The 57671-nt window shown below is 60.1% G+C and carries 43 protein-coding genes, 2 pseudogenes and 2 riboswitches (1 of these 47 running past the window's edge); of the genes and pseudogenes, 22 read left to right on the forward strand and 23 right to left on the reverse strand.

Features of this window, described 5'->3' with window-relative positions; genetic code table 11:
- Positions 1-459 precede the first annotated feature (459 nt).
- The 3 genes and pseudogenes from C4334_RS01415 to C4334_RS01425 form a co-directional block, all read right to left on the reverse strand.
- Positions 460-3603: a TonB-dependent receptor gene (locus C4334_RS01415; protein ID WP_352430293.1), complete on the reverse strand. Its 3144-nt coding sequence runs from the start codon at positions 3601-3603 to the stop codon at positions 460-462.
- A gap of 912 nt (positions 3604-4515) precedes the next feature.
- Positions 4516-5457: pseudogene (locus C4334_RS01420) on the reverse strand (outer membrane beta-barrel protein); the annotation flags it as partial.
- Between the two features lie 567 nt (positions 5458-6024).
- Positions 6025-7368, reverse strand: a complete 1344-nt coding sequence (locus tag C4334_RS01425) for a DUF512 domain-containing protein (RefSeq protein WP_352430295.1) — start codon at positions 7366-7368, stop codon at positions 6025-6027.
- 374 nt (positions 7369-7742) lie between these two features.
- On the opposite strand from C4334_RS01425, the gene C4334_RS01430 reads away from it, so the two are divergent.
- Positions 7743-8162 carry a response regulator gene (locus tag C4334_RS01430; RefSeq protein ID WP_352430296.1) on the forward strand — a complete coding sequence of 140 codons (420 nt, stop codon included), beginning with the start codon at positions 7743-7745 and terminating at the stop codon, positions 8160-8162.
- A gap of 159 nt (positions 8163-8321) precedes the next feature.
- Here the strand turns inward: C4334_RS01430 and ald are convergent, their stop codons facing one another.
- From ald to C4334_RS01470, 8 genes are all read right to left on the reverse strand, one after another.
- Entirely contained in the window at positions 8322-9458 is a 1137-nt protein-coding gene (ald, locus tag C4334_RS01435; RefSeq protein WP_352430297.1) for an alanine dehydrogenase, read from the reverse strand.
- Positions 9459-9667: 209 nt separating this feature from the next.
- Entirely contained in the window at positions 9668-9820 is a 153-nt protein-coding gene (locus tag C4334_RS01440; RefSeq protein ID WP_352430298.1) for a hypothetical protein, read from the reverse strand.
- Positions 9821-9943: 123 nt separating this feature from the next.
- Positions 9944-11503, reverse strand: coding sequence for an aldehyde dehydrogenase family protein (locus tag C4334_RS01445; protein ID WP_352430299.1), 1560 nt, complete (start codon positions 11501-11503; stop codon positions 9944-9946).
- A gap of 106 nt (positions 11504-11609) precedes the next feature.
- Positions 11610-13172 carry a Do family serine endopeptidase gene (locus C4334_RS01450; RefSeq protein ID WP_352430300.1) on the reverse strand — a complete coding sequence of 521 codons (1563 nt, stop codon included), beginning with the start codon at positions 13170-13172 and terminating at the stop codon, positions 11610-11612.
- Positions 13173-13429: 257 nt separating this feature from the next.
- On the reverse strand, positions 13430-14410 hold the full coding sequence (locus C4334_RS01455) for a DMT family transporter (RefSeq protein WP_352430301.1): 981 nt from the start codon (positions 14408-14410) through the stop codon (positions 13430-13432).
- Between the two features lie 101 nt (positions 14411-14511).
- Positions 14512-15474: an MDR/zinc-dependent alcohol dehydrogenase-like family protein gene (locus C4334_RS01460; RefSeq protein ID WP_352430302.1), complete on the reverse strand. Its 963-nt coding sequence runs from the start codon at positions 15472-15474 to the stop codon at positions 14512-14514.
- 110 nt (positions 15475-15584) lie between these two features.
- Entirely contained in the window at positions 15585-16097 is a 513-nt protein-coding gene (locus C4334_RS01465; protein WP_352430303.1) for a hypothetical protein, read from the reverse strand.
- Between the two features lie 43 nt (positions 16098-16140).
- Entirely contained in the window at positions 16141-16389 is a 249-nt protein-coding gene (locus tag C4334_RS01470; protein WP_352430304.1) for a glutaredoxin family protein, read from the reverse strand.
- 176 nt (positions 16390-16565) lie between these two features.
- Between C4334_RS01470 and purF the strand changes: the two genes are divergently transcribed.
- The 5 genes from purF (at position 16566) to purN (ending at position 21351) form a co-directional block, all read left to right on the forward strand.
- A complete protein-coding gene (gene purF / locus C4334_RS01475) occupies positions 16566-17990 on the forward strand; it encodes an amidophosphoribosyltransferase (RefSeq protein WP_352430305.1) in 1425 nt (474 codons plus the stop codon).
- A gap of 79 nt (positions 17991-18069) precedes the next feature.
- Positions 18070-19206: a ComEC/Rec2 family competence protein gene (locus C4334_RS01480; protein WP_352430306.1), complete on the forward strand. Its 1137-nt coding sequence runs from the start codon at positions 18070-18072 to the stop codon at positions 19204-19206.
- A 75-nt stretch (positions 19207-19281) separates the two neighbouring features.
- On the forward strand, positions 19282-19566 hold the full coding sequence (locus C4334_RS01485; RefSeq protein WP_352430307.1) for a DUF3006 domain-containing protein: 285 nt from the start codon (positions 19282-19284) through the stop codon (positions 19564-19566).
- A gap of 15 nt (positions 19567-19581) precedes the next feature.
- On the forward strand, positions 19582-20622 hold the full coding sequence (purM, locus tag C4334_RS01490; protein WP_352430308.1) for a phosphoribosylformylglycinamidine cyclo-ligase: 1041 nt from the start codon (positions 19582-19584) through the stop codon (positions 20620-20622).
- 99 nt (positions 20623-20721) lie between these two features.
- Positions 20722-21351 (forward strand): phosphoribosylglycinamide formyltransferase, encoded by a 630-nt coding sequence (gene purN, locus C4334_RS01495; RefSeq protein WP_352430309.1) that lies wholly within the window; start codon positions 20722-20724, stop codon positions 21349-21351.
- 233 nt (positions 21352-21584) lie between these two features.
- On the opposite strand, the gene C4334_RS01500 is transcribed toward purN, so the two are convergent.
- Both C4334_RS01500 and C4334_RS01505 read right to left on the reverse strand, forming a co-directional pair.
- Positions 21585-22622, reverse strand: coding sequence for an alpha/beta hydrolase family protein (locus C4334_RS01500; RefSeq protein ID WP_352430310.1), 1038 nt, complete (start codon positions 22620-22622; stop codon positions 21585-21587).
- Positions 22623-22767: 145 nt separating this feature from the next.
- Positions 22768-24178 (reverse strand): annotated as a pseudogene (locus C4334_RS01505) (S8 family peptidase).
- Between the two features lie 428 nt (positions 24179-24606).
- Between C4334_RS01505 and C4334_RS01510 the strand changes: the two are divergent.
- On the forward strand, positions 24607-26316 hold the full coding sequence (locus C4334_RS01510; protein WP_352430311.1) for a S1C family serine protease: 1710 nt from the start codon (positions 24607-24609) through the stop codon (positions 26314-26316).
- 173 nt (positions 26317-26489) lie between these two features.
- On the opposite strand, the gene thiC is transcribed toward C4334_RS01510, so the two are convergent.
- Positions 26490-28394: a phosphomethylpyrimidine synthase ThiC gene (thiC, locus tag C4334_RS01515; RefSeq protein ID WP_352430312.1), complete on the reverse strand. Its 1905-nt coding sequence runs from the start codon at positions 28392-28394 to the stop codon at positions 26490-26492.
- A 75-nt stretch (positions 28395-28469) separates the two neighbouring features.
- A riboswitch (TPP riboswitch) is annotated at positions 28470-28590 on the reverse strand.
- A 738-nt stretch (positions 28591-29328) separates the two neighbouring features.
- On the opposite strand from thiC, the gene ispH reads away from it, so the two are divergent.
- Complete coding sequence (gene ispH / locus C4334_RS01520) at positions 29329-30192, forward strand: 4-hydroxy-3-methylbut-2-enyl diphosphate reductase (protein WP_352430313.1); 864 nt, start codon at positions 29329-29331, stop codon at positions 30190-30192.
- A gap of 194 nt (positions 30193-30386) precedes the next feature.
- Here ispH and C4334_RS01525 read toward each other — a convergent pair whose 3' ends face one another.
- The 3 genes from C4334_RS01525 to C4334_RS01535 form a co-directional block, all read right to left on the reverse strand.
- Complete coding sequence (locus C4334_RS01525) at positions 30387-30998, reverse strand: hypothetical protein (protein ID WP_352430314.1); 612 nt, start codon at positions 30996-30998, stop codon at positions 30387-30389.
- Between the two features lie 128 nt (positions 30999-31126).
- Positions 31127-31372 (reverse strand): hypothetical protein, encoded by a 246-nt coding sequence (locus C4334_RS01530; protein WP_352430315.1) that lies wholly within the window; start codon positions 31370-31372, stop codon positions 31127-31129.
- A 73-nt stretch (positions 31373-31445) separates the two neighbouring features.
- Complete coding sequence (locus C4334_RS01535) at positions 31446-31811, reverse strand: hypothetical protein (protein ID WP_352430316.1); 366 nt, start codon at positions 31809-31811, stop codon at positions 31446-31448.
- Between the two features lie 114 nt (positions 31812-31925).
- Between C4334_RS01535 and C4334_RS01540 the strand changes: the two genes are divergently transcribed.
- The 9 genes from C4334_RS01540 (at position 31926) to C4334_RS01580 (ending at position 44507) form a co-directional block, all read left to right on the forward strand.
- The gene (locus C4334_RS01540; RefSeq protein WP_352430317.1) at positions 31926-32582 is read left to right on the forward strand and encodes a PDZ domain-containing protein; all 657 of its coding nucleotides are present in this window, start codon (positions 31926-31928) and stop codon (positions 32580-32582) included.
- Between the two features lie 801 nt (positions 32583-33383).
- Positions 33384-34751 (forward strand): response regulator, encoded by a 1368-nt coding sequence (locus C4334_RS01545; RefSeq protein WP_352430318.1) that lies wholly within the window; start codon positions 33384-33386, stop codon positions 34749-34751.
- 473 nt (positions 34752-35224) lie between these two features.
- Entirely contained in the window at positions 35225-37951 is a 2727-nt protein-coding gene (locus tag C4334_RS01550; protein WP_352430319.1) for a valine--tRNA ligase, read from the forward strand.
- A complete protein-coding gene (gene nadC / locus C4334_RS01555; RefSeq protein ID WP_352430320.1) occupies positions 37948-38802 on the forward strand; it encodes a carboxylating nicotinate-nucleotide diphosphorylase in 855 nt (284 codons plus the stop codon). The genes C4334_RS01550 and nadC overlap by 4 nt, the downstream gene beginning before the upstream one ends.
- A 248-nt stretch (positions 38803-39050) precedes the next feature.
- Positions 39051-39779: a hypothetical protein gene (locus C4334_RS01560; RefSeq protein ID WP_352430321.1), complete on the forward strand. Its 729-nt coding sequence runs from the start codon at positions 39051-39053 to the stop codon at positions 39777-39779.
- A 166-nt stretch (positions 39780-39945) separates the two neighbouring features.
- On the forward strand, positions 39946-40275 hold the full coding sequence (locus tag C4334_RS01565) for an XdhC family protein (protein WP_352430322.1): 330 nt from the start codon (positions 39946-39948) through the stop codon (positions 40273-40275).
- Between the two features lie 347 nt (positions 40276-40622).
- On the forward strand, positions 40623-40913 hold the full coding sequence (locus C4334_RS01570; RefSeq protein ID WP_502943379.1) for a zinc ribbon domain-containing protein: 291 nt from the start codon (positions 40623-40625) through the stop codon (positions 40911-40913).
- 86 nt (positions 40914-40999) lie between these two features.
- Positions 41000-42751 carry an amino acid permease gene (locus tag C4334_RS01575; RefSeq protein ID WP_352430323.1) on the forward strand — a complete coding sequence of 584 codons (1752 nt, stop codon included), beginning with the start codon at positions 41000-41002 and terminating at the stop codon, positions 42749-42751.
- Between the two features lie 73 nt (positions 42752-42824).
- A complete protein-coding gene (locus C4334_RS01580) occupies positions 42825-44507 on the forward strand; it encodes a carbon starvation CstA family protein (RefSeq protein WP_352430324.1) in 1683 nt (560 codons plus the stop codon).
- Between the two features lie 356 nt (positions 44508-44863).
- Here the strand turns inward: C4334_RS01580 and rbp are convergent, their stop codons facing one another.
- Positions 44864-45223, reverse strand: coding sequence for an RNA-binding regulator (rbp, locus tag C4334_RS01585; protein ID WP_352430325.1), 360 nt, complete (start codon positions 45221-45223; stop codon positions 44864-44866).
- A 375-nt stretch (positions 45224-45598) separates the two neighbouring features.
- Here rbp and C4334_RS01590 point away from each other — a divergent pair, with 375 nt between their 5' ends.
- Positions 45599-46225, forward strand: a complete 627-nt coding sequence (locus tag C4334_RS01590; RefSeq protein WP_352430326.1) for a cation diffusion facilitator family transporter — start codon at positions 45599-45601, stop codon at positions 46223-46225.
- A gap of 323 nt (positions 46226-46548) precedes the next feature.
- Positions 46549-46641: riboswitch (cyclic di-GMP riboswitch) on the forward strand.
- Positions 46642-46791: 150 nt separating this feature from the next.
- Positions 46792-47202: a carboxypeptidase-like regulatory domain-containing protein gene (locus C4334_RS01595; RefSeq protein WP_352430327.1), complete on the forward strand. Its 411-nt coding sequence runs from the start codon at positions 46792-46794 to the stop codon at positions 47200-47202.
- Positions 47203-47672: 470 nt separating this feature from the next.
- On the opposite strand, the gene msrA is transcribed toward C4334_RS01595, so the two are convergent.
- Positions 47673-48236 carry a peptide-methionine (S)-S-oxide reductase MsrA gene (msrA, locus tag C4334_RS01600; protein WP_352430328.1) on the reverse strand — a complete coding sequence of 188 codons (564 nt, stop codon included), beginning with the start codon at positions 48234-48236 and terminating at the stop codon, positions 47673-47675.
- A 479-nt stretch (positions 48237-48715) separates the two neighbouring features.
- Between msrA and C4334_RS01605 the strand changes: the two genes are divergently transcribed.
- Entirely contained in the window at positions 48716-49132 is a 417-nt protein-coding gene (locus C4334_RS01605; RefSeq protein ID WP_352430329.1) for a response regulator, read from the forward strand.
- An 84-nt stretch (positions 49133-49216) separates the two neighbouring features.
- Here C4334_RS01605 and C4334_RS01610 read toward each other — a convergent pair whose 3' ends face one another.
- The 4 genes from C4334_RS01610 to C4334_RS01625 all read right to left on the reverse strand — a co-directional run bounded on the left by C4334_RS01610 (position 49217) and on the right by C4334_RS01625 (position 54854).
- On the reverse strand, positions 49217-50560 hold the full coding sequence (locus C4334_RS01610; RefSeq protein ID WP_352430330.1) for a DUF1501 domain-containing protein: 1344 nt from the start codon (positions 50558-50560) through the stop codon (positions 49217-49219).
- Positions 50561-50609: 49 nt separating this feature from the next.
- Positions 50610-52718 (reverse strand): DUF1800 domain-containing protein, encoded by a 2109-nt coding sequence (locus C4334_RS01615; protein ID WP_352430331.1) that lies wholly within the window; start codon positions 52716-52718, stop codon positions 50610-50612.
- A 385-nt stretch (positions 52719-53103) separates the two neighbouring features.
- Complete coding sequence (locus C4334_RS01620; RefSeq protein ID WP_352430332.1) at positions 53104-53460, reverse strand: hypothetical protein; 357 nt, start codon at positions 53458-53460, stop codon at positions 53104-53106.
- 362 nt (positions 53461-53822) lie between these two features.
- Positions 53823-54854 carry an SIS domain-containing protein gene (locus C4334_RS01625; protein WP_352430366.1) on the reverse strand — a complete coding sequence of 344 codons (1032 nt, stop codon included), beginning with the start codon at positions 54852-54854 and terminating at the stop codon, positions 53823-53825.
- Between the two features lie 134 nt (positions 54855-54988).
- Here C4334_RS01625 and C4334_RS01630 point away from each other — a divergent pair, with 134 nt between their 5' ends.
- Together C4334_RS01630 and C4334_RS01635 are read left to right on the forward strand one after the other, a co-directional pair.
- On the forward strand, positions 54989-55732 hold the full coding sequence (locus tag C4334_RS01630) for a GntR family transcriptional regulator (protein WP_352430333.1): 744 nt from the start codon (positions 54989-54991) through the stop codon (positions 55730-55732).
- Between the two features lie 196 nt (positions 55733-55928).
- A protein-coding gene (locus C4334_RS01635) for a glycoside hydrolase family 38 N-terminal domain-containing protein (protein WP_352430334.1) crosses the window boundary here: on the forward strand, positions 55929-57671 show its start. 3195 nt of this gene lie beyond the right edge of the window; the window shows 1743 of its 4938 coding nt (coding positions 1-1743); the start codon lies at positions 55929-55931; the stop codon falls past the right edge of the window.

Below are 57671 nucleotides of genomic sequence, written 5' to 3' on the forward strand. Positions count from 1 at the left end.
ATCCAAAAAAATGGATAAGATGTGGCGGCATCATAAGCGGGATGAAAAGGGCGACGGATCTGCCTTGTTCGTCGGGCCGTGGACAAAAGGGCTAGATCGCTCGTCCTCGCTTCGTCTGGCGAATGGCTCTTCGTGCAAGCGCGCGCCATCGAGCGCGGCGGTGAAGTGACGAGCGGCAGGCGTCGGAGCTTGTAGGTGCCTTGACGAGCATCAATGGAAGCAGCAGGCAGCAGCGAAGACGTGTGTCGCGCAACGCTTGTCCATGAGTTGCAGAACGGGAGGTGAGAAGGTTTTTGGTTAACCCTGCTTCGCCATGTCGCGGCTGATCAGACATGCGAGTTGCGAAACGGGGCGCGAGAAGATGCTTGATTGGCTTTGTCTTCAGATCGAACGCGGTTGAGCGAAAGAGGTTGGGAGCGACTTGACTTGCGCTCCCAACCTCGCTTGCAAGCGTACTGATCAGAAGAAGTAGCGCGCGCCAAAGGAGAAGGACCGTCCGCCGACATTGGTCTGTCCGAGGTTGAGGAAGGTCAGCGGGTTGGTCGAGGACGACGCCGTGTTGTCGGGGATGACCGTGAAGTTCCGGTGGTTGAAGACGTTGAAGACCTCAACGCGGAACTGTATGCGTTGGCTTTCGCCGAAGGTGCGAACGTTCTTGACCAGCGCTAGGTTCGTGTTATTGGTCGTTCCCGTGCGTTCGGTGTTTGCGCCCAGCGAACCGAGGATGCCCGAATTTTCTGGGTAGACGATATACCGGGCGTTCGGATCTTGCGGCACGCCTTGGGCATTGGCGATGGTGATCGTTCTCGGAAGCCCATTGGGATTGAATCCGGGGCGCTGCGAAAACGCGATGGTAGCGATCTGCCCGGGCAGGATCCCGAGCTGGTTATTGGCGCTCAGAATCGAGTACGGCGTTCCTGAAGCCGACACGGTGGTTCCGGAAAGCTCCCATCCGCTGAAGAGACGGTTGAGCAGAGGCCTTTCGCGGAAGACTTCCGGCGTGGAGAAGACGTAGCTTGCGACGAATCTGTGCGGCTGATCAAACCCAGATCGCGCGCGATCCAAGGATGGATTGCGCGGATCAGCGGGCAACGTTCGGTTCGTCTGCCCTCCGAGGACGTCGTCGCTTTCGCTGATGTAGGAGCTATAGGTGTAGTTGACGTTGAAGACGATGCTCCCGAAGTTCGTCCCGAAGAGGTTGAGCCGGGACAATCTTCGCTCCAGCGTGAACTGCCCGGAATGATAGATCGAACGGGCGATGCCGCGGCCAACGAGGATCGAGCCTCTGGTCGGATCCTTTCTCTGTCCGTTGCCGAGCGGCGGGAAGAAACCGAGGTTCTCTTCCAGCTCCCTGATCAGATTTCGCCCTTGCGTCCCGATATACTCGGCCTTGAAGACGAAATCGTTGGCGATCAGGTACTGAATCCCAACCGTCCACTGACGCGACTCAGGTTGGCGAATCCGCTCGTTTGGATGGAAAAGTCTCAGCGGCAACAGATTTGGGTTTCCGCCGCGGCGAACGAACTCCTCCGGCGGAGGCGCAGGCGGCAATCCGAGGTAAGGACGCGCGCCGCTCACGCCGCTGGTGGTGATGTTGACGCCGCGCGGGTAGTTGCGCGAGTTATTGAGCAGGATGTTCTGGAAGACTTGATCGTAGCTGATGCGGAAACCGGCGCGGAATACGAGCCGCCCGTCAAGCACTCCTTTCGGATTGTAAGCGAACCCGACCACCGGACTGAAGTTGTTTATGTCCGGTTTCGCGTTGGAGAAGTAACCGAAGGGCGCCGTGACGTACTCGTAACGCAAGCCTAAGTTGAGCGTCAAATCGGGCGTCACGCGCCAATCGTCTTGGCCGAACCAGCTATGTTCGTAGGTCCGTGCATTCACGAGTCCTGTGCCGGCAAATTGCGAAAAGCTGGCGTTTCGGTCAAAGAGAAAGTCTCCCAAGCTCGGGTAGGTGATTGACCCGCGCAAGTTCGGCGCGAAGAAGCTGTTCAGATCGTAGCGGAGGAGGTTGTACCCGAACTTGAAGTTGTGCTTTCCGCCAGTCGTGTAGGACACGTTATCCGTCAGCTCGTAAACGTTATCCACGCGGGACTGTGGGTAGTTGATGTTGCCGATGGTGAAAGCGCCGCTTGCGCCGGAGATCGAAAAGGCGGTCGGCAAGTTTTCGGGGAAGGTGATGCTGCGGCGGCTGTAAGTCGCGCGGAACTCGTTGACCAGCTTGGGCGTGAGGGCATAAACGTCGTTGATGGTGAAAGATTGGTTCAGCACATATTGGCCGATCTCTTGTCCGGGGATGCTCGCCGGGGTACCAGGATCTTCCGAGTTGTCAATGAGGTAACGGAAAGAGAGCTGGTCTTTGTCGTTGATCTTTGTGTTGATCTTGGCCAACCACCGGTGGAAGTCCGTGCGATATGGGATGCCGGCATTGCGCGCGCGATTGAATTGCTGCAACGGCACTGTGGTCACGACCGCGCCCGACGGATCACGGACGGTCAAAGTTCCGCGAGGCGTCGGATCGTTGGCCACGGGGAAAGTGTTGAGCAAAAAGTCGAGGGCGCCGGGGGCAAATCGCGATGCGTTGGCGCGAAGATTGGCTACGCCTTCGGGGGAGATCGCCGGGCGCACGGACGCGCCAACTGTGCTGCGAAAGTTGTCGGCATCGTAACTCGTGAAGAAGAAGGTGTGGTTCTTCACGATCGGTCCACCGAACGTTCCGCCGTAGACGTGGTCGACGACGACGTTTCTTGCGCCGCGCAAAGCTTGATATTTGGAAAGACCGCTGGCACGGAGCGCTTTGAAAGTCCGCTCCTGGCCCGTGGTGAGTGCATTGTACCCGTTACCGTTCCAGAAGTAGAAGGCCGCGCCGTGGAACTCATTGGTTCCAGAACGAGTGATCTGATTGACGTATGAGCCAGCGTTGCGGCCAAACTCTGCGGCGAAAGTGTTGGTGATTATTTGAAACTCCTGAATCGCCTCGGGCGGCAGAGTCTGTCTCGGGATAGACAAGGATTGATCGTTGTTGTTGGCCCCATCGATCGTGAAGTTATTCGAGCGGGTGCGATTCCCGTTGACGGCGAACCCTGACCCGGGACGACCATTATTGTTCGGCAAGACGCCCGGTTGAAGCAGCGCCAAGCCGCCGAGAGAGTTTCTTCCGGGTAGCTCCAAGATCCTCACAGGATCAACAGTTTTCGTCACCTGGCTTTGTTGCGCTTCGAGCAAGGCGCCCGCTGCGACAACGACCACTTCCTCGCGGACCGCGCCGACGCTGAGTTTGAAGTTGGCGGTTGAATCTACGCCCGTCGAGACCTCCAAGTTCTCGACCGTCTGCGGGGCGAAACCGCTCTTTTCAGCTCTTACGCTGTAGAGGCCAACGGGCAGGCCGCTGATTCTGTACAGTCCCTCTTCGTTGGTCGTTGCTTCCCGCTTTGCTCCCGTGCTCACGTTGGTGACAGTGATCGTCGCGCCGGGCACGGCAGCTCCCGTTTCATCAACTACTTGTCCTGAGATGTTGCCGTAGATCGTTTGTGCTTCGACGGCGATTGGGACAAGCATGAAGAACAACAAGCACACAAATGCATGGGCAATTTTCTGCATTTACTCCTCCATTGTCTTTTGCAGCTTGATGAAAAGGCTCTCCTTGCGCGCGTCATCAGGCGCCCAGGAGATTCGTTCAAATCGCTACTGCGAACGCAGGATTTCAGCCGATCCGTACTGGTCGAAACCTGCGGTCCTCGTGTTGCCTCAGCTGGGGACTCGCTGGCGGTCGTACAGACGGCAGAACCCGTTGTTGCGATCTAGCAATTTTTGTGCCGCGCGCCGTTTATGGAAGGCATCCTTGAGTTTTCAAGCATTTACAGTCTTTCCGCGACCGATCGCGCTGGCGAAAATCCAAAAAAATGGATGGGCGATCCAAATTTATGGATTTCGCGGTGGCGCAAAGCGCGGGCATTCTAAACGGCGAGGATCACGAAGGGGGCCAAGCCAAACAGCTTGTTTTTGAAAGGTGAAACAGCGATGGCGGAGATGATTCTCAGAGTCGAGCGCTGCTCGCGAGGAAGTTAACTAGATCAGTCGGTCATAGGGAACTCGCGCGACGCGGGCGAGATACGGTTGCTCGCGTGATGAACGAGTCACCATCGGAGTTGCTGGGGGAGTGTCAGTTGAAGAAACGGGAAGCAACCGGGGGATGCTGCTCGTAGGAGCGGCGTGTCCACGAGTTGCCGCAATGGGTCGAGAACTGTGAGTTATACTAACCGGCTTGTCTTCGGGCGCTTGTGACACTGGGCCAGATCGGCTGGCTCGCTTTCGATGGTTCCTCCGCGATGAGTTCAAGGCGGACAACACGTCGCTCCCGCACGCAATGACTCGCTTTTTCGATGTGATCGAAGCCGTCAAGATCGGCGCCAAGCAGTTCGCTCACGCAATGACGTTTGGCAGATAAAAGCCGAGGCTGGAGAGTGCAGGGTGTTCTCTCCAGCCTCGACCATTCCGAAGATTTTCAGGTCTTCAGAAAATGAAGCGCATGCCGAAGCGCAGCGTGCGACTCCCACCAGCGTTGAAGCCTGGGTTCTGATAGCTCCCGACGGTGAAACCCGTGTAAGCATCTTCAAGGATAGGATCGGGGACGCCGAAGTTTCGCCTGTTGAGCAGATTGGCCGCTTCGGCGCGGAATTCGAGTTTGGTCCGTTCGGTCAATCTAGTCTGTTTGATGACGGCCAAATTGACCAAGTAGAACGGTTGACCCGTGAACGTGTTGCGCCCAAGCGAGCTGTACGGCGTCTTGAACATTTGGAACGCTTCGAGCAGGTTCAGCGGAACTCCGAACTGCGTGAACAGCCCGAAGTCGTTGTAGATCAACCTCGCCTGTTGCATCGCTTGCGACGCGGAGACGACGCTGCCTGTAGAGCCAGCTTTGCTCGTATCGAAGACAACGAACTGACCGGCGGGGACGCTATAACCGAAAAGCAAGCCCGCCGCCGTGCTTCCGAATGCGACGGTGCTGGCCGGGGCGCTTGGGTTGCCAACGTATGGGCGCAGGCCGCCAGCGCCGATGAAGCTGTTCTCCCACCCTGGGTCATACGTCGCGAAGATCTGCAAAGGCGTGTAGGGCCGTCCGGATCCTAGGCGGACGATACCGGATAGCTGATAGCCGCCAAGCAGCCGTCCGACAAAGCCTTGCTGTGAGCGGAAAAAGGGCAGCTCATAAATGAAGTCAGAGGTGAGGACGTGTTTTTGATGGAAGGCGGAAAGCCCTCGTTCGCCGCGCGTCGTGTTGAACGGATTCTGTGAGTGGGCCACGGTCTGGCCTCCTCCGAACGTGGAGAATATTTCGGACGCATTGTCGATGGTTTTGCTGAGGGTGTAATTGACGCGCAGCGACAGCAGATTGGCCAACCGCGTTTCGAAGCGCGTTTGCAATCCATGGTATAGGTCGAAGTCGCGCCGTTGGTGCGTAACCTCACCGGACCGAGGCTGGGATTCACGCGCCCGTTGCCGTTGGTTCTGGGGTTGTTATTGAACCCAGATCCGGCGCAGGCTGCGGCGCGCTGGATCAGATGTCGCCGCCCATTAGGAGCGAAACCGTCCGCGTTCTGGTTGAGAGGTGCCGAGAGCGCAACTGTGCGCCTTGATCTCGTGCGGTTGGAGCTGATTTCAAAGCTGTCGTCGGCTACCGCTGCGCCGCTGGCGAGCGGATCTCATCTAGTTAGGGGTTCAGTGGCAAATCTGTCGAGCACGCCTTGGTTTGCGCGATTCACAGATTATTCGGCTGCACCGCAAGCCCTCTAGGTCTCTTCTCACAGCTTCAAGCTCCCGGCTGCGGGCCGTGAGGCTATGACCGGACGGCGAGTTCCTAGCAATCAGTTTTGAATCTCGCATCAGGCGTGTCCTCCGGTTCGTTTGTGCTGTTAGCGCCCACGCCCGTCGCAGGAGACGTTGCGTCCTGTAGACTGCGCTCCGTGGTTCGTTTGTGCTGTTGGGCCGAGCAGCGGTCCGGCGAATAGGTGAGGCCGTGCATCACCCTGCGGCGATCAAGCGTGCGAACGACGAAAGGTCATGCGCTCGGACGGCGATGCCCAGTTGGCGTTCGAGATCGACGAGCGTTGTTCCATCGAGCATCAGGTCCTCGTCGCCTCGCAGCGCCGATCGTGGGATGATCAAGCTTTCGCCTTGGATCGCGTCGCGCGCCGCCAAGACATCTTGCCCGGTGATCAATCCGGCGACGACGATCTCCGGACCGAAGTAAGTGTTCTCGACGGCTGCCACGTGCAAACGCGTGCCGAAGCGCGCGTTGATGCGCTCCAATCGTTCGCGCAAAATTGGCGCGAAGAGCTTACCCGTCATCACTGTGGCATGCAGGCGTGCAGGATGCGCTGGCGGACGGCGCTGCAACCTTCTCCAGAGCGCGTTGAACCGTTCGTAAAAAGCGCGCACCATGCCGACGCCATCTTCGATCTGCGGGTAGTCGCCGTAATGACGGCGCCCGGGAACGGGGCGTCCGGCACGCAGATAGATTTCGTCGCCGAGAAACGCGAAGTTCGTCCCGAGCCTTTCACGCAAACGGCGTTGGACCGGCGCGATGTCATCGATCACGCGCCGACAGAACTCAGCCGTAACGGGCACAAGGCGCGGGTCGCGGTTGTAGCGGGTCAAACCCAACGGCACGATGGCGACGCTGCGTATGCGCGGATAGTGCGCGGCGAGGTCTTCGATCGTGCGGAGCAGCACTGCCCCATCGTTGATCGTCGGGCAGAGGACAACTTGCGCGTGGATTTCGATGCCGGCATCCATCAATCGCTGGAGCTTGGCGGAAATATCAGCGCGGCGGCGGTCTATGCCGAGCAGATAAGCGCGTACATCGACGTCGGTAGCGTGAATCGAAACGTATTGCGGCGAAAGCCGCTGCTCGATGACGCGCTCCATCTCCTCTGCGGTGATCGAAGTGAGTGTGGTGTAGTTGCCGTAGAGAAAGGAGAGGCGCACGTCTTCATCGCGGACGAAAAGGGCCGAGCGCGCGTTTGGCGGATTGCCTTTGCAGAAGCAGAAGATACACTCGTTGGCGCATTGACGCGGGACGATCTGCTCGAACGTCAGCCCAAAGTCTTCATCTTCGGCTCGTTCGACCTCTATCTCCCAATGCTCGCCGTCCTTCTTGATGACCTCAAGCGTCAGCAGTGTTTCGCCTGCCGCGTAGAAGTTGAAGTCCAAGTAATCGCGCACCTTGTGACCGTTGACGCGGATGATGCGGTCGCCGGGCTCAAGGTCGAGTTCGGCACCAAGACCGCCCGGCGCGACTTCGGCGATCTCCGCTCCACGACGGCGGATCTTTAATGTGGCGGGTGTGACGGCGAATTCGTACATGCTCTTTAGCGCTGCCGAAATGCGAAATTTTAAGTATAGCACTACTTGTGCGGATTACGCTTCGGGCATGAGGCTGAAGATCCGCTTTCCGCTGGAGCAAGCTGTCGGGATGACAGTTTTCTGTCAAATTGACAAAACGGTGACGCATCTGAAAACGAAAGGGCGGCTTTTCTTCAGACTTTGGGGCCAGTGACGAAAAACCGCACGTCAGCCCGCCAAAAACCGTCAACTCTACTGCCTCTCGCGTTAAGCAAACGGAAACGGCATTTCAAGATGCGAAAGAGGGTCGTCACCGGCTTCGCTCGAGGAGGGAGGCACGGCGTTTGCTTTCTTTTCGGTTGCCCTTGTCATTTTCGAGGGGGAGGAGTGGGGGGATGAGAGGCGCTTTAGAGAACACAGTCGAGATGGCGACGGCGACCGAGACCGCGCCGCGTGGCACGGTGTTGCTAGTAGAAGACGATCGCGCGGTTCGGCGTTACATGGAAGTGCTGCTGCAAAAAGCGGGGTTCGCTGTGATCTCCGCCGCCGATGGTTTGGAAGCGATGAAGCTCTCTTTATCAGCCCGCTTCGATCTAGTGATAACTGATGCCATCATGCCGCAGCTCAACGGTTACGAGCTGTGCCGTTTCTTCCGTCGTCATCCGCGTTTCATGCACGTCCCGGTGGTCCTGTTAAGCGGCTTGGAACGAACCGAAGCTTTCAAGGATGAAACGGCGATGCCGGATGCTTTTCTGTCAAAACCGGTCAATCCAGAGCAGTTATCCGCTTGTTTAGCGAAGCTCGTCGGCGAGTAGTCCGAACGGGGCGCGCCATTTTTCGCGTCAGAACCCTCATCCTTCCGCCTCCTTGTAAATGTTAGAGCGAGCCGCACGTGGCTCGCTCTTTTTTTGCGCTCGTCGCGCGCGCTCGTGTGGGCGTTGCGCGTTGGGTTCGGCTGCCGTCGCCGACCGCTTCTAGCGCGCCGTTTTCAATGGGCTGCCCAAAAGATTTTCAAGCGGTGTGTAAGGCAAGCCTTGCGATTCGGCGACCGCTTGGTAAGTGATATGTCCGGCATAAGTGTTGACGCCAGCGCGCAGACCTTGATCTTCCGCAATGGCTTCGAGAAAGCCGAGATTGGCCAGTTTGAGCGCATAGGGAAGCGTCGCGTTGGTCAAGGCAAAGGTCGAGGTGCGCGGCACCGCGCCGGGCATGTTGGCGACGCAGTAATGAAGCACTCCCTCGACGTAATAGGTCGGGTCCGAATGCGTCGTCGGGTGCGTCGTCTCGATGCAGCCGCCTTGATCGACCGAAACATCAATGATGACCGCGCCGTTTGGCACGTCTTTGAGCATCGAGCGCGTGACGAGTTTGGGCGCGGCTGCGCCCGGAATGAGCACGGCGCCGATGATCAAATCGGCGTGGCTGATCGCTTCATGGATTGAGTAGGAGTTTGAAGCGAGCGTCGTGATCCGCGACAGGAAGATGTCATCGAGTTCGCGCAAACGGTCGAGGTCGCGGTCGATGATGGTCACCTGCGCGCCCATGCCGACGGCGATTTTGGCGGCGTTGGTGCCGACCACGCCGCCGCCCAAGATGACGACGCGCGCAGCGGGCACGCCGGGCACGCCGCCCAAGAGCACGCCGCGTCCGCCGCCCATCTTTTCGAGGTAGTGGGCGCCGATCTGCACGGCCATGCGCCCGGCGACTTCCGACATCGGCGTCAGCAGCGGCAGATGACCGTGACGGTCGGTGATGGTCTCATAAGCGATGCCGGTCACGCGACGTTCGAGAAGTTGGCGCGTCAGTTCGCGGTCGGGCGCAAGGTGTAGGTAGGTGAAAAGTATCTGCCCTTCACGCATGCGTCCGTATTCGGGTGCGATCGGCTCTTTGACTTTGACGATCATTTCAGCCTCGGCCCATACATCATCGGCCGAGTCGAGAATCTTCGCGCCCGCGCGCTCGTAGAGCGCATCTTCAAAGCCGGACCCTTCGCCCGCGCCGCGCTCGACCAACACTGTGTGCCCGGCGTCGGTCAAAGCGCGTACCCCCGCAGGCACAAGCCCGACGCGGTATTCGTTGTCTTTGATCTCTTTTGGAAGTCCTACGATCACTTTACCTTTCTCCGATGCGAATTGAGTATACGAATCCATTAAGAACGTGACTGCTGCCGTAGCGTCGCTGTCGCTCGGCCTCCTCATCATCTCGTTGACCGTCAACGGAAAACAACAGTATTTCTAACTTCAGCGTGTCAAGGCGCCGGTCGTCCGTTGCGTGTGCTGGGCTCAAACTCATTTTTGCGGCGCCGCCTCGACGCTCTTCATCAATGAAATCTTCGGTTCTTCTGCGCCGGATCAGCGAGCCTGCGTTCTTCGCGCACGCTGAATTTGCTGCAAAGCCGTTCGCGTCGCTCGGCGCTAGCCGATGGATCTGAATCCACAGCGTTCGGGAGCGTTTCGATTCGTGCGGTCATCATCTTCGCTTCGTCTTCGACTGCGCGCTTGCGGTCATTGGCACGTCTTGCGAACTAAATGACGCGATCAACAACCTCGAGCATCGAAGAGCGCGTGATCTTGTCGCAGATCAAACTTCGCCCTCCTCATCCCATCTGCGCTGTATCGATCTGCGCGCGCTGGAGTCTGCCGCTGTAATCGATATAAACGGCCTTCCACTCGCTGAAGATATCGAGAACTTGTGTACCCGCTTCGCGGTGACCGTTGCCGGTCGCTTTGGTTCCACCGAAGGGCAAGTGGACTTCAGCACCGATGGTCGGCGCGTTGATGTAGAAGATACCTGTGTAAACCTCGTGCATCGCGTGAAAAGCGCGATTGACGTCTCGCGTGTAGATCGAGGCCGATAGGCCGTACCGGACGCCGTTGGCGATCTCAAGCGCTTCTTCAAGCGAGTTAGTTGGGATCACTGCCGTCACCGGACCGAAAATCTCTTCTTGCGCGATGCGCATCTGCGGGGCCACGTCAACGAAGACGGTCGGCTCGATGAAGTAGCCGTGGGCGTACTCGCCTTCTGTGAGACGCTTCCCGCCGCAGGCGAGCTTCGCCCCGTCTTCGCGCTGCCCGATCTCGATGTAGCCCATGATCTTGGCGACGGCATTGGCATTGATCACAGGACCCATCTCCGTTTTGGGATCGGCTCCATTGCCGACGCGCAGCGCGCGCGCCCGCTCGACGAGCATCTGCGAGAAACGTTTGTAAACCTTCTTGTGGACCACAAGGCGAGACGAGGCCGTGCAACGCTGACCGGAGGTGCCGAACGCGCCCCACACGGCGCCCTCGATGGCGAGTTCAAGATCGGCGTCGTCCATCACGATGATGACGTTCTTGCCGCCCATCTCCAGCGAGCAGATGGCGTTCCGCTCGGCACACTTGCTCGCGACGAGGCGCCCGGTTTCGGTCGAACCGGTGAACGAGATCAAGCGGACCCCTTCGTGTTCAGTCAAGGCGGCGCCAACCGTTTCGCCATAGCCTGTGACGACGTTGACCACGCCTGGCGGAATGCCCGCCTCTTCGCACGCCTTCACCAAGTTGATGGTGGAAAGCGGCGTGTCTTCCGCCGGTTTGAGAACGACCGTGTTGCCGCAAATGAGCGCGGGCATCAGTTTCCACGACGGGATCGCCATTGGGAAGTTCCACGGCGTGATCAAACCGCAGATGCCGACGGGCTGACGCACGCACATGGCGAACTTATCGGGTAGTTCCGAAGTCGTCGTAAAGCCGTGAAGCCGCCGCCCTTCGCCTGCCGCGAAGTATGTGCAATCGATCGCTTCCTGTACGTCGCCGCCCGTCTCTTTGAGAACCTTTCCCATTTCGCGCGTCATCTCAGCGGCGAACCGTTCTTTGTGGCGCACGAGTATCTCGCCGAGGCGGAAAAGAAGTTCTGCGCGCCGCGGCGCGGGCGTGCGTCGCCAACGATCGAAAGCATCCGTTGCCGCTTCCACGGCGCGAGCGATATCCTCGGCAGTTGAGAGCGGAAAGCGCCCGACCACGTCGCGCGTATCAGCCGGATTGATGTTTTCAAAGTACTCGCCCGAAACGGACGGCACCCACTCTCCGCCGATGTAGTTGTAGTAGGTTTTGACCGCTGTTCGACGCGCGGCGGCGCGTTCGTTCTTCTTGTTGGGGGCTTTGCGTGCTTGTGCCATAGTCGCAATCAGAGCGGGCAACAAGGGCGAAGCGAACGAGCGACGGACGAACAGCGCGACGAACCTGCGCTGCTCGTCCGTTGTTTTTTGCCCATCACCCACTCGCTCACTGGTATGTGAATTGAACGATCCTTTGATTAGCGCGTCCGCCCTCATAGCTGATGACGATCATCACCACGGGGTCGCCCGGTTTGAGCGCGTTGACGATGCGCTCGAAATCGGCAAGGGTGTTGACCGACGTGCGGTTGACGCGCTGAATCACCCATCCTTTGAGCAAATTCGCATCGTCGGCGAGGCTATCGGGTTCGACTTCCGTGATGAGCAGCCCGCGCGCTCCGCGCAGGTTCCTTTCAGCGATGATCTGCGGCGTCAGTTCGCTCAAAGTCAATCCGAGACGCGGGCGCTCATCGTTTCTTCTCGGACGTGCTCTTTCGCCTGACGCGGCGCGATGGCGCGCGGCTTTGCGCGACGGGCGCTCGCCCACGGCGACGCTGGTCGTGCGCCGCTCGAACTTGCCGTTCACTTCGCGCAAGTAGGCGATGTTGACCGTTTGACCGACGGGCGTGGCGGCGACCTTGTTGATCAGGTCTTGGGCGTTGGTCACCGGTTGCCCGTTGAATTCGATGATGATGTCGCCGTGTTGCAACCCAGCGCGCGACGCCGGACTCGGTTCTTCCGAAAGCTCGGTGATGATCGCCCCGCGCGCTTCCGGCAGGCCATAAACCTGTGCGTATTCGCGCTGGACCGATTCGAGAAAGACGCCGAGGTAGCCGCGACGCACGCGACCTTGGGCGACGATCTGATGGTAGACGAAGGCTGCTGTGTTGGAGGGCAGCGCAAACCCGATGCCGTTGTAGTCTCCTGTGGTCGTCGCGATCTGCGAATTGACGCCGATCACCTCGCCGCGCATGTTCACGAGCGGCCCGCCCGAATTGCCACGGTTGATGGCCGCATCGGTTTGAATGAACCGTTGGAAGTTGGAGGCTCCGCGCGTTTGTCGATCCTTGGTCGAGATGATGCCGGCGGTAACCGTCTGGTCCAAACCGAAGGGCGAACCGATGGCCAGTACCCAATCGCCGACTTGCACCTCATCGGAGTTGCCGAATTTCACCGTCGGCAGATCGCGCCCGGCGTTGACTTTGATTACAGCTAGATCCGTATCCTCGTCCATGCCGATGATTTCGCCGCGCAGCTTCTCGCCCGTTTGCAGTTGCACGATGATGCGCGTGGCCCCTTCGACCACGTGCTGGTTGGTCAAGATATAACCTTTAGGATCGACGATGAAACCGCTGCCGACGCCGCGCGTTGTCGGCGGGCGTCGCCGTCGGAACATGTCCGAAAACGGGTTGCCCGAAGGCGGGGCGTTCTGCTCTCCATCCTCTTCGTCCGTGTCGCGCATGGCGATGTCGAGCGCCGAGACCGTGTCGATGTTGACTACGGCCGGTTCGACGCGCCGCGCGATCTCGGCAAACGAGGCCGACAAAGCTTCGGGCGCGCACGCCACCTGCGCGTCGTTCTGCGCAATGGCCGGATGGCCCGCCAGCAAAGCGCCAATGAACATGCCGCTGCCGACACAGACGACGGCGAGCGCGATGATCCAGACGCGCATGCGCTTGAGAAGCTGTTGTTCGATCTCTCGAGGCCCGCTGGGATGAACATCGTACTGCATAACGATCAAACCTCTTCGTTCTTCCTTTCGCTCGCAGAGCGCGCGATGACCACCAAAGGCTTTATTCAATGAAAGAGCGAAAGCGTGTTCGATTCCCACAATCGCCTTTGTGTCTCTACTTCGGCGCACCAAAGGACGAGGTGGAACGAGTATAACCGGAAGGCGGAGTCTGCCGCAATCAGGGGCCTAACAGGTAACGTTCGGCGGAAACGCTTTGCGCCGGGAGAGGGGCTGCGAACGGCCATTTGGAAAAAAGATCATTCGGAGAAGGCTTCCAGCGCCCCTTCGGCCTCTTTTTGGTGCCTTCTTTGCGCGGCGGCCCCTTCTTGGCGTGGCGCCCACTGTATTTCCGAGGCGATGACGCCAGTCAGCACGAGCATGGCGCCCACTGCGCCGCGCGCGCCGAACCACTCTTCGCTGCCGCGCACGGCCAAAGCGAAGACGGTCGCAAAGACGGGTTCGAGGCTGAAGATGATCGCCGCATGCGTCGCCGACATGCGCGCTTGTCCCCACGTCCAAAGCAGAAAAGTGAGGACCGTAGCGATCAGCGCTAGATAGACGAGTTGCCAGCAGATGCGCGCGTCCCATACGAGCGGCGACGCTTCGCGCGCCAGCGGTCCGTCGCCTTCGAGCGCCAGCAGTCGAAAGAACGCCCACAAGATGGCGAAGCAGATGGCGGCCATCGCGATCTGAAGAACGGTGAGACGTTTGATCTCGTAGCGGCTGGCGTAACGGCTCATCAAGGCGATGTGCAACGCGAAGCAGATGGTGCAAGCAAGCGTCAGCAGATCGCCCGTATTGACGCCCCCTTCGTGCGGCATGAGGATGAGCGCGCCGCCAGTGGAAGCGAGAATGATGCCGACAGCGTTCTCCACGCTGGGACGCGCTTTCGTGAAAAGATAGGCGACAATAGGCACAAGCGGCGTCGTCAATCCCGTGATGAAAGCCGATTTAGACGGCGTGGTGTAAACCTGACCGATCGCTTGCAACGCGAAGCCGCCGCCGACAAGAAGCCCTAGGATGATGCCGGCACGAAGCTCGTCGCGCGTAGCGCGCACCAGTGCGCGTGGAAACAGGAGCGCGAGCGCGAGGCTCGCCACGCCGAAGCGAAAACTCAGATAAGCGAAAGGCGGCCAACGGACCAGTATGTCTTTGGCGATGACGAACGTCGAGCCCCAGATCAAAGTGGTTAAGAAAAGGGCACCGTCGGCTTTTAGGTCAGCTCTCAATCGCATCATCTTCAAACGGCTTCTCTGTTAAGTTCAGCGCTCCTGCGCATGGATAAAAAAGGATTGCCATCTCGGGCACGCCCTGAACAGGAAGGTCGAAGCGCTTCGTCTTACGGTCGCAAAAGCACTTTGAGCACGCCCGGCGCTGCGGCGCGTTCCATCGCGCGCAATCCTTCTGCCAACGCATATTCTTCGCTGATCAAGCTCTGCACGTCCACCGCTTTTTGGGCGAGAAGCTCCAGCGCCGGCGCGAACCGTCCGCAACGCGAGCCGATCACGCTGATCTCATCGACGACGATGCGCGCGGCGTTGATTTCGGTCGTGCCGTGAAAGGTCGATTTCAAGACGAGCTTGCCGCGCGGGGCGAGCGCCTGGCGCGCGACCTCGAAGCCCGCCGCCGAGCCGGAAGCTTCCACGGCGACGGCGAAGGCGCGTTTCGTCTTTTGGGAAGCGAGGAACTCCTCGAGCAAAATCGTGCGGATGCCGCGTCGGCGGGCGATCTCCAGCTTGTTCCGATGCTTGCCGACGAGCGTCACCGGCGCTCCCGTAGTAGCAAGCGCTTGCGCGCAGAGCAGCCCTAACTTGCCGTCGCCGATGACTGCCGTCGGCGTCCGCCCATCGAGCCGCACTTGTTCAAGGATGCCGTAAGCGGCAGCGAGCGGTTCGGTGAAGACTGCCTCTTCGTCCGACACTTGATCGGGCACGCGATGAAGGTTTTCCACGGGCAGGCTCAGGTACTCAGCAAAGGCTCCGTCGCGCCCGACGATGCCGAGCACGGTGCGGTGCGGGCAATGTCGCGGGTCGCCTGCACGACACAGCGCGCACTGACCGCACCCGGCGTTGATCTCACCGACGACACGCTGCCCGATCAGAGAAGCGTCCGGCGCGCTCTCGACGATGCCCACGAATTCATGTCCGAGTGTTCCCTGGAAGCCCGCATATCCACGCGCGATTTCGAGGTCGGTGTTGCAAATGCCGGCGATGCGGACGCGCACCACCGCTTCGCGCTCGTCGCTGGGTTTGGCGACTTCAGTGATCTTCAACTGACCCTGTTCGTACCTTAGCGCTTTCATATCGCTTCGTTTCGTCGGTTCTATGGAAAAGCTCGCGTTCTTCTCTTTGGATGTTGAAGTTCGGGCGCCTCAGCGAAAACGACCTTCGGGCGCCTCGACGTCGCTGATCTTCAGAAGCTACGTGCGCGCGCATAGGCGTTCTCTGGCGTCAGTTCCACCGTTAACTCTTGTCCCGAGACGTGGACCGGAAGACGCCACGTCCATGTCACTTCGCCCTGAAGCGTTGCGTGAACCCACCATTTGCCGGGCGGAACCTGCGCGACCGTGCGCCCACGTGCATCAAATTTGGCCGCGATGGGCGGACGATCCTTCAACCGACTGGAGAGAAAATCCTCGAACTTCTGGCCCGGGCTCCGCACGGCGATGAACTCGCGCCGCAAAGCCTCGACGTCGAGCGGGTAGAACTCAACTGCCGTTCCGGCGACGCTATCCATTGGAAGACGACGCAGACGAACGATGACTCGCGTCTCCGTCTGTTGACCGGGGCGCTTACCCCACGCGATCGGTTCGCTTTGCGGCAACCGGCGGTAGATGCGCCAACCCGCGCTGACGAGCGCGAAGATGAGCGTCGAACCGAGGATGAAAGCGATGACTTGACGAAGCGGATTCGGTTGCTGTCGCAAGTGACTTTCTCACAAATGGTCTTCACCGTGGGCGCGCGACGCTTCAAGCCATGAAACCTTTCTCGCGCAGCACGCTTTCGAGTTCTTCTTCGTCCGGCACGCTCAAGATCTGCCCCGCCACTTCAAGCGTCGGCGTGCGCAACTGGCCGCCGTTCTGCTCGCGCACCCATTGTGCGGCGCGGTTGTCCTTGGCGATGTCCACATACGCGAAGGCGACGCCGAAGCCGCTCAACTGTTTGAGCGTGCGTTGCGTATCTGCGCACTGTTCGGTGCCGTAAACCTTGACCTGCATCGCTCCTCCTGCGTTCGCAGCGATTGCTTTGCCCGTGGCAATGATAACACACCGCGCCCTTGCTCTATATGATCGCCGCCGACGGCTTGCTCGAACTTGCGACGCGGTGCTTTAATAGACCGTCGAGTTTCAAGGACTCAGACCTGCTGACTTCCGAAGTGGAGATCACGCCTCGAATGTTCAACCGCCCGGATAAGCTGCACGAAGAGTGTGGCGTGTTCGGCATCTACGGTCATCCGGAAGCGGCGCGTTTGACCTATCTGGGCCTTTACGCGCTGCAGCATCGCGGACAGGAATCGTGCGGCATCGTCGCCAGCGATGGCGTTGTGTTGCGCTCCGAACGGGCGATGGGGTTGGTATCGGACGTGTTCGATGCCGAACGTTTGAACCGTCTGCCGGGCGCAAGCGCCATCGGACACGTGCGATATTCCACCGCGGGCGAGGTCTCGATTCGCGAAGCGCAGCCGTTTTTGGTCGCGTGCCAACATGGGCAGGTCGCCGTCTGTCACAACGGCAACTTCCCATTCGCCTCCGAAGAGCGCCGAGCTTTGGAACGACAAGGAGCGATCTTCTCTTCGACTTCTGATACCGAGGTCGTGCTCCACAAACTCGCGCGCTCGCCTGCGCCGTCGGTCGTCGCCGCAATCCCCGAGGTGCTGCGCGACATGGAGGGCGCTTTCTCGATGCTCTTTTTGACGCCCGAAGCGCTGATCGCCATTCGCGATCCGCGCGGCTTTCGTCCGCTGGCGCTGGGCCGCCTAGGCGACGCTTGGGTGATCGCTTCGGAGACGTGCGCTTTCGATCTGATCGATGCGCTGTATGTGCGCGACATCGAGCCGGGCGAGATGATCGTCATCGATGAGGTCGGGCTGCGCTCTTCTCATCCATTGCCGCCTCGTCCGCACGCCTTCTGCATCTTTGAGCACGTCTATTTTTCGCGTCCCGATTCGATCATCTTCGGCCGTTCGGTCAACGAATCGCGGCACAAGATGGGCAAACGCTTGGCCATCGAGCATCCGGCTGAGGCGGATATCGTTGTGCCCGTACCCGATTCAGGCGTTGCGGCAGCCATCGGCTATGCGGCACAATCAGGTCTCGCCTATCGGCACGGTCTTGTCCGCAATCATTACGTCGGACGCACCTTCATCGAGCCGCAGCAATCAATCCGTTCTTTCGGCGTGCGCATAAAACTCAATCCCGTGCGCGATCTTTTGAAGGGCAGACGCGTCGTCTTGATCGACGATTCCATTGTGCGCGGCACCACGTCGAAGAAGATCGTCCGCATGGTGCGCGAGGCTGGGGCCAAAGAGGTGCACGTGCGCATCAGTTGCCCGCCGACGATCAGCCCATGTTTTTACGGCGTTGATACGCCGAACAAGTCGGACCTGATCGCCGCGCGCATGTCGGTCGAAGAAGTGCGCGCCTTTATCGAGGCTGATTCGCTCGGCTACCTTTCGCTCGAGGGCATGCTCGAAGCATGTGGCTTCCCGCGGGAAGTCTCGTGCGTGGCCTGTTGGACCGGTCAGTACCCGACGCGCATTACGCGCGCGGCTGAGACGATCCATGAGCGCGAGCGCGAGCCGGTAGGCGATCTCCGGTGAGAAAGGCGCGGCGAAGGATCAGGAACGTTGTTGATGAAGGATCAAAGAACCGTCACATCGTCGGAGGCAGAACGAATCGGTGGCGCGCGATAGACGCGGTTGTGGTTGCTTGCTGCTGTTTTTGGTCATCGTTCTCGGTGGCGCCGCGCTCATCTTCTACTACCTGATCTGGCCGAAGTGGCGCGAGAAACCGCCGCCGCCATCAGGCGGTGAACTGCGCGTTCACATCCTCGATGTCGGGCAGGGAGATTCCATTCTCATCGTTTCGCCCGAAGGCAAAGTAGCGCTCATCGATGCTGGCGACACGGGCAACGGTGACCACATCGCGCAAGCGATGCGTCGGGCAGGCGTGCAGCAGATAGACCTGTTCATCGCCTCGCACGCGCACGCTGATCACATCGGCGCGGCGGATGAGGTCTTCGCTCGCTTCCCCGTCAAGAAGGTGCTCGACACGGGTTTGGCTCCGCCATCGAGATCGGCTTCGGATGAGAACACCCAAGAGCGCGGACGCGCACGCACGACGCGCACGCGCGGTGAAGTCGTCTTGCCGACGACCAAAGCCTACCGCGATTTCCTCGCCGCGGTCGAAAGAAGCGGCGCCGAGTACATCAAGGCCGAACCGGGCCAACGCTTCGATCTCGGTGGCGGCGCCGTGATCACTGTGCTCGCGCCGACCGAGCCTCTCTTTACAGCAGATCAACTGCGCGCTGGCGGGTCGGTGCAGAACGCCAATTCCATCGTCGCGCGGCTCGATTACGGCGATTTCTCCATGCTTTTGATGGGTGATGCCGAGGCGCAGACGGAAGAGCGGTTGATCGATCGCGGAGCCAACTTGCGCGCGCGCGTGCTCAAGATCGGGCACCACGGTTCGCGCTACGCAACGTCGGAGCGCTTCCTGCGCATCGTTCGCCCGGATGCGGCCGTGATCTCGTGCGGGTACGACAACCGTTATGGTCATCCGAGCCAAGAGGTGTTGGACCGGTTGCGCGCCGCCGGCGTGCGCCTCTATCGCACCGATCTTCAGGGCGAGATCACGATCGCGACGCGCGGCGGGCGCGAATTCGACGTCAAGACCGAACGACCGGCAGGCGAGGACGTGTGGGTCGGGCGGCGTCCCGTGCGCGACGATTCGGATCGCTCGGGTTTCGTCGCCTACGGCGAATTCGGTGAGCCTCGTCGGAAAAAGCGCGAGCGCGCCGCCGGCGATGGCCGTTGATTGCGCTGCACGCTTTTTCGGCTGTTCGACGGCGAAAACACAGAGGAGTTCAAAGAGGCGCGAAGGTTGCCTGCTATGACAGATGAAGCGAAAGACCGACGCGAAGTGACGATTCATGCCGTTGTGGATCGCATCGAAGATGGCGATTGGGCGGTGTTGCTTTTAGGCGATGATGAACGCGGGCGCGCTGATTTCCCGCGCGCCTATCTTCCAGCCGGCAGCGGAGAGGGCACGCACTTGCGCATCCGCATCGAGATAGACGAAGAGTCGCAACAACGCGCCGAGGAGGAGACTCGTCGGCTGCTCGAACGTCTGCAACAACGAAGCCGAAGCAAGGGCAAGAAAGATTTCAAATTGTAGGTCTGCCTCAAGAGCATGAGCGCGAAACGTTCGCTCACATATTCGGATGCCGGAGTCTCGATCGAAGCCGCCGATCGCGCCAAAGAGCAAATCAAAGCCCTTGCTCGTGCGACGTTCAACGAGCGCGTGTTGACCGAGATCGGAAGCTTTGGCGGCATGTTCGATGCGCGCTTTGCGCAGATGCGCGCGCCCGTGCTGGTCGCCTCTGCCGACGGTGTCGGGACGAAGTTGAAGATCGCTTTTCTCACCGGCGTTCATAACAGCGTCGGACGCGATCTGGTCAACCATTGCGTCAACGACATCCTGACGCAAGGCGCGCGCCCGCTCTTTTTTCTCGATTACATCGCAACCGGACGACTCGCGCCGGATGTCGTGGCACAAATCGTCGAAGGCATCGCGCTCGGTTGCCGTGAAAACGGTTGCGCGCTGCTCGGCGGCGAGACGGCTGAAATGCCCGGCTTTTACTCCGATGGCGAGTACGATCTGGCCGGTTTCATCGTCGGCATTGTCGAACGCGACGAGATCATCGATGGACGACGGATCACGCCGGGCGATGTCGTGTTGGCGTTGCCTTCCACGGGCTTGCACACCAATGGTTACTCGCTCGCGCGCAAGATCCTCTTCGAAATCGCCGGTTGGCGGCACGATTCTTATCTCGAAGAGTTGGGGATGAGCGTCGGCGAAGCGCTCTTGATGCCGCATGCCAGCTACTTGCGCCCGCTCGAAGGTCTGCTCGCTCAACGCCTGGTCAAAGGCCTTGCGCACATCACGGGCGGCGGTTTGCCCGGCAACGTGCCGCGCGTTTTGCCCGCCGGCACGAGCGTGCGGATCGCGCGCGGCACATGGCCCGTGCCGGCGATCTTCGAACTCGTGCAACGCGTGGGCGACGTCGCCGATGACGAGATGTTCCGCACGTTCAACATGGGCGTCGGCATGATCGTCATTGCCGCCGCGGAAGATGAATCGAAGATTGGCGCGCACGTCGAAGCTCACGGGCAAAAGTGCTTCACCATCGGGCGAGTCATTGAAGGCGAGCGCGCCGTGATCATCGAGTGATGACCTTCTAGATCGGAATCCGAAGTCGCGCGCCCTCGTGACTCGCTCGATTGATGGGAGCTCGAATCTCTACGAAACAGGACGTTTGTCATTCGGACGATGTCGGACGAAGCGAACGAAATTCATCGCCTCGGGGTGCTGATCTCAGGGCGCGGCTCGAACATGCTGGCGCTCGCGCGTGCCGTGCGCGAAGGCGAAATTCGAGAGGCGCAAATCGTCGTCGTCGTAAGCGACCGGGCCAACGCGCCTGGGTTGAAACTGGCCGCCGAGCAGGGAATCGAAACGCTCGTCATCGAGCGGCGTGCATCCTCGCGCGAAGAGCATGAGCGCGAGATCATCGCCGCCTTGCGCGCACGGCACGTGGATCTCGTTTGTCTCGCCGGTTACATGCGCCTTCTTTCGCCAGTCTTCATCGAAGCTTATCGCTGGCGCACGCTCAACATCCATCCGAGTCTGCTGCCCTCTTTTCCGGGGCTCGATGCGCAGCGTCAAGCCCTTGAACACGGCGTGAAATGGACCGGTTGCACCGTGCACTTCGTCGATGAGACGCTCGATGGCGGGCCGATCATCGAACAACGTGTCGTCCCCGTGCTCGATGACGATACGGTGGAGACGCTTTCGGCGCGTATCCTCGCCCAAGAACATAAAGCCTATCCGGCGGCTGTCGCGCGCGTCTTGCGCGGAGACTTCCAATTGATCGGAAGAAGGGTGCTCCTCAAATCTCGATGAACGCCGATGCGCCGCTCCGTTGCCGTCGGCGTCCGAACCCTCGGTGGTTGTCCTCGCAAATCCCTCTGCCATTCACTTTTCTCGATGGATGCCGAACGCATCGACAAGAACGCGAAGTCGCTGATCAGCGACTCCCTTTCCTTTCGCCTCGGTGGATGATCCGCGCTCGCCGTTCGTGCCCGAAAGCGAGGCGCGGCGAGTTGCTCGAACAGACAGGATCGAGATCTTCCAACTCAGAGGTGCTTGAGCAAGAAAGAGGCGATCTTCCAACCGTCAAGATATTTCCACGGACGTTCGCCGCTTGTGTAATGGCCGCACGGAAGCCACGTCGCATCGAGGTTGAGTCCGTGGCGCTGCGCTTCGGCGATCATCTGTTGCGACAGATCAGGCGGAAAAGTCAGATCGTAGCGCGCGGCGATGAAGCGAAAGGGGCGACCGTCGCGCTTTCGCGCGAGCCGTGCAGCGTAAGGAAGCGGACTAATGGGAAGCCAGTATGTGCGAAGCTCTTCGAGCGAAACTTCATCCGCGAATCCGGCGCGCACGTGTGCCGTCGAGATGCCGCGCCAGACGACATCGGCAAAGTAGCTCGAGACGTGATTGAAGACGCCTACGGCGATGCGCTCGTCGTGCACGAAGGCGAGGAAAGCCGTGCAAGATCCGACGCTGGAACCAACGATGCCGATGCGGTCGAAGCGCGCGCGTTCGCTCAGCCACTGAACGGCAGCGCGCGCATCCACCACCGCTTGGCGCATCGAAAGAAGCGTTCGCCCGATGTTCGAACTGACAAGGTACTCAGCGCGCTCCATCCACGCCGGACGGCGCTCTTCGTGATAGGGCAACGTCAGTCGCAAAGCGGCGACGCCGAAGCGATTGAACAGGCGGCAGAGTTCGACGTGGCTGCCAGAATCGGCGTTCCACTGCGGAAGGACGAGAACGGCGCGTTTCGGACCGCTTTCGTTCTTTCGTCGTGGTGCGAAAAAGCGCGCGCGCGCCGTGTTGTTTTCGCTTTCGGGAGTGGCGACGGCGCTGGTCCACGAGAGTCGTTCGCCATCAAAGCGGAAATCGCTGATGGGCGGAAGCGCGAAGAACCGTTCGCTCTCTTGAAAAGCTTCGAGGGCGAATGCGCGTAAAAAGGAGCGTGGGTCGGCCCCATCAATCTCGCCCGCGATGAGCGACGCTCCCCAATCAAACGGCAGAAGACGGCGGTTCGCGTCGCGTTGGGCCAAGTGTCGTTCGCGGCGGTGGATCAAGTATGCGAAGGGGGCGACCATCTTCGGCGAAACTTCGGCGCTCGAAATCGAACAATTTACGCAGTCGGCGCCGCGAGATCAAGCGCGGAATCGGCTGAGCGCCAAGGCTTCAAGCGAAGGGCGCAAGAGACTCTTGCGCCCTCGCAACCGACGGTCTGCTTGACTGCTAGAAGCCGCTGACGTTGAGCCGTCCGCCAGTGACGGTTTTGCCGCTCAAAGAAGAGGTCGGCACCGTGCTTTGGAGGATCGCATCCTTGATCTGTTTAGCGGTTGCCCCCGGATGGGTCGAAGCGTAGAGCGCCGCCCCGCCAGTTACATGTGGCGTGGCCATCGAAGTTCCGCTGAACGAGCTGTAGGTGTTGTTTGGCGTGGTGGACCAGATGCCTACGCCGGGCGCTCCGAGGTCCACAGTTTTGGCGCCGTAGTTTGACCAACTCGGCTTGGCACCGTAACGGTCAATGGCCGCGACGGCGATCACCGCATCGTAGCTTGCGGCTGATTCAGTGCTCGTGCCGACCGAGGTGTTGTAGTTCGAGGGGTAATTAGCTTTACGATCGTTGTTCGTGCCGTTGTTGCCCGCTGCCGCGATGAAGAGGATATCGGCCTTGGCGGCGCGAATGATCGCATCGTGCAGCGCTTGCGAATAACCGCCGCCCCCCCCACGAGTTGTTGGTCGCGACGATGTTCAACCCGTGGCGACGCTTGAGGTCCGTGATGTAATCGACGGCTTTGACGGCATTCGATACGTACCCCCCGTTGGGGCCGAGGAATTTGGCCGAGATAATGGTCACGCGCCAATTGACGCCGACCACACCTTTGCCATTGCCGCCGACGCCGCCGATTGTGCCCGCGACGTGCGTGCCGTGACTGTCGGTGCTGTTGTCGCCTGGCGCTCCGTCGTAGATGGAGTTGTCGTTGTTGTAAAAATCCCACCCGTGAACGTCATCAACGTAGCCGTTGCCATCGTTGTCTATGCCATCGGGCGGATCGTATGGGTTGGTCCAGATGTTGGCCGACAGGTCTTCATGGCGATAGTCGATGCCCTCGTCGATGACGCCGACGTAAACAGCGCTCGATCCGGTGTGGTTGTTGGCCCACGCTTCACCCGCTTGGCTGCCGTATTGGTTGGCGGGCGAAGTCGCATCGCCGTACATGCCCCATAACGAGCCGTTGGTGTAATAGGGATCGTTGGAGACAGCTTGGTGCGTGACGATCCAGTTCGGCTCGGCAAAAGCGACCGCTGGGTGGCCCTCTAGTTCCCTGATGGCCTCGATCAACGTGCGTCCGCGCGGGATGGTGAGACGTTGCAGTTCGCCTTCGCCGGCTTCCTTCATCGGCAAGGTGTGGATGCGTTCTTTAAGCCGCGCCCCGAGACGGCTACGAAGATCGATCTTTTCCGCTTCGCGCGCATCTGCTCTGAACTTGACCAGAAGCTCTCCGGGCGCAAACCGCGGCCCAATTGAGGCGGCTGGTTGCGGTTCATCCATATAACTGGCTTCTTGTGCGCGGGCCATGGTCGGCGCGATGGTCGAGGCGTAGAGTGCAGTGATGGCGAAAAAAGCTAAGAATCTTCTCATGCTCCCTCCGAATCGTTATTTTTCTGGCTGCTGCGTTCGTAGGGCGACGCGCGGTCGAAAATTACGACTTGGACAAGCGCGCCCAAGCGTAAAGAGCTTCTCGCTAGTCCCACCGTCGAGGAAGCGGGCGTTCGAGGAATCGGGCGTGAAAGACGCGGCGAAATATATACTCATGCCGCTCCGCGATGCAAGCCTTTTTCGAACGAGCGTTTCAACTGAACGTTCGCGCGAGACGATTCGGGAGCGTCTTCCAACGCGAGCTTGAAGGCTTGATTTCAATTTCCGCTGGGGAAAAGTGAAGCTTGCTTCCGGCGGGCGAGGTGTGTTAACAGTAGCGACTGAACCGCGACCCACGACCTGCGATTGCGCCGGTGGCGGCCGTCGCCTAGCAGATCGGTCCGCAAAACTTCTTGGAGAGGTGTCTCACTATGTCCTCGTCAAACGTTTCACGCCTGTTCCTCGCGCTCGCTCTTTTTTGCCTTGCGACGGCTGAGTTGTCGGCGCAAGCTCTCGAGGGCAAATTGACGATCAAGGCGGCTATCGTTGACAGCAGTTTGAACGTCAAGCCGTTGCCTAAACAAACGTTCATCATCGAGCGGAAAGATTCTCCGGACAAGCGTTCCAAAATCAGCACTTCATTCGACGGGCGAGCGACCCTATCTTTGCCTGCAGGAGATTACACCTTGAGTTCCGACGCTCCGTTGGAGTTTGAGAGTAAAAGGTATGCTTGGCAAGTCGAATTCAAGATCGAAGCCGGCAAGGAGACAGTGCTCGAACTGAGCAACGACAATGCCATCGTCACCGAGCTTCCAGCGCTGCCGAAGCGGCGCGTGACTGAGGAGGCCGCGTTGTTTGCGCGCTTGCGCGATGGCGTTGTCACCGTAGAAGGCGAATTGGGTCACGGCACCGGGTTCATCATCGATGAGCGTGGCCTCGTGCTGACGAATCAACACGTCATCTCTACGTCGCGAGAGGTGCGCGTGCAATTCGACCGGCGGCGCAAAGTGCGCGCCAACGTCTTGGAGCAGGATGCCGACAAAGATATCGCCGTCCTCTGGATCAATCTGGAAGCTTGTTCTGAGTGCCGCCCACTCAAGTTGGCGCAAGCCACGGCGACCGAGCCCGTCGTTGTCGAAGGCGAGCGCGTCTTTGCCATCGGCAGTCCTCTCAACCAAGAGAAGATTTTGACTTCCGGCATCGTCAGCAAAGTCGAAAAGCGTGCGATCATCTCCGATATCAATGTCAATCCGGGAAACTCAGGCGGCCCGCTCTTTAACTCGCTCGGTGAAGTTATCGGCATTACAACCTTTAGGGATCCTGCGCTCGGTGGACCGGGCGTGGCTGGCATCGTGCGGATCGAAGAAGCGCTAGCACTCATCGACAAAGCGCGCGTGAGCATGGAGAAGGCATCCAAGCCGTCAGCGGAATTGTTGCCGACCGAACCGGAAAGAGCCTTTCCCGTGGAAGCCATCAAGAAGAGGGTCGACGTCAAAAAGTTCGAGACCAAACCCTACAAGATGGAGGTCGGGCGCTACGACGTTCGCGTGCTGACGCCGGTCTTCAAGTTCTACCTTTCGGAAAAGGACCGTCTTGAATCGGCGCGCGAACGCGAGAAGCGCAACAAAGAGGGCGCGCAAGGCACCGTCGATAAGTTTCAGAACTTGCGCAACTGGACCGAGTACGTCGGACAGTTGAAGCCAGTGGTTGAGCTGCTGGCCATTCCTGAATACAAAGTGACCGGCAAGTCGATGTTCCTGTCGGGAATCGTCGCCGCCACAACCGGCATTTCGATCCCGCCCGACGTCAAACTCAAGGCCGACTTCTACGAGATGCAACTCGTCTGCAACGGCGAGCCCGTGACGCCGATTCGACGGCAAAAGGTCGAATATGCGCTTTTCGCGCCGAGTTACTTCAAGATGAAGACGCGCTACAGCTACGCCGGGCTGTACGCCTATCCGCACGACGTCTTCAATCCAAACAAGTGTCAGCGCTTGGAGCTGCGCATCCATTCGGAGGAGAACCCGCAACAACCCGACGTCAAACTCATCCCCCTGCAGACCATGCAAAGGGTCTGGTCCGACTTCGAGGAGTACCGGCAAGAGGCGGAAGCTTCGGCGCAGACGCCTTCCGCGCCGTAAACATCTCGCGCCGATCACTGGCGGAAAAGTGGGCCGCCGGAGACCGAACCCCAACCGTTTCCGACGGCCTCCCAGTTTGAAGTCAGCGAATCGCGGCGCGTTAGCTCTTGCGGCGGATCTGCGCGCTGAACGAGGTGAACTCCCGATCTTTTCGGCAAACGTCCGGCGAAAACCTATCGCTGGCGGTAGATCTCTGCGCCGGACGAAATGAACTCATCGGCCTTCTCGCGCATTCCGGCTTCGAGCGCCGACTGTTCGTCAAGCCCTTTTTGCGCGGCGTATTCGCGCACTTCTTGCGTGATCTTCATCGAGCAGAAGTGCGGCCCGCACATCGAGCAGAAGTGGGCGAGTTTAGCCCCTTCTTGCGGCAACGTTTCGTCGTGGAATTCGCGCGCCGTTTCGGGATCGAGCGAGAGGTTGAACTGGTCCTCCCAACGGAACTCGAAGCGCGCCTTTGAGAGCGCGTTGTCCCACGCTTGCGCGCGCGGATGGCCTTTAGCCAAGTCCGCCGCGTGCGCGGCGATCTTATAAGCGATGACGCCATCTTTGACATCCCGTTTGTTCGGCAAGCCCAAGTGCTCTTTGGGCGTGACGTAGCAGAGCATGGCCGTGCCGTACCAACCGATCATCGCCGCGCCAATCGCCGAAGTGATGTGATCGTAGCCGGGGGCGATGTCGGTGGTGAGCGGCCCCAATGTGTAGAACGGGGCTTCGTGGCAGATATCGAGTTCCTTGTCCACGTTCTCTTTGATAAGGTGCATTGGGATATGGCCCGGCCCTTCAATCATCACTTGGCAGTCCATCTCCCACGCGATCTTGGTCAATTCACCGAGCGTTTCGAGTTCAGCGAATTGCGCCTCGTCGTTCGCATCGGCGATCGAACCAGGACGAAGCCCATCGCCCAAAGAGAACGAAACGTCGTAGGCGGCCATGATCTCGCAGATTTCGCGAAAGTGCGTGTAAAGAAAGTTCTCCTTGTGATGGGCCAGACACCATTTAGCGATGATCGAACCGCCGCGGCTGACGATGCCGGTCATGCGCCGTGCCGTGAGCGGTATGTAAGCTAAGCGCACGCCTGCATGGATCGTGAAGTAATCGACGCCCTGCTCGGCCTGTTCAATCAGCGTGTCGCGAAAAACTTCCCACGACAGATCTTCGGCTTTGCCCCCGACCTTCTCGAGCGCTTGATAGATCGGCACGGTGCCGATCGGGACGGGCGAATTACGGATGATCCATTCGCGCGTCGCATGGATGTTGCGTCCGGTTGAAAGATCCATCACCGTGTCAGCGCCCCAGCGCGTGGCCCAGCGCATCTTCTCGACCTCTTCCTCGATCGAAGAAGAGATGGATGAGTTGCCGATGTTGGCGTTGATCTTGACGAAGAAATTACGCCCGATGATCATCGGCTCCAGTTCCTGATGGTTGATGTTGGCCGGGATAATGGCGCGCCCGCGCGCCACCTCTTGCCGAACGAACTCGGGCGTGATCTCCTCAGGGATCTCGGCGCCGAACCCCATGCCGCGATGTCGGTGGTGAATCGAATCGCGCGGTGCGTCCTTGATCATCTCGCGCAAGCGGGCGCGGCCCAGATTCTCGCGTATGGCGGCGAACTCCATTTCGGGCGTGATCTCGCCGCGGCGCGCGTAGTGCATTTGCGTGACGCGGCGGCCAGGTTTAGCGCGAAGCGGCGGACGACGCTCGCCCGGGAAGATTTCGAGCCGACCCTGCTCGCGGGCGCGACGCAGAGCCTCGGCATCCCGGTAGCCGTCGTCTTCTGGGCGGGCAGCGCGTCCCTCGTACTCTTCGACGTCGCCGCGCGCCAAGATCCACTGGCGCCTAATCGGCGGAAGCCCCGCGCGCACGTCGCCTTTGAAGTCGGGATCGCCCCACGGCCCGCTCGTATCGTAGACGCGCACGGGCGGATTCTCCTCGAGCGTGCCATCCAGACGGCGCGTCGGATGGAGAAGGATTTCGCGGAAAGGAACGCGCACGCCGTCGCGTTCGCCTTCGACGTAAACGCGCCGCGAATTGGGAAAATGTGTGGCGCGGTTTAGTTGTTCTGGTTCTTTTCTCGTCATCTTGTTCCCCTTTGGCGCAGATCCGCGCTAAGCGAATCCGCAAGAAAAAGGTCGCTTCCCGTCCAAAGGGCGCGAAGCGACCTCGTTGGTGCTCCCTTCGACGGCATTACCCGTATCAGGTTCAAGGGGTCTCGCCTTCGGGCGACTCTCAGCCTGCGCCTTTGCCGAAAAAGCGCAAGCTCCCCCGCTCGCATATCCCAGCCTTTCAATCAACCGATAGCTTTTCAATTATACAACAGCTGCGGTCACGTTTGCGCGGGCGGACTTCACCAGTCGGCACCAAGCATATTCTCGATCCTTTTTGCCGAAAAGGGGGTCGCGTAGAACGCTGCAACGCCGTCCAACGCCTCACAGCCTCGAACCTTTTACCGAAAAGAGGCTCTCATGACTGGGCGTACCCTTTAGCTTTTCGTTCGAGAGATGTGATGTCAGGTTTAATCATCATCGATGGCGTTGCGGTGCGTGCCCTTTAGCTTCCGTTCGAGGCAGGCTCCAGTTAGAGTTTTGTGCTGGGCTGCATCCGTGGTTATCCGCTTCACCGACGCTGGAACGTTTTCGGTGGCTGAGGTATGAAATGCGGACGAGCAACGTCCTGCGGTTTCCCACTTCGCACGGAAGATGTGACGAGCATAAGGCTGCTTCTCATCCGGTAGCGAATGGCGATCGAACCTTGCCACCGAAGGCCGCTGCGATTAATAAGGCCGCTGCGATTAATAAAGAGCATCGGCGCATTAGCTCTTGTTAGGGCTAGAATGACCATAGCCCCAAAGCTGCGATTAGAATGAAGAGAGCATCAGCGCATCTGATGGCGGATGGTGATTTGGCCTGCGCTGCGCTCGCAAAGCGGTTCGAGACGCGCTCTTCGATTGACCGAAGCCCACAAAGCGCGGTAGCATCAACTCAGAACGGCGTTAAGCCGATTGGTGGAGAAGCGATGGAAGTCCTTTTGGCGGAAGAGTACGGTTTCTGTTTCGGCGTCGAACGCGCCGTCGAAATGGTCGAAGCGGCCCTGCGCGATGGTGACGGCAAAGTGCGCACATTGGGGCCGCTCATCCACAACAAACAGGAGATGGAGCGACTCGAAGGCGAAGGCGTTTCGACCATGCAAGCGCCAGAAGAAGCCGATGCGGAAACGGTCGCTGTGATTCGCGCGCACGGTGTCGCCCCGCAAGTCAAGCGCGAACTCGAAGCGCGCGCGGCCAAAGTGATCGATGCCACATGCCCGTTCGTCACGCGCGTTCAACGCCTAACCGAACGTGCCGCACGACAGGGGCGCGATGTAGTCGTCGTTGGCAATCCCGACCATCCGGAGATGATCGGCGTGCGCGGTCATGCGCCCGAACGGACCTACATCGTGCGCGATGCGAGCGAGGTTGAAAAGTTGCCGCCGCTTCACGCGCCCATTGTGTTATCGCAAACGACGCTCAAGCTCAAGACCTTCCTCGAGGCTGCCGAAGCCGTTCGCGCCAAGGCTGATGCCGAGCCTGAAGTGGTCAACACGATCTGCTCGGCCACCCGCGATCGTCAAGACGCGGCGCGCGCTCTCGCCAGCCAAGTGGACGCCTTTTACGTCATCGGCAGCGCTCATTCGTCCAACAGCGTGAAGCTTTTGTCGGTCTGCAGGGAGCAGTGCGAGCGAAGCTTTTTGATCGAGACGGCAGATGACATCAACCCGAATGACTTGAAGGGGGTCCGGCGCGTCGGCGTCACTGCCGGAGCTTCGACGCCGAACTGGTTGATCGAGCAAGTGGTCGCGCGCTTGCACGAAATAGGGCGGAAGCAAGGAACTAGTAAGTAGAATAGAAGTTTGAGCGCCGCGCCAAATCGAGAGAGAGCCGATTGATGAAACGGAAAGCGACCTGCAAAGCGTTATCCATAAGTTGGGGAGCGGCGATGGAAGATGCGCCCTTTGATCGGCGACGGGCACGACAAAAGAAGCAAAGCTGATTCCAATAATCGAAGACCGAACTTGAAGGCGCGCGGTGAACGGTTCTATTCCTCTTCCTCCGCGCTTTCAAGCGTTTCGAGAACCCACCGTGCTTCTTCCGACCCGTACTCTTCGGCTTGAATGTAGAGCGCAAAGCGCGCCACTTCGGCATCCACCGGATCCGTCAGCAACCTAACCAACACCGAGGTCGGCGCAAGCGCCAGCGTTTCGTAGGCAATGGCCCGAACCACGACGTTGCTCGAACGCGCTAGTTCGCTGATCTCGGGCGGCGCAAGGCGCGAAGCGAGCGAATCGGCCAACAGATCAACCCGCGCATAGTCGCTTGTGCGCAGGGCACGAATGAGCAGTTGCTCGAAGCTTTCAGCCGAACGGGCTTGTGCGTGGAGCACGGCAGCGCATGTTTCGGCCATGCGGCGAAGCGTCGCCGTCTGTTCAGCGCTCATCTTCTCGCGCGTCTCCACTGCTTGATCTTCAAGCGCGGCCAACAAACGGCTCAACTCCCACTCCGCTCGGGCATCGTACTGCATCGCCCTCGGCGGCGAAGCCGTTTGCAAGGCGCGTTCAACCAGCTTCTTGGTGGCCGGTCGCATGCCCTGCCAGACGCTCGCCACGCGCCCGCCGAACTCTTCCATGGTTGTGTTCAGGCTCTTCTCCATCGCCTCAAACCGCGCGTCGAAAAGGCTTCAACGCGCTTGGCAGTAAACTATAGCGAAAAGTGTGCCAAAGGCGAAGCCTGCCGCACCATCTCTCGGTCGTCGAAGATGATGGTCGCGCTTGCGCGCGATTACCCGGCGGATGCCTCTGCGCTGGAATCTACGTTGTGGTCGATGATCTCGGCAATGGAATCGACCGTGATCTTCACGATCTCGCCGTTGACCTGTTCGAGCTTGACGCTCGGTCTAGTGAGCGCTTGTGTCATTTTGAGGCTGCGGACGGTGCCGCGAAAGCGCTGTCCATCGGTGGTGACGATCTCGATGTTCTCCTTGCCGTAAAGGGGTTGTAGCGCGGCGAGAGTTTTGGTCACTTCCATGTCGGGCGTCCTCCGGATGAAACTCGCGCGGCAGCGGAGAATCGAACTCTCGTTGCCGACACGTGTGGTGCAATCATGCATCAAAGGCATTTTTCATGCCACAACAGAAAACGGCGTCGTTTGCCCGATCCTTATGCGAAACGGGATCCTGTTCGTGCCGAAAGCGTGACGCTTCGTCCATGATCGGCGAACGAAAATGCAACTTCGCGTTGTCGGAGAGCGTACAACTAAACAATGAAGGGGCTGAAAACCAGCCGACCGGAGGCTTTCGATGGAGTCCGAAACGATCTCTTGCGCCAACTGCGGAGCGCAGATGCTGCGCATCTTGCGTTTTTGCCGCCGTTGTGGTCAGCGTTTGACCGGCCCCGTTGACCAACAGGCTGTCACCGAAATCCTTCCCGCCGCTCGAACGGGCGGACAGATGGCGACCGGGTCTCATCCTGAACCGTTGCCCCCGACGAATGCCCAGGGCACAGCTTGCAGACCCCAGAGGTGGAAAAGATACGTCTTCGGGTCCGCTCTCGTTTTGATACTCTATTTCGCCGTGACGGATATGAGAACGGAGCGGAAGATCTTCTTCACGCACCCGAAAGATTTCGACTCCGCGTGGACCAAGGGGTTGTCGGAACGAAATTTATGCGGGATGCGCGTAGTGGATGCCGAAGGGATGCCGGGCGCAATGGTGCTTTCCTCTTCGCCGCCCGGATCGCCGCTGGATCAGGCAGGCATGGTCGGCGCAGATGTGATCGTTGGCCTCGGTGGAAAGCCCGTGAGAAATGCCGAAGACCTGCGGCGCGCGTTGGTCGGAGCGCAGGTTGGGCAGCCGCTTGAAGTCCTCTTCGTACGCGACGGCGAGATGCGAAAAAGCTCGCTCGTGCCTGTTCCTGAAGAAGAGATCGAGCGGCTCGCTGACTCGCAGAAAGAGAAGCCAAAAGCTTATTGGGGCGTCTCCGGCTTCAAGCGCATCTGGATACCGGAATTGAGGCTGTTCGGCGTGCGTCTCGGCAATGTGCGAACTAATCGCCCGGCAGAGATCGCCGGTTTGCAAAGCGGTGATGTTGTGCTCGCCATCGACGATGTTCCCATTCGCACCGAGGAAGAGCTTGTCGCACGCATCGAGCGCACATCGCCCGGCAGCATTGCGTTGGTCGCCGTCTTCCGTCAAGGAGACGTGTTGCGCATTCCGGTCAAGGTAGGGCGCAATGACTGAACCGCGGGTCAACTACCCCATAGCTAAAGCTAGGGGCTTGCGAGAGTAGCGGCCTTGCCAGCGCGCGCGCAGCGTAAGGCGGTCTGGAGACCGGGAAAGACTAGCCTAGCCGAGCAACCGAACCCGGTGACGGTGCTTCGGGGGCGTTCGAAGGCAACTCGCGCCGCCCGCTCGTGGCAGGGCACCGCATAACACGCGGATCCTACGGGTTGCACCGTTACGATTCCGTCGACGGTCACTGTACCTGCACCAGCCAGCGAAGGGCGGTGCGCGTCGCCTCCATGAAAGGACGGCTGGGACTCCGACACGGGACACAAGTACTGCACCCACGATACGGTTTCTGTTACGTTGAAGGCCACAGAAACGGGCGACTTAGCCTGCACCGGATGGAGGATGGCAAGCGACTCTGCCAGGACGCTTGCCGGAAGGAGATTGTTCTGTTGGGGACTTGTAGCTGGAGGGTGTGGGGACCAAAAAAGCCGAAGTCAGAGAAAGGAGGAAAAAGTGGCGCTCCTCCCCAGGTCTGAAGGCCGGGGTCTGTAGCGCCACTGAAATCTGATGAAAAGGTCATGCCCTCCGATGCACCCTGCCAACTGCTTGTCCTGCCTGTCAGCAAAGAAGACAAAAGGCACGCCCTCTGACCTGCCCTGCCAAACGGGGCATCTTCGAGCGCAAAAGTCGTTTAAAAAAGCAAAAACCTCTTGACGTACAGTCAATAAAGGTGTTAGTTTGATCATTAGGCTCCGCATGCGGAGCTTCGGCTGCCGAGGAGAACGAGCGCGCACTAGGAGAACCGCGTTGTTGGCGGGCCGCAAGCTGCTGGTGGCGGATGAATCCGTCGCCGTTCAGAAGATCGTCGCATTGACCTTCGCCGATGAAGGGATGATGGTTGTTGCGGCGAGCGACGGAGAGCAGGCGATTGAAACGCTCCGGTGGGAAGCGCCCGACATCGTTCTCGTCGACGTCAACCTGCCACGGCGCGATGGTTATGAGATTTGCGCCTATGTCAAAAGCCGCGAGAGCCTGCGACATGTTCCCGTCCTACTTCTGGTGAGTGTTTTTGAACCTTTCAACGAAGCGGAGGCGCGCAAAGTAGGCGCGGATGGAGTCTTGACCAAACCCTTCCAATCGATTCGAGACCTAGTAAGCAAAGTCGGCAACCTGTTAGGCGGAAAGCCCGCGGAGGAAGCTTCTGAGAAGCGTCCAGAGGATGCCGCAGAGAAGCGGCGTTCGCCGCAGGCTGGTCCTGCGGCGCGCGCGACCACGGGCGATCTCGCAACGGATGATCGGACCATCAAAGCACGCCATGCGTTTACGGAGGCGGGTGCGCCGAGCCGAGCAACAGACAGCACCCGCGAGCAAGCTAACGTCGCGCCTGTTACGGAAGTTGTGGGAGCCAAAACGATGCCGCTCGATTTCCAAGCGGACGCGCAACCTATCGCGCTCGAAGAGGAACCGCTCGAGATGAGCGAAAACGAATCGGTGGCCACGCAGGAGGCGGACGATTTCGTGCTCGATTTAGGGGACGACGTGGGGGCGTCGCCCGTCGTCGAGTACGCTTGCGAAGAGGCGTTCGTGCTCGAATTGGATGATGAGCCGATGGCCGCAGGTGCGGTCGAGCAAAAAGCTTTGATCGTCGAACGCGCGGCAGAAGATGCGGCGATCGAAGAGTCCGTGGGGAGCGAAGAGGTCTTCGAGCTTGAGATCGAGCCGCTTCCCATCGAAGAGCAGCGGGAGGCGGGGACTTACGTCTTCCAGGAAGATTCGACGCGAGAAAAAGCGATCCCGACCGTCAGCGATGAAGCTGAGGCTTCGGTCATCGAGGAAGCGACGGTCGCTGCGCAAAGCCCTGATGATCCTGGGCGCGTCGCGTCAGTTGCGCGCGTTCCTGAAGCTCCAGCGCCGAACTTGGCCGTCGCCAGCGCCGTGCCGGACGAACGAAGAGAAGCGGCAATCGTCGCGGGCGCGCAACAAGCCTCCACAACGGATGATGCAATGGTCCGACTTGTGGACCAATTGCCGCCGGAAGCGATTGATGCGATCGCGCGGCGCGTGGTCGAACGCATCTCCGAGCGCGTTGTTCAAGAGATCGCTTGGGAGGTCGTGCCGCAGTTGGCTGAATTGATGATCAAGCGTCAACTGGAAGAAGAGCGCGCGCGTCGGCAGTAGCAGGCTTTTGGATTTTCGCGCGGAAGATCGAGACGAGATTTGCTGCTCGTCTCGATCTTCGCTTTTCAAGCCATCTTCGGCGAAGAGAGCTCCGCTGATCGCTTGCATTGAGGCGCGTCGTTGGTTCACTGCTCGGCTCTCCCAAGCGGAAATCCGATCGCTTACGTTGATGCGCGTCGTTGGCTTGCTGTCGGTGGGGCGCTGACGGCTGCGAATCGAACGGACTTCGACTTTTGGTCGCGCGGGGATTTGCGCAAGCGGCGACGCGCTGCGGCTCGACGCGACTTCAAGCACGATGAGGCTTCCGCCGACCGGTTTGTTCCCCGGCGTGCCATCCTTTACTATGTTTTCGTCGCCGCGCGAATTCATGAGGCGAAACAAGAGTGGTTTGTGCCGCAGCCGCCATCGCTTTACTATGGCGACCTGTGGCGCTTGGATCGCTTAAATCTTTCTTGAAAGAGTTGCAGAGCGAGATGGCAGATTCGACGCAAACGGTGAAGCACACTGATTCGGACATCCCGAAAGCTTACGATCCGCGCTTGGCCGAATCGAAGCATTATCAACGTTGGGAGGCGCAAGGATGTTTTGCACCGGAGAGGAACCGCGACCCTAAAGCGCCCGTTTTCTCGATCGTCATCCCACCGCCCAACGTGACGGGTTCGCTTCACATGGGCCATGCGTTGCAGCACACGTTGATGGACGTGCTCACGCGCTACCATCGCATGTGCGGCTATCGCACGTTGTGGTTGCCGGGGACCGATCACGCGGGCATTTCGACGCAGATCGTCGTCGAGCGCGAACTCAAAAAGGAGGGGTTAACGCGCCACGATCTCGGGCGTGAGCGTTTCGTCGAGCGCGTGTGGCAGTGGAAAGAGCAGTACGGCTCGCGCATCACGGAACAGTTGCGGCGCGAAGGGGCGTCTGTTGATTGGTCGCGCGAACGCTTCACGATGGACGAGCGTTTGTCGCGCGCCGTGCGCGAAGCCTTCGTTCGTCTCTACGAAGAGGGTTTGATCTATCGTGGCGACCGCATCATCAATTGGTGTCCAACCGATCAAACGGCGCTCTCCGATCTCGAAGTCGAAAAGGAGCCTCATCAAGGCAAGCTCTACTATTTGCAGTATCCGATCAAAGGCAGCGAGCGGCGCATAACGGTTGCCACCACGCGCCCCGAAACGATGCTCGGCGATACGGCGGTGGCCGTCAATCCGCGCGACGCGCGCTACCGCGATCTGATCGGCCAGACGGTCATTTTGCCGCTCGTCGGGCGCGAGATTCCGATCATCGCTGATGAGGCGGTCGATCCCGAGTTCGGCACGGGCGCGGTCAAGGTCACGCCAGCGCACGACCCAAACGATTACGAAATGGGACGTCGTCACCACTTGCCGCCAGTCGTCATCATGGACCAGCACGCGCGCATGACCGAAGCGGCTGGGCCGGAGTTCGTCGGATTGGACCGGTACGAAGCGCGCGAGCGCGTGGTCCAGCGTTTCAGCGAACTGGGCTTGCTCGAACGAGTTGAGGACTACGAATTCGCCATTTCGCGCTGCGATCGGTGCCGCACGGTGATCGAGCCGTTGATCTCGACGCAGTGGTTCTGTCGCATGAAGGAGATGGCGCAGGCGGCGCTCGATGCGCTCGCCCGAGGGCGCGGACCGCGATTCGTGCCCGAAGTCCCATGGACCAAAGTTTACGGTGACTGGTTGGAGAACATTCACGATTGGTGCATCTCGCGCCAACTCTGGTGGGGGCATCGCATCCCGGCTTGGTACACCGAAGATGGCCGCACCATCGTCGCGCGTTCGGAAGAAGAGGCGCGCTCTCTTGCCGGGACGGATCAGCTCGAACAGGACCCGGACGTGTTGGATACGTGGTTCTCGTCGGCGCTGTGGCCCTTCTCCACGCTGGGCTGGCCCGACGACACCGACGATCTGAAGACCTTCTACCCGACTTCGGTGCTCGTCACGGCGCGCGACATCATCTTCCTGTGGGTTTCGCGCATGGTGATGACCGGCTTGAAATTCGTCGGTGAAGTGCCGTTCCGCGACGTGGTGATCACCGCCCTCATCCTCGACAAGCACGGGCAGAAGATGTCGAAGATGAAGGGCAACACGGTTGACCCGCTCGATCTTTTCGACAAGTACGGCGTGGACGCGACGCGCATCACGCTCGCCGCGGCAAGCACCGGGACGGACGTGCGTTGGCGCGATGAGCAAGTCGAATCGTTCCGCAATTTCGCCAACAAGATCTGGAACGCGGCGCGCTTCTGTCTGCTGAACGCCGAGGGCGCGACGGTCGGAGGCGGATTTTCGGAAGATCGGCAGCAATGGGCGTTGCATGATCGATGGATCGTGTCGCGGCTCGATCGCGCGACGGAGCGCGTCAACGCTGCGATCAAGAGTTACGAGTTCCACGACGCCGTGCAAGCGCTCTACCATTTCTTCTGGGATGATTTTTGCGATTGGTACATCGAGCTTACCAAGGTCGAGATTACGGCCAGCGAAGCATCGCCCGCAGTCGTGGACGCGCGCAGCCGCCTGCTCACGATCCTCGAACAAGCGCTGCGGTTGCTTCATCCCTTCATGCCCTATATCACCGAAGAGATCTGGCAACGGCTTCCGGGCGTCGGCGCAGCGCAGTTGCATCCGGCTTACGCCGACGCCGAACCGACCATCATGCTCGCGAGCTTTCCGCAGAACAGTCCGATGCAACGGGATGAGCAGGCCGAACGCGAGATGCAAGCGGTGATCGACCTTATCAAACGCGTACGCAACATCCGTTCGGAGATGAACATCAAGCCCGCAGAGCAAGTGCGCGCGTTGGTGGGCGCACCGGATGCCCGACTGCGCGAGGTCTTCGCCGCTTACGTGCCGCACATCGCACGCTTGACGCGCGCTTCCGAAGTGGTGATCGGTGAGCGGCTTGAAGCGCCGCGCGCTTCGGCTCGCGCTGCCGTTTCGGGCGGCGCAGAAGTCGCCATCCCGCTCGAAGGTCTGATCGATTTCGACGTCGAGCGCGAGCGATTGCAGCGCGAAAGGATGAAACTGCAGAAGGAGTTAGAGAAGATCAACGCGCAATTGATGAACACGAGCTTCATCGAACGCGCGCCCGCCGAACGGGTCGCCGAAGTCCGTGCACGTTTGGCCGACATCACGCAGCGCATGAAATCTCTCGAACAAGCTTTGGAGGCACTGGGATGAACTGGCTCGATGACAACGCGCTCTTTTCGCAAGTCGGGGCCTTTCTCAACGAAGATATCGGGCGCGGTGACATCACGACGCAAGCGATCGTCTCGCGCAACGCGCACGCGCGCGGTCGCTTCATCGCCAAAGAACCGCTTGTCGTCGCCGGACTCGAAGCGGCTGAAGCGGTCTTCGCTTCGCTCGATTCGCAGCAGCAGATCGAAGCCTTCGTCGCCGATGGCGACGAAGTCGAAGCCGGAAAGACCATTGCGCGCACAAGCGGTTTCGCCGATGTGCTGCTCGCGGGCGAGCGCGTCGCGCTCAACCTCTTGCAGCGGCTTTCGGGAATCGCGACGCTTACGCGCCAGTTTGTCCGCGCCGTCGAAGGGACGCGCGCGCAGATCGTCGATACGCGCAAGACGACGCCGGGCTTAAGGATGCTCGAAAAGTATGCCGTGGTGATCGGCGGCGGACGCAACCATCGCTTCGGTTTGGACGATGGCGTGCTCATCAAAGATAACCATATCGCGCTTGCGGGCGGCGTGGCGACAGCGGTAGAGCGCGCGCGCCGCTCAGTCGGCCATCTACACAAGATCGAGATCGAGGTGTCGAACGAACGGGACTTGCGCGAAGCGATCAGAAGCGGCGCGGACATCGTGCTGATAGACAACCTAACGCCCGAAGAAACAGCACGACTCGTCGCCATCACGCGGGAACTCGCGCCGAACGTTTTGATCGAGGTCTCGGGCGGCATTACGCTTGAAAACGTGCGCGCCTATGCGGAGACCGGCGTCGATTTCATCAGCGTCGGCGCGCTCACCCATTCGGCGCGCGCTGTGGACATCAGTTTCAAAATACAGCCCGGCTGATGGGCCGCGCTCGTCCGTAGCCTCAACAAGAGGAAGGATATGAACGTCGGTTAAGGATGTGAAGATTCAGTTTCGTAATACACAGCCCGGCTGATGGCTTTTGCGACGTGGGACGAAACGTAACGCGCGAGAAAGCGGCTTCCAAAAGAGGGTGGAACGCCGCCTGCCAGCAGCGCGTGTAACCTTTCGGGTCCTCGTCGCCTCCGAGGCGAAGTCCTCGCTTCGAAGCGCGAGGGAGGAGAGGTCGGATGAATGGAAACTTTTGGGTCATGCTGGCGCTCGCCTGCGTTATCGCCGCGTCAGCGGGGCACGATGTCGCCGCACAACAAAGACGGCCTGCCGCGCCCGCTCCGACGAAGCAGAGCGATGAGCCGCGGCTCATCAGCACGGCGGAGGATGAAGCGAACGCTGCGCCGCGGCGCGCGCCCAGTGCAAATAAAGAGGAAGAGGTCGAGGATCTGCAGCGCACCGTGCGACGCCTATCGTCGCAAGTCAACATGCTTGCCGCGGAGCTGAAGGAATTAAAAACGCAGCAGCGCACGCTCGTCGATCTCGAAAGACTGTCGCGGGCTGAACAACGCGCCGATAACTTGCGCGCGCAGCTCGCCGATGTGCAATCACGCGAAGCTGACACGAGAGCGAGACTTGAACAACTCGAGTACGAATCGGACCCTGCAGGCATCGAACGGCGGGCTGCCCTGATCGGAACGACGCGCCCCGAAGAGGTGCGCGAGCAGATACGCCGACAGATAGAGAGCGAGAGGGGTCGTCTGCGCGCGCAGCTCGATCTGCTCGTCGGTCAGCGGCAACGTTTGGAAGCTTCGCTGGCGCGAACCGAGAGCGAGATCGAACGGCTACGCGCCCGGCTCGACGAAGCGGAAACAGAAGAGCCACTGAAAGAAGAGAACGCAATGCCGCCGGAACGCACGCCGAGCGCCGCACCGCCAAGCGCCGCGTCGCCGGAACGCATCCCGTGATGATTCCAGTCAGGAGTTTGATGCGGTCGGTACGCTGCCGCTGACGTCCCTGCCGAAACGGTGGCGCTCGTCACGATTTCGGTTGGAGTTTTCATGCCGCCGGCAACTTACAACGGCGCGAGGCGATGAACGCTGGACCGTAGTTTTAAGCTCATCGAAAAGCAATATGAGCGCTTTATCGCAAGCGGACGTCTATCGTTTGATCCGCGAAGCCAACGCGCGCGGCGAGAGAGTGATCGTGGCGACGGTAGCACATACGCGCGGCTCCACGCCGCAAAGACGTGGGGCGAAGATGCTCTTCTTTCAAAACGGCGAGGTGGCTGGCACAGTCGGCGGCGGATGCGTCGAAGCGGAAGTGTGGGCTGAAGCGCGCGAAGCAATGCGTAGCGGGAGGCCTTGCCTTCACGTCTTTCGCCTGACGGCGGATGAGGCGAGCGAGCAAGGCATGGTCTGCGGCGGCGTGATGGAGATCTTCTTGGATGTGTGGGATCCATAAGATCTCGGCGTTGCTGGAGGTGGCGGCCTCGGACCGGTGCGAGGAGCCGTGCGCGTTCTCAAGCGACGAGACTCGGACGCCCGCCAAGCGCGGGCTCGATGGGCTTCGAAAGGCTTCTTGCGCCGCGAAGATCATGCGCCGGCATCGACTCGCTCAAAACGGTTCGCCCGGCAAAAGTCGGTCGTGCCGGGCACGTCACAGCTAGCGCGCGACCGCGCCGTTCGCTTCAGCTTACCTCCGTCTTTGGGCCGAAAGCCCTTGTCTTTAAGACATGGGGTTGACATCCTCCCCACGGCTAAAGCCGGGGGCTCCCGGCGGCGCGTTCTGGAGGTGGCCACAGGCAGACAATGGGGCTGTCCGAAAGGGTTTTCGCGTGTCCGTGCTGTGGTATGGTCTTAGATCGCGACTACAACGCGGCGAAGAATATTTTGGGATTGGGGCTGCAATCCCTGGGTATACACCCTAGAAGCCCCCGGCTGCGCGCCGTGGGGAGCAGTCACACGCTTTGCCTCTCTCTGAAATCTATCAGAGATCCGCTCAAACGGCGTAAGGCCCAGCGCGCACGATACCGTCCGTCGGTTGAGGAGCGGCTTCAACCGCCCATCGTTCGAGCATTGCTTTCGCGCGCGGAAATGTGACAAACTCCGCGCACGTCGGTTGCGGCGAAGCTCTCTTTTTGCGCATCGGCGGTCGCCACTCGCTTTGAACGCACGTGGAGGCTTTCGTGTTGCGAGGAATCTTTCACACCAAAGATCTCGATTCGATCCTAGCAGAAGCCGAAGGACCCCAGTTTTCGCTCAGACGCGCTCTAGGCGCGGTCAACGTGACGATGCTCGGCATCGGCGCGATCATCGGCGCTGGCATCTTCACCACTGTAGGAACGGCGGCGGCGGGCGATGCATCGCGCCCTGGCGCTGGTCCATCTTTGATGCTTTCGTTTGTGATCACGGCGGTGGTCTGCGCTTTCACGGCGCTTTGCTACGCCGAACTCGCCTCGATGGTTCCGATCTCCGGTTCGGCTTACACCTATTCTTACGCCACGCTCGGCGAGATCATCGCGTGGATCATCGGTTGGGATTTGATCATCGAGTATGCGGTCGGCAACGTCGCCGTCGCCATCAGCTGGGCCGGTTACTTCAACGCGCTGTTGCGCTCGGTTGGCGTCGATTTCCCCGCATGGTTGGCGACCAATTACCGGACGGCTTCGCCCGAAGTGCTGGCCGCTGCGCCAAAGATCTTCGACATCCCGATCGTCTTCAATCTGCTCGCCTTCGGCATCGTGATGTTGATCACGGCGGTGCTCGTTTGGGGCATACGCGAGTCGGCGACCTTCAACGCCGCAATGGTGCTCATCAAGGTCAGCGTGTTGCTCTTCTTCGTCGTGGTCGCATTGCGTCATATCACGCCGGCGGAGCTGGTGGAGAACTGGCGCCCCCTTCAACCGAACGGATGGGCTGGGACGCTGGCCGGTGCCGCCGTCGTCTTCTTCGCTTACATCGGGTTCGACGCCGTCTCCACCGTCGCCGAAGAGACGCGCAATCCAGCGCGCGATCTGCCCATCGGCATCATCGCTTCGCTCGTCATCTGCACGTTCATCTACATCGTCGTTGCGGCGACCTTTACGGGCATCATTCCGTATGAAGAGTTGCGGCGTCTCCCTCCAAGTAGTCTATCCGAGTCGCTCACGCTCGCCTTGCAATACCGCGCGCCGCAGGCGGCGTGGCAGCAGACGGTGGTTGCCATCGGCGCTGTCGTTTCGACCACTGCCGTGCTGCTTGTCTTTCAACTGGGCCAGCCGCGCATTTTCTTCTCGATGGCGCGTGATGGTTTGTTGCCGCCTTCGTTTGCACGCGTGCACCCGAAATTCAGGACGCCGCACGTGACGACCATCGTCACCGGACTGATCGTCGGCGGAGTCGCCGGCGTTGCGAGCATCGACGAGATGGTTGATTTGACCAACATCGGCACGCTGTTCGCTTTTGTGCTCGTCTGCATCGGCGTCATCGTCCTTCGGTTCAAAGAGCCGAATCGCGCGCGTCCGTTTCGCGTCCCCTTCGGTCCGGTTCTCTTGCCGGCGCTTGGCGCTGCCTCGTGCATCTTTTTGATGTACTATCTTCCTCCGGCATCTTGGTGGCGTTTCGTCGGTTGGTTGATGTTGGGGTTGTCGATCTACACTTCTTATGGTTACACGCGCAGCGGCGTCGGGCAGCGTTTGGGACGTCCGCCGCGCACGCCTTTGACGTTGAAGGTCGCCGCCTTTGGCTTTCTGCTGATTGCGCTCGGACTGTTTTTGATCCCGCATGATTTGAGCGCCAAAGATCTGTTCAGCGCGTTCGGGCGTTCGGCGATGGCCGCCGTTTCTTCGACGGAGGTCGCCAGCCGACGCACGCTGCTCGGCGGGAGCATGATCGCCGTAGGCGTGTTGCTTGCGGCGATCGGCGTTGTGTCGAATAGAAACGGCGTGCGCGCGAAGTGATGACCTTCCTCGAAGGCGAAACATCGAGCGGAGCGCGCGGCGCCCTTGATCCCAGCGCACAGGAGTGAAGACCGTGGGTTTGACCGTTCTTGCCCTCTCGTTCGTCGTTTTGCTCGTCGCTGCTTATTTCGTCTACGGCGGTTGGGTGGCCCGGCAGTTTGCGCTCGACGATGCGCGAGCGACGCCGGCCAATCTCATCAACGATGGGGTTGATTTCGTCCCGACGCGCCCGTTCTATCTTTTCGGCCAACATTTCGCGGCGATCGCCGCCGCCGGCCCCATCGCCGGACCCATTCTCGCTTGTCAGACGTGGGGGTGGTTGCCTTGCTTGATGTGGATCGGGCTTGGCGTTGTTTTGATCGGCGCGGTGCACGATTTTTCGAGTCTGACGGCTTCCGTGCGACACGGCGCGTGTTCGATCGCCGAGATCACGCGCGCTTCAATGGGCAAGCGCGCTGGTCTGGCGATGATGAGCTTCATTTGGATCGCGCTCGTCTACGTCATCGTCGCCTTCGCCGACATTACGGCTGGAACGTTCGTCGCCGGAACGGAAGAGTTGCGACAAAACAGAGTCGGGTTCAATCCGGGCGGCGCAGTCGCCGCTGCCAGCATCATGTATCTTTCGCTCGCCGTCACCATGGGGCTGATTCAACGTTATTTGCGTCCGCCACTTTGGCTGGTGACGGCGATCTTCGTTCCGGCGACCTTTTTCGTCGCTTGGCTAGGAACGAAGATGTCGAACCTCTTTTCGCTCGATCACAAGACGTGGGGGCTACTGATTCTCGCCTATTGTTGCATCGCGTCGATCATCCCCGTCTGGCTGCTCTTGCAGCCGCGCGGGTATCTCGGCGGTTTCGTGCTTTATTCCGCGCTCGCCATCGGTGTGATCGGCCTCCTTTTCGGCGGCTACGAGATCAAACAGCCTGCTTTCAAGACGTGGGATGCGGGCGGGATGACGGGCGCGCTCTTCCCTTTTCTCTTCGTCACCATCGCGTGCGGCGCCTGTTCCGGCTTTCACGGTCTGGTCTGTTCGGGGACGACCTCCAAGCAAGTTGATCGCGAAACGCACATCCAGCTGGTCGGATATGGCGCGATGTTGGCCGAAGGGTTCGTCGCTTTGATCGCGCTCGTGACGGTGATGATCGTCGCACAAGAGAATTTGAAGGGGCTTGCGCCAGGGACGATCTACGGCAACGGCATAGGCGAATTCATGACGTTGCTTGTCGGACGCGAGAACCTTTCGTTTGCGGTCACTTTTGGCGCGATGGCCTTTTCGACCTTCGTCTTCGATACGCTCGATGTTTGCATGCGTCTGGGCCGGTACATCGTGCAAGAGGTGACAGGGTGGCGCGGGCGCGCGGGCGCTGTGGCCGGAACGTTGATCACAGTGGCGTTGCCGGTCTACTTCATCGCTTTTGCGCGCGAAGGGGCGTGGGTCAAGTTCTGGACGCTGTTCGGCGCCTCCAACCAGTTGCTTGCCGCGTTGACGTTGTTGGCCATCACGGTGTGGCTTTACCAAGCGCGACAACGAATATGGTTCACGCTCTGGCCGATGCTCTTCGTCCTGACGATCACGCTGTGGGCGTTGATCGAACTGGCCGTGGTCAATCTTCAAGCCTCGCGCGGATTGGACATCGAAATGGTCAACGCCGCCTCGGCGATCGCGCTCGTCTGTCTGGCGATCTTTCTGCTGTTCGTCGCCATCGTGCGACTACGCAAGGAAAGGCGTGGTTCGCTCGTTCCAGAACGCGCTTGATCCGAAAAACGAGCTGCAAACCTTTTCCTTGAGGAAGAGGGTAAGGCGCGTCACCCGGCTCGTGGTATTAAGGGCTGGACCGGCCCGGATCGCTTGTTCTGAAGGCGCGCGCGCTGGGAGTCGGTTGGCGCGACCGCTTCCTCGAGGTGTAACAAGGCTCTTGGTGGCAGGAAGGAATCCCCCGGACTTCAGGCGGGGAGGAGGTCAACGCCGATCGAAATAGCAAAGACCGGCGATAGCACAAACTTGGGCGGTGGTCCTGCGACTGGCTGCAACAAGCGCGTTGCCGATCAAAGAAAGAAGCCGGTGAGAGTGCGTTCCCCACCGGCTCCCTTTGTCGCTTATTGAAGCGCGCGTTACCAGCGCGGTTCGCGTCCGCCGCCGCGACGATGATCGCGTCCACCGCGTCCGCCGCTGCCGCGACCGTAGCCACCGCCGCCGCTGTTGCGATTGAAGCCGCCGCGGTCGGTGCGCGGTTTGGCCTCATTGACGGTCAGGTTGCGCCCTTCAAAATCGCGTCCGTTGAACTGTTCGATGGCTGCTGCCGCCTCTTCCGAAGTCGCCATTTCAACGAAACCGAAACCGCGTGAGCGGCCCGTGTCGCGATCTTCGATCACCGAGGCTGATTCCACCGTGCCCGCTTGCGAAAATAGATCACGCAAGTCCTCGCTGGTTGTACGAAACGGGAGGTTCCCGACGAAAAGTTTGGTTGTCATTTTCTATCCTCTTAGAAGGTTACGGGAAGTGCGGGCTAATCCAATCGCGGACTCGAACCAGAGACTTGCGCGACGCGAGCGACACGCCCGACTCTTCCGAAAAACTATCAACCGACCTCACTCTCTTCTCAGCCGAACGCTGTCGCTCTTTGTGGTCGCGGCCTAGCGCATCGCCGCCGATGCGCGAGAGCAGGAACTCAAAACGCGACGATTATGCACCTTCCGGCGGCGAAGCGCAAGGGGCGGCAGCATGAAATGGCGTCCGTGTGATAAAGGGCGGCGCGGTCACAAAACGGGCGATGAAAAGATGGCGGGAGCGGGGACGCCTCGGACAAGGAAACAAACGACGAAGAGAATGTTAGAATCGAGCGCGCCATGAGACGAGCAGAGGAACAACGGGCCGATGTCGTGCGACACGGCTTGCGCTTGGGGGTGCTCACGGTCGGTTGGAACGCGCTCGAAGCTCTGATCAGCATCGTCGCCGGAACAGTTGCTGGCAGCATCGCGCTCATCGGTTTCGGTCTTGATTCCGTCATCGAAACATCTTCGGGCGCGGTGATGTTCTGGCGCTTGGCGACCGATCGCGATGGGACACGACGCGATGCGCGCGAGCGGCGGGCGCTTCGTCTGATCGGCTTCTGTTTCCTCGCGCTCGCCGCTTACGTCGGCTACGAAGCGACCGCGTCTTTGATCGCACGCGAGGCTCCGGACGCAAGTCCCATCGGGATCGCGCTTGCAACCTTGTCACTGATCGTCATGCCGTTGCTGGCGCGCGCGAAGAGAAAGGTTGCGGGCGAAATCGGCAGCCACGCGATGCGTGCCGACGCTCGACAGACGGACATCTGCGCTTACCTGTCGGCCATCCTGCTCGGCGGTCTCGTGCTCAACGCGCTTTTCGGTTGGTGGTGGGCCGATGCGGTTGCCGCGCTGCTGATGACGCCGATCATCGTCAAAGAAGGCGTACAGGCTTTGCGCGGCAAAAGTTGCGCTGGTTGCTGTTGATCTGCGAGTTGCCGATGCGCATCGCATCTGGCCGTAGGTGAACCTCCAAAAGTGCCGTCGCTCTTTCGCGCAATGCGCCCCTCGGTACCGCGGTTCGGCGCCTCAAGTTAAACGGCTGACGAGGCGGGCTTCGTGCGGCGCGCCTTTTGAGCTTTCTATGCGACATCTCACGCGACTAGATCCGACGGCGCGTGAGCAATCCGAGTTTGGTCTTACAGTCCGAAAGCGATCGCGCGCTGTTGGAAGAGGCTTCCCAAAGCGCCGCTGATGTCGGTATAATGCCCGACCGGGCGCACAAAAAGCGCTCGACCCGTCGCACTCGGAAGCCGAAAGGGCCATCCGCTCAGGCGAAAGCTGCGGAGCGCAAAGCCGTCGACCTAAACGCCGCACGGCGCATGGTCGAGACGGTTGCCGAAGTTGAAGAGGGACGCAATGACCCTGGCGAAAGCGCCTTCCCCTGAGTTCGTCAGCTTCCACCCGACGCGCAGCGACGAAAGACCGCCAACCGACTTTCGACCAGCGCAGGCGACGGAAGAGATCAAATCGAGGAGCGTTTTACGAAGCTTATGCGAAAAAATTTTTTTCTCGCGTTGCTGGCCTTTGCTGTCGCTTCATTCGTCGGATCGTTGCCGTCCAGCGCGCAAAATCCTGCGCCCGCGCAGACAGAGGAGATCCCCAACATGGGGCGCGCCCCAAAAGAGCCGAACGGCATCGGACGGCTTGATCTGCGCGTCTTCGATGAAAGTGGTCGCCCCATCAAGAACGCTTACGCTAAACTCGAATCAACGCGCACAGATGGTTTCTTCTGCGAATCCTGGGGGTACACGGATGCGCGCGGCGTCGCCGTGCTCCCGCCGCTTCACATGGGGCGTCTGAAGCTGATCGTGAAAGCTCCAGGCTACCAAAAACAGACGCTGACGATTCCGGCGAGCAACCTTTCGGAGCCCGTCCGCGTGACGCTGGTGCGCAAAAAGTAACGCGTCAAGGCTGCGAACCTGTTGCCGCGCCGACCCCCCGAAATAGGGGCGCGCCTCTTCTCTATGGGGACCGGATCTCTTCTTGGAAGTTGACATCCTCCCCACGGCTAAAGCCGGGGGGCTCCGCGCCGCCGCAATCTGATGAAAAGACGCGCGTCGTCCAGACGCGAAGCGCGCAACGCTGCCCATTTTCGATCACACCGACGGCGGTCCTGCTGCCTCGACCCAGAGTGCAACTCACGAGGCGCGCAACACGGCTCGACCGCCACAGCTTGCGTCGAAACCACAACCGGTAGTGGTATTTAAATGGCCCGCGGTCGGTTGATTTGAGTGGGCGCTGGAACGAAATCGTTGTTGGCGCTGTCGTTGGGCGCCATGTGCCAGACGGTTCAGCGTCGCAAATATTGCGACGCGGTCGCGAGCATCGGCGCTGCTCGTCGGTGTGACCTTTGACGCGCAAAGCGCCGACTTCAGCCGTCCATCTCCGCTGACGCGCTCTTCAACAAACGACGAAAGTTCGCGCGAAGCTTGGCCACTTTGGGCGCGACCACTGCCCGGCAGTAGGGCTGTTGCGAATTACGCCGAAAGTATTCCTGGTGGTATTCTTCGGCTCGGTAGAACTCCGAAGCCGGAACGACCTCGGTGACGATTGGATCGGGCCAAACCTTGGCCCTCTCCAGTTCGGCGATCACTTCTTGCGCGATCCTGTGTTGTTCGGGAGAGTGGTAGAAGATAGCCGAGCGGTATTGCGTTCCGATATCTGCACCTTGGCGATTCAAGGTCGTTGGATCGTGAATCGCAAAAAAGACCTCAAGGAGTTCCCGATAACTGACCTGTCGCGGGTCGAAGGTTATCTGCACGGCTTCGGCGTGACCGGTCGCGCCCGTGCAGACTTGTTGGTAAGTCGGGTGCGGAACATATCCTCCGGTGTAGCCTGAGACCACCTGCTCAACGCCGCGCACCTCACAAAAGACCGCTTCCAAACACCAGAAGCAGCCGCCCGCTAAAGTCGCTATCTCTTCTCTTTGGCTCATCTTTTGTCGCTCGCTTGACGCGAAGCATGACACAAGAGCGCGCGCGTTCGCAAGAGCGCAAAGCGTTTCAATCGCTTCGCATAACAGCGACTCATTCTCGGATTTGGTTTTCGTCACGCGACAGTCGCGCACGTTTCAATCGCTTCGCGGCAACTCATTCTCTATGGCGTGCGGTTAGCAAGAGTGCGAGATGTTCTAATGCCAAGTGAAATCGCTCTTCCTGCGCGCGTAACGACGAGATGGTGATCGTCAACGCCAACGAACCGACGAGCGCGCTTCCCGCACGCACGTGGCGACAAAGTAGCGGAAAAAGAGCCGAGCGGGACTCAACCACGCCCCTGCTGCACGCGCGTGGCGACGAAGGCGCCGCGCCGCTGTCGCGAAGCAGGGCAAGGCGCGTTGCGCCATCTTGCTCTCGCGTCTCGTCTATGCGATATTGAGAGCACAGACGGCTTCTCCCCCGCCGCTTCCAAAACCCGATGTCGCAGGAAACGACACCTTTGACTTCGTCTGACGACGGCAGCGACCCCAGCCGGCTCGTGCTCGTCGTCGATGATTTGCCGGACAACGTGACGGTGGTGCGCATGATGCTCGAGCGTCGCGGGTTTCGCGTCATCACGGCGCAGGATGGGGCCGAAGCGGTGGACCTTGCGCGGCGGCTTCGCCCTGACATCATCTTGATGGATATCGGCATGCCGGGTACCGATGGATTGGAAGCCGCGCTGCAGATCAAACGCGACCCGCAACTGCGCCGGGTGCCGATTGTGGCGGTGACGGCTTTCAACACCGGCGGCTTTCGCCGCGCCGCCTGGGAGGCGGGATTCGACGGCTACTTGGCCAAGCCTTTCGATGCCGAGCAGGCCATCTACTTGATCAAGAAGCTTCTCGAACGCTAGGGCGCGTCGCGCGATTGAGTTTTTGCATCGCGGCGCGCGCTTTCTGCATGCCTTTGCCTTCGGGCTTGGGGCGGATAACCGCGCTCACAGAAAACCGAGGTTGGGCGTGGAGAAGCGTCCGATGTTGGGAAAGACCGAAGTCAGTTCCGATGTTGGCAGTCCGAACCAGAGGGCGAGCGTGGCGCCATACTGGTCCACCGCGACGTTGGGTATCCACCGCCCTTCATTGCTTGCATCATCGGGGCCGCCGATGGCGAGCGTTGGATAGCGACCGTAGAAATCGCCCCCGCGCACGGCCCCGCCCATGATGAAGTGATGGCTGCCCCATGCGTGGTCCGTGCCGCCGCCGGCTGCCGGTTTGAATGTGCGCCCGAAATCCGAGAGGGTGAAGGTGGTCACCGAGGTGGCGACGCCGAGTTCAACGGTTGCCGCGTAAAAAGCGCGCATCGCCTGCCCGAGTTGTGTAAGCAGACTGGCTTGCGTCGGCAATTGGTTGTTGTGCGTGTCGAATCCGCCGAGCGAGCAGAAGAAGATCTGGCGACGTGCGCCGAGCGACCCGCGCGCGGCGATGATCTTGGCGACTTGTTGCAATTGCCTGCCGAGCGAGGTGGACGGAAATTGCGTCTGCAAGGGCGCTGCGTTTGACAAAGCTTGGTTGAGCAATTGGCTGTTGGCGATAGCTTGTTCGGTCAACTCGCTCGCTTTGCGGACCAGTTCCATTTCGGTATCCACGCGAAGCAACTGACGCAAAGCTTCGAGGCGCGTTCTTTCTGTCGGCGACGTGCCGAATCCGCGAAGTCCGAAAGACGAGCCGGGCACGAGCGCGAGCGGACGAGCTTGCGCCCCGGTCGCAAACAGGCTCGATCCGGCGACCGAGATCAGAATGGGGAATTGTTCGTTAGCGCCCAATCGGTCGGCTAGTCTGCCAGCCCAACCGGTGCGGCTCGGTTGATCGGAGATCGACGCTTGCCACTGCGCTTGTTGGTCGGAATGGGAAAAGAGGCTATCAGGGCGTTGCGCGCCGCGAAGATATTGGTCGCGCGTGATGGGTTCGACCAGCGTCCCGACGTTGCACAGGACGGCTAACCTTCGCTCGCTCCACAGATCGTGAATATCGCGCAAAGACGGATGCAGACCGAAACGCAAACTCATACTCGACGGCGTGATCGGCAGCAGATCGGATTGTGGGATGGCGAGCGTGCCGCGCACCGAAGCGTAGGCTTGGTACTCGGCCGTTTCCGCCGGGATGATGGTGTTGTTGCCGTCGTTGCCGCCATAAAGGAAGATGCTGACCAGCGCGCGGTAATCGTTCGATTCCTGCTGCAAAAAGGCGCTCGCCCAGCCGAGCCGGTGAAATCCCTCCATGAAAGCCGCCGCGCCGATGGCGTGTGCGATGCGTTTGATGAACTCTCGCCGCGAATGGAACATTTTCGTTTCTCCTCGAAGATCTAGAAATCGTCCGCCTCTTTGTGAGGCGTTACTTTTGCACTTGGTATTGCGACGATGAGAGGACCAGATAGACAGCCGCTTGCGCGCGTTGCAATGGCTGCGATGCTGGAATGGATGTTACCGCTTGCGTGATCACGGCGCGCATCTGCGGCGACATGGTACCGTGCAGCAGCAGATCGTCGAGCGCGTTGATCAAGCGTTGTGGGTCGTCGGCCAGCGCTTGCCACGGGGCAAGATCGATCTGTGCGCCCGTGGAACCGGGCGGCGCGTTCGACGGTGGCGCGATGCGCCCATAAACGATGGAGTTGACGAAGTTGATGCGCGCGAAGGTCGTCGCCGTCGTTTGGATGCCGAACTCCGGTCCGAGCAGCTTGGTTCCGGGAACTTGGTAATCTGGCGGATAGTAGTTGAAGACCGATGGCGCGTAGAAGAGACGTTGGCCCATCTGCGCGCTTTGCTCGGCAAGCCCCGTCCCATCGCTGGTCGCGTTGAAAGCGCGCAGCACGTTCAGGATGAGACGCACTGGTTCGCGCAAGTGGCCGTAGTCAGGCGCGTTCTTCACGTCGCCGCGCGCTTCCGGATCGAGCAGAATGGCCGCGACCACTGCACGCAAATCGCCGCGCACGCCCGCCCCGTTGTTGTCGAACACGGCGGCGACGCGGCGCACGTAAGCCGGACTCGGGTTGCTTGTCACCAGATGCTGAATCAACCGCTGGGCGATGAAAGGACCGACGTTCGGGTGATTGAAGATGATGTCGAGCGCGTCGTCCAAATCTTTCTCCGCCGATTGTCCGGCGGGAAGCACGATGTTGCCAAAGAGCGTTTTGGCGTCCTTGTCGTGGTTGCTGTCGTAGGGCACCATGGGCGCGAGGAAATTGCGCGGGTTGTGCTTCTGCATGGGGGCGCCGGGCAGCGGCGCGTAGGTCCAGCCTGTGAAGACGCGCGCCAGCTCCTCGATGGTCTCTTGATCGTAGGTCGGGATGGGCCGCCCGTTGGCATCAAGTTGCAGCGTGCCGTCGGGATTGAGGCGGTGGACGCCGATGGTGAACAGCTGCAACAGCTCGCGCGCGTAGTTTTCGTTCGGCGAGATGCCGCGTCGCGGGTCGGGCTTGTCATTGTTCACCATGTCGAGGTAGCGCCCCATGGCCGGGCTGAGCGTCACGTCGCGCAGCAGTTGGCGGAAGTTGCCGAACGCATTGCGCTGGAGCATCTGCAGATAAGGTGACATCGCGTGCGACTGCGAGATCTCCACCCCCGATACGACGAAGATTTGACTGAGGGCGAAAGACACACGTTGGCGTAACTGATCTTGTCCGTTGAGCGCGTTCTGGAAGAAGCGCACCTGCAAGGGGAAGAGCGTGTAGTTGTCGCGTATGTAATCCGGCGAAGCGTCTTGCGGCGGCGTCGGCGGCACGGCTGGAAGATCCGGGTAGGTCGAAATGGGCGCGTTGAACTGTTCTTCCAAAAAGGCGCGAATGCCTATGCGTTGCACGCGCTCGATGAGCGCCGGCGTCGGCCCCCACGTCGCCTGTTCGAGAAGACGGATGGCATCAGCGCGCGAGGCTGGCCCCGCATAGGTGGGCGGCGTCGGTGTCGGCGTCGGCGCTGGCGGCGAAGGCGGCGCTGGATTCGGACGCGCGCCCGGATCATCGGGCGGACCACCGCCGACCCGCCCGATGGCAACGCGCACGCGATTGCTCGCTTCGCCGTGAATGTATATCCGCACCAGAACATCGCCGACTTCGCCCATCTCATCGGGCAAACGGATGGTGATCGCTTTCATCCACTCGAACTTAGGCACTGGGCGGACGTCTTCGACCTTGAGGGCATAGATTCTTCCCGTGCCGTCTTGCGCATCGGCGGCAACGGCGCGCGCGTCTTCGTCCGGGAGCAACTCGAGACCCATGGCGAAGAGCATGATGCGCGTTCGTTCATCCGTGCCGAACCTGATGGGTTGCACGAGCGGAAAAGGATCGCGCCGCCACGTAACGACGTCGAGCGCGATGGCGCGCGTCGAATTGACTTCCGTGAGCAGGATTGGACCAGTCGCTGCACAGACCTCGCCGCGAAAAGCGAGAAGGACCAAGTGCCAGACGGCGAGAGAGATGACGAATTTAGCGAGCTTCGATCGCGCCATGGTCTTTGGGTCCTTTCCGTCTCCCGACGTTTCGTCTCCCCGAGCTGTGAGACGATGAAATGACGGCGACGTTTGAAAACGCCTTTTTCGGTGAGGCGGGTCGTCCTTGCCGGGGCAGTGGCGGGAAATGTAGCACACCTTGCCGCTCGGCGGAACTGTCTTTTTGACCGCGTCAGCCGCTGACGGACGCATGCCCGCTGGTCGCCCATGACATTCCGTTTCGTTGACGGAAAGGCACGACTCTGGATGGTTCTGGGTGGAAAAAGCGTATTGGATTGCGCGAGGCGCTGTCGCTTGCTTCAGCGGTCAAGCGCATTCCTCCGACGGCTTTATAGCCTTAGGAGGGATGCAGCGTCTGTTGTGATCGTAAAGATTCCGGGGCCTTTCAGCGCAGACCGAGAAGAAGGAGCACAGAACGGTCAGCGACAGCACCGCCTTGTGCTTTCCAGCGGCGATAGGCCGTCAGTTCGTGCTCCGCCACGGGGCGATTGCCGAGACGTGCGGCAGGCGTTTTGCTGAGCGCGTGATCGGTCAGGGCCAGATGGGGCGCGCGCACCGAAAGACTTTCAGGACGTTGAAGCGCTGCCTCCGCTGATTCGATATCGGGGAAGAAATCCTCGTAAGCCATGATGTGCCAAACCGTCCCTTCTTCGCGCTCTTCGACAGCGAGCACGCGCAACAAGGCGAACGCGCTCTCTAGTTGAAAGATGAGATCATCGCCCGGAGCGTATGGAAGCGGCATAGTTCGACCTCTTTTTTTGGACTCAACTGCTCACCCAGCATAGCACGAAGCTTTAGTTAGCCCGTAGCCAGACGCGGAACTCGAAGCCCCATCATCGTTAACCCTGTCTTCGGTCGCCTTTCGCCATAAACGTGCAGCGGACGGAACCATATCGAATCGAGAAGCGTGCGCGGTGATCCGTTCGCGCCATGTGCGCGGCGAACAGACGCACAGCAACAGGCCGAACAAACATCAGGATCAAAGTTCGTCTTGGGCGTGTGGCGGACAGAAGGCGCTTCTCGTCGCTTGAATTCAAGACCTTGTGAGCCGCTTCGTCACGACCGCTCAAGACACTGGACGGCCCTTGCTGTTCGTGCGTGCGTTTACAGCGTGCGCGTCACTTTCGAGAGCGAACGCGGCTTGTCAGGGTCGAGTCCTTTCGCCTCGGCCAGCAGCGCGGCGAAGAGTTGGCCCGGCACGATGTAAGGGATCGGAGCGAGAAACTCATCGATCTCTTGCGACATGCGCAGCGCGCGCGTGCAAAGCTCCGCCGCGCGGTCGCTCGCCGTGATGGTGAGCGTATCGGCACGCAGTTCGCGCAAGCGTTCCATCAAGCTGACGACGCCGGGCAGCGTCACGCCCGGCGGCGCAAAGAGGATGATCGGAAAATGGCGTTCGACGATGGCCAGCGGTCCGTGAAAGAAGTCCGCTGATGAGAACCGCTCGGCGACGACATAACAAGTTTCCATCAATTTCAGAGCGAACTCGTAAGCGTTGGCGTAGCTCAAACCGCGTCCGACGACGACGCAGTTCTCCATGAAGACGTAGCGCGCAACGAGTTCTTCGACCTGTGGGCGAAGTTCAAGCGCGGCGGCGACGTAATCCGGGATGCGTTCGAATGCGAGACGATCAGACGAGCGGTCAGCGAGCGCCTCGGCCAACATGTAGAAGAGCATCATCTGGCCTGTATAGGTTTTGGTTGCCGCCACCGATCGCTCACGTCCGCCGTGCATGAGAAGCGTTTCATCAACGATGCGCGTCATGCTCGATGCCGGTTCGTTCGTAATGCCGATCGTAAAAGCCCCGCACGCGCGCGCGCGTGCGAGCACGAAATTGACATCCTCGCCCTCGCCCGATTGCGATACGCCGATGACGAGCGCGCGGTCGAGCTTGAGGCGCGCGTCATAGAGCGTATAGACGGACGGCGCCGACAGCGAAACCGGAATGCCGGTGCGGATCTCGATCAAGTAGCGACCGAAAAGGGCGGCGTTGTCGGAGCTGCCGCGCGCGACCATGACGATCAGATCTATTTCGCGTTCGCGCAAAAGGTGCTGGCCGAGGCGCGTGACCTTGGCACGTTCCTCGCGCATCGTCTCGGCGAGCGCGCGCGGTTGCTCGGCGATCTCCTGCAACATCAACGACACTGAAACTCCTCACTCCTTTCCACGTGGTTCGCCTACGCCGAGCGCGTTGACAGCCTGCGCCCGACGTGGTAATCATCAGAACTCGCGAGGTGGTATAGTCCGCTATCCAGCTCAGGGCAAGAGTAATGGAAAGGCCGCTTGATCGCAACAGCTACGTCCCACTTTACGCGCAAATTCAGCAGAAGCTGCGGCAGATGATCGATCGCGGCGAGATCGCCCCCGGCGCGCCCGTCCCTTCCGAGCGCGAACTGGCCGAGCGCTACGGCGTCAGCCGCATGACCGCGCGCCAAGCTTTGCGCGCTTTGCGACAAGACGGCTTGGTCTATCGTGAGCGCGGCATCGGGACGTTCGTCGCACGCCGCAAAGTTGATCTTCATACACGTAATCTCGTCGGCTTCACCGAAGATATGCGACTGCGCGGTCTCAGGCCAAGTTCGAAACTGATCTTGCTCCGGCGCGAAAAGGTGACGCAACAGATCGCCAATGAACTGGGGATAGAGGTCGGCGGCGATGTGTTCCATTTGGAAAGGCTGCGCTTGGCTGACGGGACGCCGATGGCTTACGAATCCAACTATGTCCCGGTCGATCTGTGCCCCGATCTGGACCAGTACGATCTCGAGCGCGATTCGCTCTACCGCATCCTCGAAGAGGAGCATGGGATTAGGATGCAGAGCGCTGATGAGATCCTCGAAGCGGCACGCGCGCCGCGGGATAAAGCGCGATATCTTTCGATCCGTGCCGGATCTCCCGTGCTCGTCGTACATCGCGTCGTTTATGGCGACAACGGGCGCGCCATCGAATCCGTGCGCACGATCTACCGCGCGGACCGCTATCGCGCGACGTTTCACCTGACGAAAAACACGCTTTGAAAGCGGACGGTTCGGAGACAGCGCGGTAGCCAGCTTCGTCGTCGATTTGGAGATATCAAACGGATCAGCGCGCGTGAGAAAGAGACGGCGCAAGCCAGCTTCGTCGCCGATTGATCAATCTGAATGCCGCACGACGTGTCGGTGGAAAGCTGCGGCACAAGCTCGCTTCGCCGTCGGTCAGTCCTGCGCAAGCAGCATGAACGGATACCGGGCCAGAGGTTTGTTGCTCCTTTTCGCCGCTTTGTGCGCGCTCACGAGCGCGGCGCGCGCTGCGACGCAAGATCTGGCGCGTTTGCCCGACGGTGGCTTCTTCGCCGATTGGCTTATCTCTTCGTTCTTCCCCACCGAGATAGATGCCGGTGCTTTCGAGAATTTTCAACGCTTCAACATCGAGCGCTTGCCTGAGCGCGATTGGCTTGCTCCGTTCGGCGGCCCAGCCGCAGTGCAGCCGAAAGAGGGCGTTGTGCTCTCGGCTGGAGCGAACGCGCCAGGCGGGAACAAAGAAGACGAAAGCGCCTCTGGGTCGCCGCTACCCGAGGTCGGCGCGCGTTCCGAAAGGGTGGAGGAAAAGACGGTCGAGCTACGTTGGACCGCCTATCGCGCGACGAGCGAGAAGTTGGACTTCGCGCGCATCTTCCCTTCAATCGGCACGGCTTATGCCGCGACGCGATTTGCATCGCCCGACGACCGCTTCTTCTTCATCGAGACGGATGGTTTTACAGGTGCCATTTGGTTGAACGGCGAGCGCATCTATGACGGATTCAAGCTGGAAGCACAGCGCGTCGTTCTTGCGCGCGCACGGGCGGGCGCAAACCTTCTTCTCGTGCGCGCCAGCGGCGTGCGCAACGATCCTTGGCGCAAAGACGGCGGGTGGGCGGCACACGTCCGCATATGGCACGCGCGTGCTCTGCCGAGCGGGCTGGTCGCTGGCGCGTTTCGCTCCACAGGCCTGTTCCTTGCTGACGGGAGCGGCGCGCGTGAACGTTTGCGTTTGGCTGTGGCGAACGCAAACAACTCTTTGATCCGCGATGTACGCTTCGAGGTGCGTGATGGTGAGCGCAAGGCGCAAGCGTCGCTCGTCGAGCTTCCGCCGGGCGAATTGCGCGAAGTTGAGATTGAAATGCCCGCCGCCGCTAAGGAGCCGACGGAAAGAAGAGCCGACGTGCGCCTTCGAACGGGCGAAGATGAGATCGCGTGGACGGCCTCTTGGACACAGCCCGCCGTGCCGCCGGATGGACGGATCTTCTATTTGGAAGGCTTTCACGTTGATCCCGTTTACCTTCACGATCAACGCGAGTACGCGCGCATCACGCTATCGAACATGAACCAGTACATGAATTCGATGCGCGCCGATGGCCGGTATGGGGTCTTCTTCTCCGAACTCGACTACTTGAAGCCCTACGACGACACGCATCCGGAAGATCGTGCGTTGCTGCGCGAGAGGGTGCGTAGCGGACGGGTTGGCACGGGCGGTTCATACAATCAGTTCAACGAACCGACCATCGGCGGCGAAGCGATCGTGCGCAACATCCTTTACGGACGCCTGTACCACGAAAGCGTCCTAGGCGATCGCCCGCGCGCCTTAGCGTTGTGGGACGTTTTCGGGCACGTGCCGCAGATCTCGCAGATCGCGCGCAAGAGCGGGTTTGATGGCATCGTTTGGTCCAAAAAGATTCAAGGCTTTCAGCCCTTATTCTTCGACTACGCGCTCGACGGTTCGCGCCTTCTTCATCGCCGTCTCGACTACGCCTATTCATTCTCCGGTTTCGGCAGCGGCAAAAACTACAGCCTCGATGCCTTTCAACGCATGACGCTGCGCAAGTTCGAAGAGGCGCGTTCGTTCGGCTCTGCGGTGGACCTGCGCATCAACGCCGCTGATTTCACTCCGCCGTGGACCAATCTGGCCGGCAACGTCGAACGGCTCGAACGTTCTTTGCCG

Source organism: Pyrinomonas sp. (assembly GCF_040289685.1).
Taxonomy (GTDB): Bacteria; Acidobacteriota; Blastocatellia; order Pyrinomonadales; family Pyrinomonadaceae; genus Pyrinomonas.

Bases quoted from the DNA above. Each gene is read 5' to 3' on its own strand.
- C4334_RS01415 (WP_352430293.1), bottom strand. From the start codon at position 3,603: ATGCAGAAAATTGCCCATGCATTTGTGTGCTTGTTGTTCTTCATGCTT.
- C4334_RS01425 (WP_352430295.1), bottom strand. From the start codon at position 7,368: ATGTACGAATTCGCCGTCACACCCGCCACATTAAAGATCCGCCGTCGT.
- C4334_RS01430 (WP_352430296.1), top strand. From the start codon at position 7,743: ATGAGAGGCGCTTTAGAGAACACAGTCGAGATGGCGACGGCGACCGAG.
- C4334_RS01440 (WP_352430298.1), bottom strand. From the start codon at position 9,820: ATGATGACCGCACGAATCGAAACGCTCCCGAACGCTGTGGATTCAGAT.
- C4334_RS01445 (WP_352430299.1), bottom strand. From the start codon at position 11,503: ATGGCACAAGCACGCAAAGCCCCCAACAAGAAGAACGAACGCGCCGCC.
- C4334_RS01450 (WP_352430300.1), bottom strand. From the start codon at position 13,172: ATGCAGTACGATGTTCATCCCAGCGGGCCTCGAGAGATCGAACAACAG.
- C4334_RS01455 (WP_352430301.1), bottom strand. From the start codon at position 14,410: ATGATGCGATTGAGAGCTGACCTAAAAGCCGACGGTGCCCTTTTCTTA.
- C4334_RS01460 (WP_352430302.1), bottom strand. From the start codon at position 15,474: ATGAAAGCGCTAAGGTACGAACAGGGTCAGTTGAAGATCACTGAAGTC.
- C4334_RS01470 (WP_352430304.1), bottom strand. From the start codon at position 16,389: ATGCAGGTCAAGGTTTACGGCACCGAACAGTGCGCAGATACGCAACGC.
- purF (WP_352430305.1), top strand. From the start codon at position 16,566: ATGTTCAACCGCCCGGATAAGCTGCACGAAGAGTGTGGCGTGTTCGGC.
- C4334_RS01485 (WP_352430307.1), top strand. From the start codon at position 19,282: ATGACAGATGAAGCGAAAGACCGACGCGAAGTGACGATTCATGCCGTT.
- purM (WP_352430308.1), top strand. From the start codon at position 19,582: ATGAGCGCGAAACGTTCGCTCACATATTCGGATGCCGGAGTCTCGATC.
- purN (WP_352430309.1), top strand. From the start codon at position 20,722: ATGTCGGACGAAGCGAACGAAATTCATCGCCTCGGGGTGCTGATCTCA.
- C4334_RS01500 (WP_352430310.1), bottom strand. From the start codon at position 22,622: ATGGTCGCCCCCTTCGCATACTTGATCCACCGCCGCGAACGACACTTG.
- C4334_RS01510 (WP_352430311.1), top strand. From the start codon at position 24,607: ATGTCCTCGTCAAACGTTTCACGCCTGTTCCTCGCGCTCGCTCTTTTT.
- thiC (WP_352430312.1), bottom strand. From the start codon at position 28,394: ATGACGAGAAAAGAACCAGAACAACTAAACCGCGCCACACATTTTCCC.
- ispH (WP_352430313.1), top strand. From the start codon at position 29,329: ATGGAAGTCCTTTTGGCGGAAGAGTACGGTTTCTGTTTCGGCGTCGAA.
- C4334_RS01525 (WP_352430314.1), bottom strand. From the start codon at position 30,998: ATGGAGAAGAGCCTGAACACAACCATGGAAGAGTTCGGCGGGCGCGTG.
- C4334_RS01530 (WP_352430315.1), bottom strand. From the start codon at position 31,372: ATGGAAGTGACCAAAACTCTCGCCGCGCTACAACCCCTTTACGGCAAG.
- C4334_RS01535 (WP_352430316.1), bottom strand. From the start codon at position 31,811: ATGAGACCCGGTCGCCATCTGTCCGCCCGTTCGAGCGGCGGGAAGGAT.
- C4334_RS01540 (WP_352430317.1), top strand. From the start codon at position 31,926: ATGAGAACGGAGCGGAAGATCTTCTTCACGCACCCGAAAGATTTCGAC.
- C4334_RS01550 (WP_352430319.1), top strand. From the start codon at position 35,225: ATGGCAGATTCGACGCAAACGGTGAAGCACACTGATTCGGACATCCCG.
- nadC (WP_352430320.1), top strand. From the start codon at position 37,948: ATGAACTGGCTCGATGACAACGCGCTCTTTTCGCAAGTCGGGGCCTTT.
- C4334_RS01560 (WP_352430321.1), top strand. From the start codon at position 39,051: ATGAATGGAAACTTTTGGGTCATGCTGGCGCTCGCCTGCGTTATCGCC.
- C4334_RS01565 (WP_352430322.1), top strand. From the start codon at position 39,946: ATGAGCGCTTTATCGCAAGCGGACGTCTATCGTTTGATCCGCGAAGCC.
- C4334_RS01570 (WP_502943379.1), top strand. From the start codon at position 40,623: ATGGGGCTGTCCGAAAGGGTTTTCGCGTGTCCGTGCTGTGGTATGGTC.
- rbp (WP_352430325.1), bottom strand. From the start codon at position 45,223: ATGACAACCAAACTTTTCGTCGGGAACCTCCCGTTTCGTACAACCAGC.
- C4334_RS01590 (WP_352430326.1), top strand. From the start codon at position 45,599: ATGAGACGAGCAGAGGAACAACGGGCCGATGTCGTGCGACACGGCTTG.
- C4334_RS01595 (WP_352430327.1), top strand. From the start codon at position 46,792: ATGCGAAAAAATTTTTTTCTCGCGTTGCTGGCCTTTGCTGTCGCTTCA.
- msrA (WP_352430328.1), bottom strand. From the start codon at position 48,236: ATGAGCCAAAGAGAAGAGATAGCGACTTTAGCGGGCGGCTGCTTCTGG.
- C4334_RS01605 (WP_352430329.1), top strand. From the start codon at position 48,716: ATGTCGCAGGAAACGACACCTTTGACTTCGTCTGACGACGGCAGCGAC.
- C4334_RS01610 (WP_352430330.1), bottom strand. From the start codon at position 50,560: ATGTTCCATTCGCGGCGAGAGTTCATCAAACGCATCGCACACGCCATC.
- C4334_RS01615 (WP_352430331.1), bottom strand. From the start codon at position 52,718: ATGGCGCGATCGAAGCTCGCTAAATTCGTCATCTCTCTCGCCGTCTGG.
- C4334_RS01620 (WP_352430332.1), bottom strand. From the start codon at position 53,460: ATGCCGCTTCCATACGCTCCGGGCGATGATCTCATCTTTCAACTAGAG.
- C4334_RS01625 (WP_352430366.1), bottom strand. From the start codon at position 54,854: ATGTTGCAGGAGATCGCCGAGCAACCGCGCGCGCTCGCCGAGACGATG.
- C4334_RS01630 (WP_352430333.1), top strand. From the start codon at position 54,989: ATGGAAAGGCCGCTTGATCGCAACAGCTACGTCCCACTTTACGCGCAA.